Genomic DNA, 47,264 nt, shown 5'->3' with positions numbered 1-47,264 from the left:
ATGAAGCAACATAAAGAGAACATTGATCAAAAGGTTAATGAACTTAAGGAAGTTAAAAAACAAGTAGATGACAAATTAGCTGAGTTAAAGAAAGCGAAACAAACTGCTGAGGACAAACTCGCTGAGCTAAAAGAAAACAAGCCGAATACTGGTAACACGTTAGAGGAACTTAAGAAAATTAAAGGCAATTTAGATAGTCTTTCCGCTAACTTAGAATTAGCTAAACAAGATGTAAAAAACAAACTAGCTGAATTACAAAAGGCTAGAGAAGATTTACTAAATAAAATTAACGAAATTAAACAATCGAAACAAACTGTTTCAGACGATTTAACAAAGAAAAAACAAGACCTAGATATTAAAATCAACGACTTTAAGCATACTGAGAAAAAAATTGACGACAAATTAGCTGAGTTACATACAACGAAGCAAAATGTTGATAACAAGATTAATGAAGTATCACAGTCTAAACAAACGCAAGCAGATAATGGTACTAAAAACAATAACACTAAAGAACTTCCTAACGCTGGTAGCGAGCAATCAAACAATATGGCTCTAGGAATGCTATCTGTATTAGGCGGTGTTTTATTACTTACTCGTAATAAAATTAAAAAGTATTTATAAAACAGCTATCATTTTGATTATATAATCTACTGTCCCTTCTCTAAGAAGCCTATGCATAGGCTTCTTAAGGAAGAGACCTAATATAAGTGCGTTTACAAACTAGTTAACCCTCTACAGTTAGATTCTATTTCTATCCACGTATCATTTGTTGCAGAGCCCAACCTTTCACTTTTTCATTATGATAATACCTCAAAAATAAATATAATTATCAAATTTCAAACTTAGATTAGTTCCTTATACTTTAACAAAACTGAAAAACTGTCATTCCCCTAAGTCATACTAATAGGAAAGTGTACAATTCTTTAACAATACTAACTCTTAATTCATACACTACTAATAGAATTTGTGTAGCAATAAAATTTTCCAAATCATCTAAATCACCATATATTTAGCCTCTACTCGTACCTACATGATATTTTCCCCCCTCTCATAAAGTTCTTATTCTTCTAATTACTACATGACCATGTTCCATTGCTACATTAGAACGACATCTATAAATATTGATAAGGAGTGAAATACATGGGTTCAACAAAACTTACAGGACGAGTAATTTACAAAGGAGATCCCGGTTATTTAGAAGCTATTAAGAATTGGAATCCTTACGTTGATGTCTTCCCCCTCGTCTTTGTTTTTGCACAAAATTCATATGATGTTAGTAACGCCATTAAATGGGCTCGCGAAAATCATGTTCCGTTACGTGTTAGAAGTGGTCGACATGCGCTAGATAAAAACCTTTCTGTAGTAAATGGCGGCATCGTTATTGATGTAAGTGATATGAACAAAGTAAGTTTAGATAAAAAGAATGGTATCGCAACCGTTCAAACTGGAATTCACGTCGGGCCACTTGTAAAGGGACTAGCTAGAGAAGGTTTTATGTCACCGTTTGGAGATAGTCCTACAGTTGGAATCGGTGGCATTACAATGGGCGGTGGTTTTGGAGTAGTCTCACGAACAATCGGTCTAATAAGTGATAACCTTATTGCTTTAGAAACAGTAGATGCGACAGGCCGAATTATTCAAGCAGATCAATGTTGCAATAAAGATTTATTATGGGCTTCTAGAGGTGGTGGTGGTGGAAACTTCGGATACAACACTGAATATACATTGAAGCTTCATCGTGCCCCTAATACTGCCACAGTCTTTAATATCATTTGGCCATGGGATCAGTTAGAAACTGTTTTCAAAGTTTGGCAAGAATGGGCACCTTTTGTAGACTCACGATTAGGCTGCCTTCTTGAAATTTACAGCAAAATAAATGGACTTTGCCATGCAGAAGGTATTTTTTTAGGTTCCAAAAGTGAACTCATCAAACTATTAGAACCTTTAACAAATGCTGGAACTCCAACACAAATTGTTATAGAAGAATTACCTTACCCAGCCGCTATCGATTTCTTAGATCCAGATGAGCCAATCCCTGGTCGATCTGATCAAAGTGTGAAATTCTCTTCTGCCTGGGCACTTAACCTTTGGCCGGAAGAACCTATTTCCATTATGAAACGATTTTTAGAAGAAGCTACTGGAACAGAAGCTAATTTCTTTTTTATTAATTGGGGAGGTGCTATAAGTAAAGTACCTAGCAGTAAAACAGCTTTCTTTTGGCGAAGCCCTTTATTTTATACAGAATGGACTGCTAGCTGGAAAGACAAGTCTGAAGAAGCTGCCAATCTAGCATCAGTTGAAAGAGTTCGTCAATTAATAAAGCCGTATGTAACTGGTTCTTATGTAAATGTTCCAGATCAAAACATCGAAAATTTCGGACAAGAATATTACGGAGCAAACTTTGATAAGCTGCGGAAAGTAAAAGCAAAATATGACCCCGAAAATCTTTTCCGTTTCCCACAAAGTATACCACCCTCTTCCTCTTGTTAATGCTTGAAAAAACAAAAAAAAGAACTCTTACAATTGTAAGAGTTCTTTTTTTCATCATACCAATTTCCCATCTCGAAGCGTCAATATACGATCACATACATCAAGCATTCTTTCATCATGTGTAATCATAATTGCTGCTTTTTGGCTTTCTTTCACTTCACGTTTCATCATTTCCACGACTTCACGTGCGCGTTTTGAGTCTAAGCTTGCCGTTGGTTCATCCGCTAATATTAAATCTGGATTGTTCATGAACGCACGAGCGATTGCTACCCTTTGTTTTTCCCCACCAGATAGTTGATTTGGATAATGATTTTTTCTTTCTCCTAATCCAAACGCTGCTAGTAAGTGATCTGCACGCTTTTCAGACTCTTGTTTGTTGTCTTTTTTAAGCTTTGCAATATAAAGCAATTGTTCTTTTACATTTAAGTATGGAACAAGATTTGCGAATTGGAAAATGAAACCGATTTTTTTCAAACGAATGTCTGTCATTTCCTTTTCTGATAACTTCGTAATATTTTGCTCACGAATGTAAATATCTCCTTTTGACGGTGATAATAAAGCACCCGCGATCGATAATAACGTACTTTTCCCTGATCCAGAAGGACCAACGATTCCGATAAATTCTCCAGCTTTCACATCAAGCGACATCGGATGAAGGGCTGTTACTTCCGTATTCCCTTCTCCGTACACTTTACTTACTTTGTCTAATTTTAATAATGAAGTCATTACATCCCGCCTCCAATTGCCTCTAGCGCATCAACTTTTAATACTTGGTATAACGAAATAAGTGTTCCTAAAATACTAATTACGATAAAGATTGCTGCATATTGTGCAATCATCGGTGTTGTTAATAAGAACGGCATACCTGCTGGTAAAATTTGTTCTAACCCTTGTACAAGAACGATACTGATTACCATCGCAACGACTGATAAGAATAACGCCTGCACGACTAAGCTATTTGCTAAATACGAGTTTTTTGTACCGATTGCTTTTAATACACCTAATTGCTGTGTTTTTTGCAGTGTAATAACGTAGAAGAATACACCAATTAGTAATGCAGCGATAACAAGTAAGAATGCAATAATCATCGTTAACGTTCCTTGCTCTTCTTTAAATCCTGGAATACTTTGCAGCACTTCTTTTTTGTCAATTACGTGTGCATTTTTTACTTCTTTATCTGTATTAAGTGCGATTGTACTATAATCTTTTTGGTTTGGTTGTGAAATAGCGCCCCATACGTCTTCATTTACATAAACGACTGGTGTATGGCTAAACATTTGATCTTTCGTAAATCCGACGATTGTAAATTCTTTCTTTGAAACAGGATCGATAATTGTATCCCCAATATCGATTCCTTTTTCTTTAATTGATTCATCAGCAACCATTTCGTTGTTTGCTGTACCTAACTTCTCACCTTTTACAATGTTCGGTTCTAAAAATGTATCGCGTTCACTTGAGAAAATAGCGATATCAACCTTTTTCGAACTATCTTTCTTTTCATACGTTGAAACTTTCACCCGAAATGGAACTGCCTCTTTCTCGCCCACTTGATTTACTACGTTATCTACATCGTCTTTCTTAATTTGTGAACGAAGTAATTTATTTTCCGCATCATCTGCTAAAACGAACTTATTTGCCTCCATATTTTGAATCGATGAAGCATTATCATATGATAATCCATTTGCTAATCCCGAAATGACAAGAACTAAAAATGATAGTAACACCATAATCAGTCCGATTAATCCGTATCTTAATTTTGATTGTTTCAATTCACGCAGAGCTAAAAACATTTCGCTCGCTCCTTCCTCTTTCTTTCTATGCACTAATCATAAAAAAGAATTATGAACGGAATATGAACAGAAGATTACAGAGAGTAAGATTTAATTTTCAGAAAGTATTGAAAATATTTGAAATCCTTGATACAATTCAGTCAAATAATATTGACCGAGTAATTTAATTCAAGGAGTTGATCATGTTGAAGCCCGTATTAACACTAACTACTTATAGCCAACTAAAAGCATTAAGCGATCCACTACGTGCCGAAATGATGATACGTCTATGCGAACGTCCTTATACTGGACAATTACTATCTGAGAAATTCGGCATTTCAAGGGCGAAAATTCATTATCATTTAAAAGAATTAGAAAAGAATGGTCTTATAGAGATCGTTTATACAGAAGAAAAGAATGGGATTATTCAAAAGTTTTATCAATCTGTCGCTAAAGGCTTCACCCCTGCCGCAGATCTATTACCTCATTTAGAAATATTAAGCGAATCAGGTCGCCAAATCTTTTTACAAATGATAGAAAGAACGAAAAGCCAAATTCTCGCTGCACCAGAAGAAGCTTTTACATTACGAAATGCAAGTGAAGATCCAGCTAAGTGGAATTACGTTTCATCCTGCTGGGAATTTGATGCTACGCCAGAACAATTTCAAGTGTGGGTGAAAAAGTTTTATGAATTAATGGCTGAATTAAACGAAATCACAAAAGGTGCAGATAAAGATCCGAATAGTAAACCTTATTATATTTCTACTACTGCACTTCAAATCGCTGAGAGAACAATGCAGCAATTTATTAAAAAAGAAGAAAAATCGTAATACGATTTTTTTTACATAAACGGTCAAATTTATTTTACCGAATAAATTTATTATAAAGGAGTAGATAAAGTGGACATATTAAAAAACCGGAATTTCCTCTTATTATTTTTAGGAAGAATTTTTACAAACATAGGAGATAGCTTGTATTATGTAGCAGCGATGTGGCTCGTATACAAATTAAGTGGTAATCCTTTTTATTCTGGATTGGCTGGTTCCCTTACGTTATTACCTTCTGCATTACAATTTCTTACTGGTCCATTCGTTGATAGATGGTCAATAAAAAACACCCTCGTCATCACACAAGTTTTGCAATGCATTCTTATTTTAATCATTCCTATTACACACTACTTCGACCTATTAACAGTCCAACTACTACTCATCATCATGCCCATCGTAGCCTTTATCGAACAATTCGCCTATCCCGCACAATCAAAAGCTTTACCACTTCTACTGCATAAAACACAATTATTAAAAGGAAATTCACTTTTCTCATTTGCATATCAAGGCATTGATTTAATTTGCACGACTCTTTCCGGAATATTAGTAGCACTATTTGGCGCAATTACTTTATATGTGATCGACTCTTTTACATTTGCGATTACTGCCCTTTTGTTCGTTTCATTGAAAATGCCAAAACAAACCGAAGCAGACACAACACTTTCAACTAAGCAATATTTCACTGATTTAAAAGAAGGGTTTTCAATCGTCTTTCGTTCCTTAATGGGCGTCTTCTTAATCGGTTCCGTTGTCGCTAATTTTTCAATCGGTATGACGATGGCCATACTCCCTTCTTTCGCTGATTCTTTAGGTGGTGTGAGATTATATGGGTTCTTTTTAGCCGCTATATCAGCCGGTTGTTTAATTGGAGCACTATTCAGTTCATGGGTTGGTAAACATAATGTTGGCCGTGTCTCCATTATTAGCTTCGCAACTGGCGCTTTCTTTTGGTTTCTCTCTACGGTTGTACCGTTTCAATGGTTATCCATTTTTTTATTTGGCTTAGCTTGGATACCAATTGGTGCGACCAACATATTATTTGCGACAATTGGTCAAATTGTAATTCCGAACCAATATCTTGGGCGCATCAATTCAGTCACACGGAGCATGGGCACAATTGCTATGCCGCTCGGCTCTTTAATTGGCGGATACACTGCGAATGTATATAGTAGCCAACTTATTTTCGCGCTTGCTAGTATTGGGATTTTATTCATTTCCCTCGTATGGCTGCTTCATCCAAAATTACGGGCTTTGCCGAAAGCTGATGAAATTACAGCGGATACTTTTGAGCTTCGGTTTAAAGAAGAGTCCGGGAAAGGTGCGGCTTTATAACAGAACAAACATAACCCCGTTCTAAATTGCGGACGGGGTTAAAAATATAATTATTTCATTTTGGATGTAAAATACTTCACTAAAAATATAACAATAAAATCGTTTGAATATCTAAAATTTATTCAACAATAGTACCAACTAAAACGCTCCGTTAACGCTTTGATGGCCATGCCCCCTGCATTTTCCTTAATTGAATAATTTGGCCTGTATGATAAGCATCATGAAGCATAATGTCCAGTAATTTACCTTCAAGTGAATTTTGCTCAAGTTCTCTTTCAGAAATTGCACTTAATACCTGTCTTAAATTACGCTGAGCATTTTCAGAGCGTTCAACGACTTCCTTCCATTCCCTATCATCATTAGATTGCTTAGTAAGATAAAAGGTGTCATTACCATCAAGATTATGTGTCCATTCACGTCCTTCCAAGTTTGCAGCAAGTCTTTCTTTGTAATAAGTGAGATGATTAACGTTCTCCCAAATGGTATTCGTTGTCTCTCCAGCTGGTTTCCACATAGCCTGTTCAGCTGTAAGTCCTTCTATAGCATGTTTAAACGGTGCATACCAACTCTCTTTATCGAATGTTGAATCTAGTACGTTTAATAACAAGTCAATTCGTTTCAAAGTAATTTCCTCCCTACACAGTTCAAGTTTTAATACACTCCCTCTAACTCTGTAGAGATTCTACATTTTTAAATAAACTTCCTCCTAATCCCACTCCATAAACTCATCCGATTATGCAATTAAAATGACTCATATTTTTTCATTTTACACGTATACTAGCGACAAAAAAAGAAGAGGCTGTTCCCAAACAGCCTCTTCTATCTATTTAGGAAGCTCCACCCGAACAGTCGTCCCTTCCCCTTTCGTGCTATATACCGAAACGGTCCCTTTATGCAGTTCAACAATCTTCTGCACGATTGATAATCCTAAACCGCTACCTTCTACGTTTCTTGCCCTTGCTGTATCTACTTTGTAAAAACGGTCAAAAATACGATCCATTTCTTCTTTCTCCATACCGATTCCGTTGTCTGATATAGAAATTATAACGCTAGACTCTAACTCTTCCACGAAAAACTCAATCGTTCCACCATCGTTTGAAAACTTAATGCTATTCGTAAAGATATTACTCCATACTTGATGAAGTAAGTTTTCATCACCTTTTATAGTGATATCTGGCACATCAAATTCAACAGCGATATCTTTTTCACGCCATTTCCATTCGAGCATAAAAATAACGTCTTTAATTTGCTTCTGCAAATTGAATTCTTTTATTTGTAGAACTTTCTCTTCTTTATCTAGTGATGCAAGCGTGAGTAACTGTTTACATAAACTAGACATTCGCTTACTTTCACCCTCAATAATTTGTAAGTAATGGTTTCTTTCTTCCACGCTCATCTTTTCTGTTTGCAACGTCTTCGAAAAACCTTGTATAGAAGAAAGCGGCGACTGAAATTCATGTGAAACGTTCGAAACGAATTCTTGTCTCATTTCATCTAGTTCTTTAATACTTTTCGTCATCTTTTGGAAGCTCGTAGATAACGTTCCTATTTCATCTTTTCGTTTTACGTCTAATTCAATTTTATATTCCCCACTCGCAATTTTTTGCGTAGCCTTCGTAAATTTACGGATTGGGCGAACGATATAACCTGCTGCAATCGCTATAAAAATAATACTTAATAGTACGATAAACCCAAGTAATACCGCTAAGAAAATTCGCATTTCGCCAAATTGGTTCTGAATGTCAGGACGAATAAATAAAGCGTACTGTTTATCACCGTGTTGCACTGGTACACCGACGCTATTAATTAATTCATTATCGAAAAACCCTGTAATAAAGAGACGAGTTGGATAGGTGGAAACACCATTAAACGTTTCTCCTTGCAATACTTTATGAACAGTAGCATCGCTAATAGACGTCTTACGAAACGCATTGCCAATACGCTTTCCATTCTTTTGATCATCGACAACATAAATTTCATACCCTAACTTTGCGATAGAATGTAAGTACGCCTCTTGATTTTCTTCACTTTGCTTTTCATATAACGATTTAACTTCTTCAGCATACTTTAAAATCTTTTCACTATTATACGGTTTTAACTTCACTTGATAATATACGTTCGTTAATAAAAAGCCGATAATACTACTAAGTAGCATAATGCCGACCGTCATAAATACAAATCTAGAATATAGTGATTTCATCTTATTTCAACTCCAACTTATACCCGAGTCCGCGCACTGTCGTAATTTGAAAATCATCCGTTCGTTTTGAGAAACGATCTCTCAGCCGCTTCACATGAACGTCAACCGTTCGTTCATCTCCTTCAAAATCCATTCCCCATACTAATTCAATTAGCTCTTCTCTTGAAAATGTTCTTCCAGGATAACTAGCAAGTTGTGATAATAACTCAAATTCTTTTAATGGAAGCAAAATCGTCTGCCCGTTACACTTCACTTCAACACCTTTACGATCAATTGTCGTTCCGTGGAGTGTAATAATGTCAGCACTCAGCATTTGATAACGGCGCAATAAAGCTTTCATACGGAAAATGACTTCAGCTGGCTCAAATGGTTTTACGATATAATCATCCGTACCAGAAATAAACCCTTTTTCTTTATCGACTAACTGATCCTTTGCAGTCAATAAAATAACAGGAATATCATGATATTTCCGGATTTCTTCACATAACGTATAACCATCAACGAACGGCATCATAATGTCTACTATCGCAAGATGAATATTTTCCTTCTCTAATACGTCTTGCGCTACCTTTCCATCTTCCGCCTCAAAAACTTGAAATCCCTCTTTTTGTAAATGATAATGCAACAACTCTCTAATATGTTTATCGTCATCAGCTAATAAAATATGTATCATCTTCATTAAACCCTCTCTCGTTCATCCTTCTACATCACTACATTAAGAAACAATTGAATTTTTTGCAAGAAAAAGAAAAAGAATCTATTTTGAAAAAAGATTATTCAAAATAGATTCTTACGTTTTAGTATTAAGATTATTTTAATGAAAAATAATTTCTATGCTTTAGAAATATCAACGAATCCTTCTCCAAATACGTCACGAACATCGTGTATAGCGATGAACGCAGCCGGATCTGTAGTTTGAACAATCCGTTTTAGCTTCACTACTTCTTGCTTATTAATAACAACATAAAGAATTTCCTTCGGAGTTTTCGTGTAATAGCCATGACCTGAGTACACCGTAACCCCTCTGCCCATTAAGGTAGTTACCTTCCCGGCAATTTCATTCGGATTATCAGAAATAATCGTAATGGCTTTCTTCGGATTTAAACCTTCAATTACAAACTCCATCACTTTCGTTGCTACATATAGCATAATAATTGTTATCATCAGTTTTTCTGCACCAATAATGAAATAAGATGAAAACGCAACGATTAAATCGAAGAACAGTAGACCGTAGCTAATGCTCCATCCTAAATATTTATGTGTCATCCTTGCTAAGATGGTTGTACCTGCAGTTGTTCCGCCAACGCGAATAATAAGACCAATCCCGCACCCGATAAATATTCCTCCGAAAATGGCATTTACGAGCATTTCATCCGAAGTAATCGTCCAGCCTTCTGTCAAATGAAGAAATAGCGAGTTCGTAACTACAGCGATAATCGTATAAATTGTTGTAATCTTATTTAAAAACTTATAACCGGCTATTAACAAAATCGCATTTAAAATTAAGTTAACTAAGCCCGGTGACCATTCAAATAAATAGTACGTAATAATCGTGATACCTGTTACTCCGCCCTCACCAAATTCGTTCGGGATAACAAACAAATTGACACCTAACGCAAAAAGAAATGCACCGATAATAATAAAAATAATGTCTGTCGTTCTTTTTTTCATACAGTACCTCACTTCTTATGTAAATATTTATTCTGCCATAAACTCTCACTATTATATCGTGGAATATTCAAATCGAACAGTGGTTTATTTTTATTTTAATATAGGATGATAAATCAGCTTTATCCCATATTCACTTGTAATTAAGAAAGTAAAATAACTGTATTTATTATGTACTACAACTAAAGTTTTGATTTCACATGCAATTCAGCCTAAAAAATGAATATAAACACTCTCACTCGCACAAACTTCAAATACAAAGCAAATAAGCGAAGCTATAGAATAGACTTCGCATCAAGCGTGTGATCATAGAAATTCATATGGAATTTTATATTCATACGTTTCAGAAATAAATTCACTTATCTTTCTCCATATATTCTTTAATCTTTCGTTCTTCCCACTCTTTCCCGAATATCCCAACTGGAAAAGTTGTCAAACCGTGTATAACGATACCAATTCCCCAGCCTGCAAGTGGATATAAAAACCATAATTTACTTGAATCAGAACTTATATTTATAATAAAAAGCATTAAGTTCACTAGTATATAAACCGTTAAATGAATGTAAAAAGCTTTTAAATTCTCCACCCTTTTTTTAGCTCGTAAATAAACATCATCTTGCTCCACCCTTGAACACCTCTTTCAATATTGTATTTTTTCACCTTCGCTCCAATGTTAACATCATATTCTTATTGGAAATCCGTTATTCTCAAAAAAACACAAAACAAAAGTACCCATCAAATTGTTATACACATAATAATTTGATGGGTACTGCATGATACATTTAGTTTTTACATGTATTGTTTGGAGAAAAATGCAAATAACGACTTATACTCGCCTTATTAAGACCAAATCCAAACATCATCATTATTTTCAACGTTGCTCTTTACCTCATGAACTTTTTCAATGTTGTCCGTTGTGTTCCAGTTAATAGAACTTCCACCCCAGCCCACGTACTTCATATCAATTTTTACTTTCTCGCCCGTATTAAATACTTGTCCCTTTGTTAAGAAAACATCAATAATAACTTTCTTACCATTTAGCGATGGATACTCAACTACGACATATTTAGTAGCACCGTCTCCTTCATCTTCCATCGTTCCTACTTTTGATACTTTCCCAATCACATAATCAGGCGAACCATCTTCTTTCATGTGCATACCTAACTTGTTTGTTGTATTTTCAACTGCAGTTGCAACCATATATTCTGTAAAATTACGCATCATAGATCCAGTAGCTTTTACTTCATCTCCTACTTTCACGTTTGAAAGTGAATCAATATACACACTAACAGGTTCCTCATATTGCTTAGATTTTACAACAATCACACCGTTATCTACTTCTACTACTCGTCCTTCTAACGTCGAGAAATTCGATTCAATAGAAGCTGCACTCGCTTTTGTTAGTTCTAATCCTGGTACATTTGTTCCTGATAATGCTGCGATCCCTAAAGCACCTGCTAAAATTATTTTTTTCATACCCATATGTAACATCTCCATTCATGATGATTTTATTTTTTTGATTGGTATCGACCAACCTGTAATCATTATAGTTACAGGTTATAAAAATAACAACCGTTTTCCTCATGCAATGATGCATACTGTGATTTTTAAATATACAACAATGAGACTAGATTCTCGAGTTACAGCAGGTGAAATTGTTGATGATGAAGAAACTAATGTCATGCATCATATTTTTCAGCGCTACGGTTTGTATAATCGTAGTTCATTACATTATGTAGGGGCGGAATTCATATGTTAATAAAACCAAAGCGATTACAGCCAGGAGATATCGTAGCAACAGTAAGTGCTTCATGGGGAGGAGCGGGTGATTCTAAGCTAAGATGGCGTTATGAGCAAGGAGTAAAGAGATTAGAAGACGTATTTGGGCTTACAGTTATCCCAATGCCAAATAGTTTAAAAGGTAGCGAATACCTTTATAACAATCCAGGAGCTCGTGCGGAAGATTTAATGACAGCATTTAAAGATACGCGTGTTAAAGCAATTATTACGAATATTGGTGGCGAAGATAGTATCCGTTTACTACCTTATATTGATTTTAATGTGATACGTGAAAATCCGAAAATCTTTATGGGGTACTCTGACGATACCGTTTCACACTTATTTTGTCATAAAGCAGGAATTTCCTCTTTTTACGGTCCAGCAATCTTAACCGATTTTGCTGAAAATATAGAGATGGATTCATATACGATTGAAACAGTGAATCGAACTCTCTTTTCAAATGAGATTATTGGTGAAATTCAACCAGCTAACGAATGGACGAGTGAGCGTTTAGAATGGATAGAAATAAATAAGGATACAAGACGTACGATGCAGCAAAACAACGGATATGAGGTCCTTCAAGGATCTAGGACTGTACAAGGGCGTTTAATTGGTGGTTGTATTGAAGTATTGGAATTCGTAAAAGGAACGGAACTTTGGCCTGAGAAAAAGCATTGGGAGAATAGTATTCTATTCTTTGAAACATCTGAAGAACATCCAGAACCAAATTATATAAAGTATTGGTTACGAAATTATGCAGCGCAAGGTATTCTTCAAAAAGCAAAAGGAATCATTTTTGGTAAACCGAAAGATGAACAATACTATGAAGAATATAAACAGGAAATATTGCAGGTTATGAAGGAACATAACTTAGAAGATTTGCCGATTCTTTATAATTTAAATTTTGGCCATACTGAACCGAAGTTTATTTTACCTTACGGTGCAATGGCAGAAATTAATTGTGAAAATGGATCTTTCTCTATTTTGGAAAGTGGCGTGGAATGAATAAAAACACTCCTATGAGATATGTCTGTGAATTGGTACTTTTTAAAAGTATATAATTGGAGGGAGATTACGTGTATGGAAGTAACATTTACAGTAAGTAAGTGGGATGAAAAACCAATCGATGATAATAAAAAAGATTTCCCTATTAATATTGCTCATGTCGAATATGATATTGATGGGGAATTAAAAGGAAAGGCTTTTGTTGAATACTTATTATATTATTTAGACTCAAATATAAATGATGGTCACTTAGCTACTGCTAAAATTTCTGGATTTTTACACTTTGAAGGAATTTATAAGGGGCAACAAGGGACATTTACAGCTCTAGAGCAAGGAATATTTGATAAAGGAAATTTAGATTCCCCAGGAACAATTATTAAAGCTACCGGTAACTTAGAAAACCTGAGAGGATCCTATAATTATCAGTTTACAGGTCAAACTAGTAAACTAATTTTAGAGTTTGAATTTCAGCAAAATACCTTATAATTTAGTGGAAAGGACATTTCTTGTAATACTAGGAATGTCCTTTTTGTTGACGAGTTTATTCAAGTTAAAAATGAACAGAGTATATTATCAGTATTCAGCAATGCATAAAATTTTCTTCATGGGGGAATTAAAAATCTACGCCCTAGAGACATCATGCCCCCACCTATTCATTTCTTTTTTTACTAATTAAAGAATAATCCCCGAAAAACTCCCCTTCATAACTTCCTTTTCAAGTTGATTCCTACATATAAACGTCGCAATAATTTTTGTGCGATTTTTTTCATCAGGCTCAAATTGTTCAATAGTTACGTCACAACGAATCGTATCGCCGCTAAAAACAGGACGTAAAAATTCAAAATCCATTTTGCGAGCTAGTACGTTATAATCACCGCCAATTTTTGTAGGCAATGTTGATGTTAACAGCCCTTGTACAACAAATCTTCCCTGCTCATCTGGTGTAACATGATGAACGCCTTCATCTTTCGATACTTCTGTAAATAACGCAACATCCTCTTTCGTAAAAGTTCGTTCAAAGGTGATTTTTTCGCCTACTTGCAATTTCATCCATACCCCTCCTCAAAAACACTTGTAAAATAAGAAAAACCGAAACTAAAAATCATTTCGGTTTTTCTAACTAAAGAAGTCTATTTATTTTAAAGAATGAACAAACAACCCGCTGCGAAGTTTCGGTTCAAACCACGTTGATTTTGGCGGCATGACTTCACCGGCATCTGCAATTGCTAATAAATCTTCCATAGATGTCGGATATAATGAGAATGCCGCTTTATATACACCGCTGTTCACAAGGCGTTCTAGCTCTTCTAGCCCCCGAATTCCACCAACAAAATCAATGCGTGAATCAGAACGCGGATCATGTATTTCAAGTACTTGGCTTAATAAATGATCTTGCAGGATAGATACATCTAAACCTCTAACAAGATCATTCGCATCAAATGTTTCCTCTTTCACAGTAAGCTTATACCACTTCTCATTTACATACATACCAAATGATTTGGGCTCATTTGGTTTATACGGAGAAACAATTGCTCCTTCTACATAAAAGTACTGCGTAATTTGATTTAAAAACTGTTCCTCTGATAAGCCATTTAAATCTTTCACAACTCGGTTATAGTCCCAAATTGATAATTCATCATGAGGGAATAGAACCGATAAGAAGAAATTAAATTCCTCTTCTCCTGTGTAATTCGGATATTGTTCTCTTCGCATAAGTCCTACTATTGCAGCTGATGCAGAGCGGTGATGCCCATCCGCAATATAAAGATTAGGAATATCTTCAAATGCGTTTACTAAAGTCGCAATTACTTCTTCATCTGCAACCTTCCACGCAACATGCTTAACACCATCTTCTGCTGTAAATGTATAAATTGGCGCATGCTCTTCTTTCCAGCTTCTAATCAAATGCTTTACTTCTTCTTTTGTACGGTACGTTAAAAAGATAGGACCTGTATTTGCGTCACACACATCTACGTGGCGAATACGATCTAATTCTTTTTCATGACGTGTTCTTTCATGTTTTTTAATTGTATCATCTTCGTATTCATCAATAGATGTACAAACGACAAGGCCTGACTGCGTTCTTCCTTGCATTGTCAGTTCATAAATATATAGCGCTGGCTCTTCATCTTGTATGAACACTTCTTCTCGTATAAATTGCTTTAAATTGTCGCCCGCTTTTTCATACACGCGATCATCATACGGTGACAGTTCAGGATCTAAATCAATTTCTGCTTTATCAACATGCAAGAAAGAATATGGATTCCCTTTTACAACTTCCCTTGCCTCTTCACTATTTAATACGTCATACGGTAAAGCTGCAACTTGTGCTGCTTTTTCCTCTACTGGACGAATGGCCCGAAACGGTCGTATTTTTGCCACATTCCTCTCTCCTTTACACAATCATTCGAACGGCTACAACACCTGTAATTTTGCTTATATTTTCTACAATATTCTCTTTTATTATATCATCAATTCCGTTATCGATATCAATCATTGTGTATGCCCAAGAATGTTTACTACGATTAATCATATCAGCAATATTTATATGATGTTCTGCTAAACATCCTGTAATTTGTCCTACCATGTTTGGAACGTTTTGATGCATAATTGTAATACGTTTCTTTCCGATATATGGAAGCTCGACGTTTGGATAGTTTACTGAATTACGAATATTTCCTGTCTCCAAATATTCACGTAATTGACGTGCTGCCATTACTGCACAATTTTCTTCCGATTCAGACGTAGATGCACCAAGGTGAGGCGTCGCTGTTACATTTTTCATCTTTATTACATTTTCATTTGGGAAATCCGTTACGTAATGTGTAATAATATCTTCTTCTAATGCTTTTTGAAGAACCTTTTCATCTACAAGTTCTCCTCTAGAGAAATTAAATAGACGCATCCCTCTTTTCATCTTCTCTACAGCGTGTTCCCCAATAATCCCCTTCGTTTGATTCGTAAGAGGAATATGCAGTGTAATATAATCACACGTTGCAAAAATTTCATCAAGGCTAAATGCTCTTTGCACATGTGTAGAAAGACGCCAAGCTGTTTCAACTGAAATATAAGGATCATATCCGATAACATCCATCCCTAACGCTAACGCATCGTTCGCAACTAAAGCACCGATTGCGCCAAGTCCGATAACACCTAGACGTTTCCCTGCAATTTCTGATCCAACGAATTGTTTTTTTCCTGATTCAACAAGCTGTGGTACTTCTTCACCCTCTAAGTTTTTCGTCCAACTTACACCATTAATAATGTTACGTGAAGACATAATAAGACTGGCAATAATGAGTTCCTTTACGGCGTTTGCATTTGCCCCCGGCGTGTTAAATACTACAATTCCTTTTTCTGTACATCGCTCGACAGGAATATTATTTACACCAGCGCCAGCTCTTGCAATCGCCTTTAAGTCTTTTGAAAACTCTTCTTGATGTAAAGAGTAGCTACGAAGCAAAATCCCATCTGGGTGATTGATTTTATCCCCTACTTCATAACGTTCTTCAGTAAAAACTTGTAAACCTTTTTCTGCAATTTGATTTAACGTTTGAACACGAAACATATCCCCATCTCCCTATCTATTCTCAAGCTCAAATTCCTTCATATAATCTACTAATTGTTTTACACCGTGTGCTGGCATCGCATTGTAAATACTTGCACGCATACCGCCGACTGAGCGATGTCCTTTTAGCGTAACGAAACCGCGTTCCTTCGCCTTTTGTAAAAACTCATTGTTAAGTTCTTCTGACGGTGTTGTAAATGGAATGTTCATAAGTGATCGATACGCAGGGTCAACTGGTGAAGTAAACAATTTAGATTCATCTAAAAAATGATAAAGAAGTGAAGATTTCATTTTATTTTGTTCTTCAATCGCAGATACTCCGCCTTGCTCTTTCAACCACTCTAGTACAAGTTTTGTTACGTAAATACTAAAGGATGGCGGTGTATTATATAAGGAGTTATTTTTACTGTAAGTTTCATAATTTAACATTGTCGGACAAGAGCGATCTGCTCCCCCAATTAAATCTCTTTTTATAATAGCAATCGTTAAGCCCGCAGGTCCTAAATTCTTTTGCGCCCCCGCATATATAAGACCAAACTTCGAAACATCATATCTCTCTGATAAAATATTTGAGGACATATCCGCAACGAGCGGCACTCTTTCTACATGTGGAATGTCCACATATTTTGTCCCTTCAATTGTATTATTCGTTGTAATATGTACATAATCTAGTTTTTCATCACTTAATAAACCGTCCAGTTTAGGAATCGTAGTAAACTTCTCTTTTTCAGAAGAAGCAATCACTTGTACTTCCCCAACTTTTTCGGCTTCTTGCAGTGCCTTTTTAGACCATGAGCCAGTTAGTACGTACCCAGCTTTTTTATACGTATTCATTAAGTTCAGTGGTATCATAGAGAATTGTAATGACGCACCGCCTTGTAAAAATAAAACTTCATACTCATCAGGGATGCTCATTAATTCACGAAGTAAGTTACTTGCTTCCTCTATAATACTTTGAAAATAAGAAGATCGATGACTCATTTCCATAATAGACATGCCTGTCCCGTTATAATTTAATAGCTCCTTTTGCACTTTCTCTAAAACTGGCAAAGGGAGTATTGATGGTCCTGCTGAAAAATTATAGACTCTCTCCATCACCCTCATAACCTCCCTATTTCTCATTCGATTATTTTTTAAACTTTCTGAATTATAACCTAAAATATAATATACGGTCAATTTATTTTCTATTATTACGGCGCAAGACGCGATGGAATCGCTTGCAAGTGCAGACTTTTTATATACACATAAAAAAGTGTTAAGTACATAATCGTACTTAACACTCTAATAATAAAATAATAATAGCTAGTCGTTCGTAAAGAACCGATCAAAGATTTGATAAATAGCAGAAAGACCAAAGAGCCAATAAATAGTGTCCACAAGCGCCGGCATAGAACCAAACCATTTCTCAACTACATTGTAATCTAACGCTACAAATAACCAATTCAAACCGCCAAGAATCACCAAAATTACTGTAAGGTAAGACAAAAATTTCATTATGATTGCCCCCTAGGTGATAAGATGGTGAAAGGCCTTTCACTAGAAATATATGTAGTAAACTTTAAAACTTACCTATTTTATAAAATTTATTTTCGGTACCACCCGTTAATAACTGCCTCTGCTTCTTTACTATGTATTTGATACGCATGTGTACTATCATTAGAGCCAATAAACCAAATTGAAAAACCTTTAAAATATGGTTTCGGTTCTAATACATCGCGGTAAGCACGCCATCCATTTAATTGTACATCTTTCGAAAACACATTTGAAACATCTGGATTCCATGGATTTTGTAATCCAAGTTCACATGCTGGAACGTTAAATCCACCGAAGTATACTGGCTTTCCTGTTGCATTATGTAATTGTTCCAATTGCTGAACAACATTTTGCCCACGATTATATACTGTTGTCGCAAATAAACTTTGTTTCACTTCTTCATATGTTGGATTTCTTTTTCCTGAAACTTCAAACCAACTGTCTACGCTAACAATATCCACCTTTTTTAAATACGGGCGATTGATTTTCTCTTTAAACTTCGCTTCATAAGAAGGATCCCAGCTCGCTGTTAACCACCAGTTCATTTGATACAAAACATTTCCTTTATACTGCTTACGAACAAAGTCAATTGTATCGCTCCAGTATCCTTCTGCATATTCCATATTCACGAAATTAGAAGCAATCTTTAGTCCATATACATCGTATTTACTTGTAATGGAATTAAAAATATCTTGCAGAATAACCGTCTTCCAATTCCAGAAGAAATCATTAATGTTACTTGGGTTCCATTCTGTCTCTCCAACATTCCCCTGCTGAATATACGGGAACGGTTCCACTATAACTTGAATATTACGCTTTAATAATTCTTGAATTAAAATAATAGCTTGTTGCTTTTGCGCTTGATTAATTACCATGTTAGTAGAAGTCACATTCGGGATATCCACTTGAATCGGTACATTTACTGTATTTAAATTTAAGCGCTCCACATCCGCTAATACTTTCGCTACATTTCCAACTTCCCATACTGTTACGTTTCCTGATTTGATTTTTCCAGATTGAACAGTATTTACATCTGCCTGTACATTTCCTTGAAAACAAAAAGAAAACAACATAATAAACACTCCTAAAAAACTTATTAAACTCTTATTTTTCTTCACAACTTTCCCCCCTATAATTTTTGGCTTTCTTGATTATTTTATACAACGTTTCATATATATTCCACAAAAAATCCAATAAATTTTTATTGATAAAAATGCTATTCATCCTTTATTCACATCTTACTCATACTAAGCTCCTAAAAATAGTAAGATAAATAAAAAAGGAACGGATTTCCGCTCCTTTTTTATCTTTTTACGATTATCAATCCATTTCCCTTTTAGGCTCTACCAACATGATGTGGGATTCCTTTTCAGTGAAAGGTTTATGCTCAACGCCTCTCGGGACAATAAACATCTCGCCCTTAGAAATTTTCACCTGTCCATCACGGAAATCGATGAACATCTCCCCTTCAAGCACAATAAATAGCTTATCCGTATTAGGATGCTCATGCCATATAAAATCTCCATTAGCTTTAAAAAGCTGAATTTGATCATCATTCATTTCACCAATCACTCGTGGATACCAATAATCGTTAATTTTAGATAACTCGTCATTTAGTTTAATAGGTTGGTAATGGATAATAATCCCTCCTCATTTTTAACTTCCACTATATTACAATAATCTAAGTAAAAAAGTCGTCATTACGCTTAAAAAGAAAATGCTCCGGCCAGAACTTTTCATTCAGATAGTACAAAGGAGTGATTTCAATGAAAGTTCTTTCAATCCAATGTTTCCTTTAACTCTCCATAAGTATAGAACAGTGATTTTCAAATAAGAATGGACCCCTGTTGACATTAGTATGGATTATTGATGAATTTCTCGCGATATTTAGTAGGCGAAATGCCAACCCGCTTCTTGAAAACTCTACTAAAATAAAAAGGGTCTGCGATTCCAACAGCCTGCGCAATTTGTTGTACAGGCACACCACTTGTACATAACATTTTTTGAGCCATCTTTATACGATAGTTCAATAAATATTCTGCTGGCCCCATACCTGCATGCTTTCTAAACACGTAAGAAAGACGATTTCGATTAACATTATTTTGTTCTGTAAGCGTATGTATTGTAATATCTTTATAATAGTATTTACGAACGTAACTAGATATTCGTTCGAATAAAGTATGCGACTCATAGTTGTTTTCTCTATTGACAACACTTAATAAAGCTTCATTCAACGCTTCGCGAAACAGCATTTCGGTCTGAAGCATCGAAATGCCTCCACGCTGATTATACACATCCCAAAGACGCATAAGTAATTCGACAAGACGAGGAGATTGTCCTGTTAATAATTCAAAATGCTGATGAGTAAAGCCAGAGTCTTCTCGTTCTGAATTGCTTATCTGATATAAAACAAGAATATATTCCCAGTTTATTTCACCAAGCATTTTATGGGCTAATGTCATTTTTGCACCCCCATGTATAACTTTTCCTGGGGAAAGGATATACGGCGTACCATTAAATTGAAATTGCGTCTTCCCTGTAAGTGGAAATACAAATCCTGGGAAAGAATCTGTAGACTCAGCACAAGGCACACCTGGATTTTTAGCATAACGATATACTCCTTCTACTCGGAAAGGATTATTGGCAAGATACTCTGCTAACTCATTCACGTCCAACTTCACAATGCACGCCTCATTTCAATAATAGTTTTCTTGTAATTCGCGAGATTAATTGGTGTACATTCTGGGCAACGCTAAACTAAAAATAGTACATACGGCTTAACAAGATCTGGTTATTAACCTATAAATATATTGTTTTTCATTTATTGACAAAAGTATCCTCCCTATATTATTGATAATGATTTTCATTGTAGTTTGATAAAAAAACATTTGTCAAGTTGGATGGCGTAGAAAAATGACGAAACAAGGGGTACAGAGGGACCGTTCTGTTGCAAATAATACCTGGTCTTTGTTAACTAATTCCCCTCAAAACTGGAATAATCATGTTAATAGTTGTAATGGCTTTATTTGTTACAGCACTTGCAGCATGTGGAAATAATCGTAATCCTGAAGAAGTTGCTACAGCGTATTTCGAAGATGGAAACAGCCTACTATCAAATTAAATGATAGTAGGCTGGCTGTTAAAATTATTTAAGAACTGGGTTATGTTCTAAATGATAAGCTTTCATTATCAAAAAGATTATTACTAGTCCCTCCACAAACAAAAACACCCTATCACTTCGGTTCTAAATTTAGCACCTTCCCCTCTATTCCCTCCGTATTCAATGTAGTCGTATGATACGTTCCACTTATCCAATCATCTATTTGATCATGATACCAATCGCTTCTAAAATGTCCCGACTGTCCTGGTCCTACGATATGATAACCGTTTGACATATCTTTTGTATCAATAACGAATCGCCAAGAAGCTCCGTGATTTACAATGCCGTTCTCGCCGTAACTCGCTGCTTGAACGGTAACTTGACTTCCGCCAATTGGAACTGGTTTCTCACGATTAAAAGCTAGTAATGCTAACATACTCGATGATTTCGAAATTGGATGTGTAAAAGCGAGTTGATGATAATCGCCCCACTTCCAGCCCCCAACATCGGGTCCATATTCCTTCTGCAATTTCTTCATTACATTCTCGTACGATGTATGCACAACTTTTGTGAAACCTCCGTGCTTAGAAAACCATGCACTATTTTCTCCTGCTACTTGTTTCCGGATTAATTCATCCACAACTTGTGACTTCCCTTCAAATAACTCCATTACATCTTTCGGTATTTCTTTTGAAAATAACGTATTCGAAATCTCTTTCATTAATAAATGAAAAATTAGTGGTGCCGCTTCATCTTTACTATCGTAAAAATTCCACTTTGTTAATTGGTTTACACCTTCTTTCTCTACCTCATTTAAAGATGCTTTATTTAACTCTTTTAAAAATATAGGAGTAAACTCTTTCCCGTATAAATTCTTTTGATCCATCTGTAACTCTTCTAAATCTTTTACCGTATACTTTTCCTTCTCTTGCAAAAATTCTTGAATACGCATTTGCCTATATGGCTGTGCCCACGTATTGCTAATATGATACGGATAATCATCATCAACAATTTTATTATTCGCAGTTGAAATAAACCCTTCTTTCGGATTTATAACTTTCGGCAGCTGATCAAATGGAATATATCCTTCCCATTCATATTCATCTGTCCATCCTGGAACAGGCAAGCTACCATCACCTTTTTTACGCACTGGTATATTTCCATTCGCTTTATAAGCAATCGTGCCATTGTTTGATGCAAACACAAAGTTTTGCGTTGGTGTATGGAAATCTTGAAGAGCGGTTTCAAACTCATTCCAGTCTTTTGCCTTATTCATATTTAATACAGCTTTTAACTCGGCTGACGGTTCTAAAGCAGTCCACTTTAAAGAGAATACGGTTTTCGTTTTCGTTTTCTCCTTCCCCTTATCCGCAAACTCTGAAATTACTGGCCCATGCCTCGTAATCGTAACGTTATAAGGAATTGTCTTCCCGCCTTTTACTTTAATCGATTCATCAACTACCGTAGCTTTCTCCCATTTATCGTTATACAGAAATTCATTTTCATTATTAGGATTTCTCTTCTCAATATATAAATCTTGCACATCAGGCCCCGTATTCGTAACGCCCCACGCTATTTTGTCATTGTGGCCTAATATAACACCTGGTACTCCAGCGAAAATAACGCCACTCACATTTAAATCTTTCATTTCAAGTCTCGTTTGATACCATATAGAAGGTGTCGCAAGGGATAAATGAGGGTCATCTGCTAAAATCGGCTTACCTGACGCACTCTTCTCACCGCTCACAACCCAGTTATTACTACCGTTAAACTCCGGGGGAATTATCGTTTTTGAAAAACTTTGTGCTACGTCCACATTTGTAGTTTTTAGTTCAGCTAGCAATCTAGGTGCATCTTTCGGATATGTAGGAAATAGCTCATTTGCTTGCTCTTTCGGAAGGTTTTTCAGCGCCCAATATCGAAACGCCTGTCCATGCCAATGTCCCCCTAAGTCAAACGCCATATACTTCCCAATTGTTAAAGAATCAACAATTGACCATTCAGAAGGCTCATAACCTAATATAGTAAACTCAACTGGTAATTTCTTTTCCGCTTTCGCCTCACGTATAAAAGCGTTCACCCCATCAGCAAATGACTGCAGGGCATATTTTGCTTCTCCATCATATTGACTAACTGAAGCTTCTGCCGCTCGCCGTAAACCGAGTGTTCGAAACAATTTATCTCGGTCAACGGCTGCTTCCCCAACAACTTCACTTAACATACCAGAAGCTTGTCTTCTACTTAAATCCATTTGAAACAACCGATCTTGCGCTTGTACATATCCTTGTGAAAAATATAAATCATGTGCATTTTCCGATTTAATATGCGGTACACCTTTACTATCCCGCTTCACCGTCACAGCGTGTTGTAAATCCTCTAGCTTTATCGTTCCATCTATCTTTGGCATAGATTTCAACGTATATATGTTCAAAAAAATCGCAGCGGAAATAACTAACAAGAGAACGATACTACTAGCCCAAATAAAAATTCTTCTTCCCCTTTTTCGTTTCTTCTTTATAACGACTTCCATATAACCACCCCTTTCTCACACTATTCGCTTCTTTTTGAGAAAGAACCTTTTAAAAACATTGAAAAACCCCCTTCATTTTCCTACCAATGAAGGGGGTCTTTCTTATCGTTTGCTACGCCAACTTTCATTATGCCCAAGATTTGCACCTGTCGCTACTTGCACATCATATAACATTTCACTAAAGAAGCGTTTATCTACTTCTTTTGGTACAATGCGTCTTTCATCATCAATTTCATCGTATTCATATGAACCATGATTCACTGTACCTGCTTTATAAAATTGAATGTCAAATACACATACATCTTCTTCATCTTCATAACCAATCGGCGCTCCGCTAAATGAAAGTTCTGCCCCTAATCCAGTACGAGTATCTTCTTTATAAAACGTATAATACACACCGCCATCTTGAACAGATCCACGGATCCATCCAAGCTTCGTCATCTTACCGAATAACAAACGACCATTTACTAAAATACCACCAAATCTCTCAATAGCACTCTCATCATTCTCTTCTACTACAAACACTGGACGCTCAATTTGTAGGAACGGCTGAACAATTCCCGCACTTTCTAATTGCTCTTTCCATAATTCCTTCTCCGCCCCAGACAATTCTAACGGATGAACGAAACCAATAACAGTGCCAAATGAAAGTTCATAACTCTTCCCGTCAATTGTACAGAACACGCCACCTTCTGCATAACGGAATGCGTTCAGCAACTTCCCTTCCTTATACTCACCCCAAATGAGTGAAATAGAAAATTGCTTCATAATTGGATTATCCATAAATACAGACTTCCATGCATTATGTGACCAATAACGCTTTAACGAAAGTGCCGCTTCCAATCGTTGTTTTTGCATTGAAAGAGTAGTTCGGAGTTCCTTCTCTAAAGAGGCTAATTCTTTTTTAGCCTCTTCAGCCTTTTCTACATCATCTTTTGCATTCGGCTTTGGAAGTGACTTCATACGTTTTCCTTCCTCTGTCTCTAATTCAATTTTTGACTCTGTAGTTAAAATGGCAGTAAAACTTCGATTCCCGAAATCAATTATCTTTTCACCATGTATAGTAAAGCCAAGGTCCGGCACCAATTGATCTTCCAGCTCTTCCTCTGTTATACCACGTGTTTTCGCAGCAAGACTTAGCGCTTCTTTTGCTGCATTACGTACTTGCTTATGTTTATATTTAAATGCTATTGCATGAATAGACATAAGTGCAAGCTTAGATGAAGACAAACCTAAAGCACGAACGGCATCCGCTGCTATCTTTCCTCTCATTTGAAGCACCCATTCATCAATTTGCTTTATAAGTATGTCGACCATTTTGTCGTCACTATACATTCCGTATAACGAAAGAATTCCACGCTTCTTCACATCTGCGTCTTGAGAAATCCATATTTGATATATCGTTTGCACATATTCTTTTAAGTCCTCTTCATTTAAAGCTCTACCAATTACTTCTGCCGTTTCTTTCTTCTCAATAACAGCATCTGAGATATACTGTTGTAAATAGGCTAACGGAATTGCAGCATCAGCAATTTCATTAGAGTCACGTAAACGGATTTGTGGCTCATCCCCAATCAATTGCAGAAGTGAATTCCTTGTTTGTTCCGTTAAAATACGTGCACATAGTTCTTCGATCTTTTCTTCCTCCGTTTGAAATAAAAACGAGAATTTTCCTGCGAAAGATTCATTTTTACTTTCTTGCAAAGCTTCCTGTACAAGTTTCGTATATTTTTCAAGCTTATACTCTATTAGTATTTTCATCACATTTTCACGAACAATCTTCTTTTTATTATGAAGTTCAACTGCTACATCTGCTGCAGCTTCTACATCTTTTGAAAGCAGTTTAACTACAGACTCACGCATTTTTTTAGATGAATCCCCTAAGCTTTTAATTAAAATCGGACGCATTTTAACCATGTTATCCTTTGCTAACTCTTCTAAAATATATGCTTTTGCCATAGCAGAATACTCATCAAACCGTTCAATTATATATGCTTGTTCTTTTACAATTACACAAACAAGCGCTTCCTTCGCCTTATTTCTCTCTTCACTGTAGCATGCAGCTTCTTCAACTGCATAAGCGATAAGTTTTTCCTTACTTAACCCATACGAAAGCAGATCTTCTAATACTTGTTTCGGCTCTACTCCTCTGACAGAACATTCGTAAAGAAGTTCGTATAAATTAACACTATCATCATCTCCAAACTGTAGTGTAAGTACAGCTTCCCTTTTCGCTACATCATCTATATCCCAAAGAAGCGCAACCTCTAACACCGGCATACCCCAATACATACTTCTATATTTCGGATTTTTAAGTATTTGCTTTATATCCTCAAGTGACAACTTCCCTAGTAAATAATCACAATATGTATCCCGCAATGTAGACAATTTAATTTGCAAAGCAGCAACAAAAAATTCTTCTCGCATTTTCCCTCTATTTAGCTCATATCCTTTTTCGGCTAGCGTTCGTGCGATGATGAGATAATTCATTTTACTTACATATTGCAAAGTTTGTTGAATAAATTCAGGATTTCCCTCCAACATAAAGCATAGCAATTCATATTCATACGTCTTACAAAAATCCTCACTATTCAAATCATGTTGCCTAAGACGATGCGCAAAAAATCTTTCCTTAGAAATCCAAAACTGTGTACAAAAACTTTGAATTTCTTCATATGTTTCTCTATTTACACTACCAGTTTTTTTGTAGTTTTGAGACTGACCAAGAGTGTGACACATATAACGTGTTGCATAGTTTATAAAACCCCAAACATTTTTCTTCGCCAATATCTCAATATATCGCCTCGCAACATTCGAATGTTTATGAACACAAAATAATAGCCGCCAAATATGTTCCGGTAAATTCCCACCTATAAATACTTCACTATCATCTTCACCTTTTAAATACCGTTTAACTGCTTCAACCTTTTCCTTTTCCCCTAGCAGTTTCAATATAAATTCTGCATGTTCTTCTAACCTCTTATTCAATAAAGAACTATATGTACGAAACTTTTCATACTCTACATCAAACATTACGAGAAGTAATGTTAATTGCTGTTTAGTTGGTAAAGTATGTAATTGTTCCTCTATATAGTTCGGTTTCTCTTTTGTTAACTCTCTAAGAAAAACATCTGCTTCATTGACGTAACTTGAAATACTAGATAAATACTTACATGCAATTGCTACAAGTTTGTCCAAAGGTAGTGCACTTTTTTCTAAATAAACCTTCATTTTAGAAAAACTGACATGCGCAAAACGGACTACAAGAACATTTAATAATTGCTCCTCGAGTATATGATAAAATAACCGAAAGAAACCCGGATCTTGTTTATGTACTTTCCTAAAATCGTTTATAAATCGCTCCGCAAAATCGCTTCTTTTTTGATCACGAATCGTCGTTAGTTCAATATCTTTTAAAATCTCTTCTTCTTTTGTCTGTATATATCGTAGTGCTAATTGTTCCTGTTCTTCTGTCATATTAATATATTGAAACAACTCAGATGTACTAGTAGTCAAACTTTGTACCCCCCGCATCTTTTTATCTATTATAAAAATACACTTATTTAATGGTAGTATAGCATAAAACCCACAAAAAACGAACGTACATTCTACATTAAATTAATGTAAATTAAAATACACTACTCAACATACATTTCCTTCTCTCTAAACTTCCCATTACACACTTCTCCCCACTAAAATCCTTTAACTTTTTGCTACACCAATTCCTCAAAATCCCCTTCACATAAGCTAACGTTTTCTTATTATTTTCAAACGCAATTTTAAGTGCCTCTAACACTTTCTCTCCAGAAAATTTTTGTATCCAATTCTTCAATTCTTTCACAATATATGGGGATAAACTACTAATATTTTGTTCATAAAACTTATAAACTTCACTATTTGGAACGTCCTCTTCTATACTTTCTACCTCTTCCGCTTCTTCTTTCTCTTCAATAACTACTTGTGAACTACTATTATCCTCTTCTTTTGGCATACCAAAATGCTGCAATAATAATGGAATCGTGTATTCTTCTTCAAGGCATTTACGTAAAAACATATGTATGAACTCATTACTTTTTACAGTCTTTAACTCACGTAATACGCACTTTTCTACATTCGTATTTGAAATAGGGTTATAGTGTAACCAGTTTATTATGAATACCTCTTTCGTTTCCGTATCATATAAAATCTTTCCATACTCAACAAACCTGTTTAGCAACTTCTCAACAGTCTCCATACTATAACCTGTTTCAAGCTCTGCCACACGCTTCGGTAATATGTAAATACCACATTGCTTCGTTTTCGTACCAGTTAACAAATATATGTAAAAATAACGCTCCTCTTGCGTTAAATCTAATATGAATTCATCTTGCCAAAAGTTCACCTGCACATTACGGTATACCGCCATATGTTTCCCTCCACTCTTTGCTAGTAAATAGGAAGATTTTAATCCTTCATTATAAAAATAGGAATGCTGGAATGGTTTTGGCATTCGAATTACAATTTTTTTTACTACTACAACGCCGGTTTCATTTTTTCGTGCTTGTTTTGTTCTTGTAGTTGTTTTGGTTTTTTCTTAGTGATTTATTACTTGGTAGGGGCTTATGAGGGGCTTGGAAGGGCATTCTACATTACAATCTATGAAATACAATTTGTTCTTCCTACTAAATAGGAGCTATTCCAAATTATTATTTTGGATAGCTCCTTTCAAATTCTTCTTATTTTTTACTTCTACCAGTGTCAGCTTCTACATACAATTTATTCTGCTATTTGCAGGCAGTAAAACTCTCATTTCAAAATTCGGTGAATAAACTGCTCGATTGCAACGCGAGTGGCCCCACTGATTCAAGTTTTATTTTATTTTTGCATTGAATCTAACATCTTCACAATAAAGGCAGCTGCCTGACCACGAGTTGCTGTACCTCGGGGATCAAACTCATTATTTCCAACACCATTAACTACCTTTAAGCTGTATAATCGTTGAACCGATTCTTTGTATGTTATTAAATGCTTATCTGTAAATGGTAATGCTACTAACTCACCTGTAATTCCTTTGTATCGTAATACTTTGTCAATCATAATAGATACTTCTTCACGAGTAATTGGTGAGTTAGGATCAAAAATCCCTTCACCACGACCATTAATAATTCCTGCACTTGCACAACGTTTAATACCGTCATGAAGTGATGGATGTGCCTCATTAATATCTACAAATGACTTATTTCCCTCTGGCAGTTTAAGAGCATTCGAGATTAATTTCGCAAACTCCGCTCTCGTTACATTTCGATATGGCGCAAATACACCATTGCCTTCGCCTTGCATAATACCTAGACTGTTTAATTTACGAATATGCCCTTCAAACCAGCCACCTGTAATATCATCTTTTGGTTTTTGTACTTCTTCCTTAGGCTTTTGTACTTCTTCCTTTGGTACATTGTAGTTAATTTTAATCCAACTTGGGTCATAGAAAATCCATTCTCCATTACCTACTTTATACCAACCATTTTTAACCGCTAATACTTTGTAACGATCTCCGTTTGAAGCTTTACGTACAACACGATGTTCAATACCCGCATCACTACGCACATTGATGCCGCTACCATTTACCACTAGTTCCATGCTAGGTTCAGCTGGATTATTTTCATTTGGATCAAATGATTCATTTTTATCTTGTAAAGGCGTATCAATCTGCGCATTTATATTTGCATACCATTGAATTCCTTGTACGAAACCAGCCCAATTACCACGTGAAATTAAAATATCAGGACATTTTTTCCCGCTCCATTGTTGATGCTTGTAAATATGATCTGCACCAATTCCTTCTTTGTTCATTAAATAACCTGCAAGTCGTTTTGCATTTTCTAACGCTTTATTGTAATCACCGTCTTGGTTAACCGCGATCTCAATACCGATAGACTCCCTGTTTCCAGATCCATCTCCATCTCCTGCATGCCAACCATTTTCGTTTGTTGGTAAGTGTTGATAAATTTGTTTATCGTCTACAGTAAAATGCCATGAAGCTGTTCGGAAAGTTCCTTCCGTTGCTTGCTTATATAAATATTTCGCATGATTTTCAGCATTAGCACCAGCGGCCGTATTTGCCGTCTCATGGATTGTAATGTAACGTGCTTTCATCGGATTTGCAGGACGAATATCAGAGTTTCCTGCTGGAACAATCCACTCTACAAATGGAACTCCTGCAAGTGTTCCATATTTCTTCGTACTCGGTGCACTATATTGAATACCTCTTGGCTTTGCAACAGGTTTCATTTGACGATCAGATCCATCATTTCGACCATCTACAGATTCAAATGCCTTTTCAATATTTGAAATAGCTTCCTTTTCTGCTACTTGCCCCTTCTTTGCATCTTTCATTTTGTTTAATTCTTCTGTTTCATCATGTTTATGCTTATATTCTTCTAAAAGCATTTTTTCATTTTCAGATACTTCTGCTTCGTTAATTTGTACATGATCAGGAACTTCCAACTTGAAATTAGAATAATTTAATCCGCTCGTTCCATGTTCTCCTTCAGCAATATTTAGTTGATCAGTTTGAGATTTGTTTATCTCTTCTGCTGATGCTGATAAAGGTACACTCCCTAAAATCACTAGGCTTGTTGATAGTGCGATTACTTGTTGTTTGATTGTCTTATTCATTATTATAAATAGATATACACACATTCCCGCCGTGTATATATCTCAACCTCCCTTTGTTGTCACATTAATTTTAAAAATATGAATCTACTATGTACTTCTATATATTTTCTTTTTATTTATATATTTAAATTTCATTATTTTATGTCCATTAAGAAAATATTTATATGTCACCCCTACAGATGAATTTCATCTAACATACTTTTTACAAAATCCGTCAACAAAAGTTATTTTACAACTAATTACCAATACCGTCAAAAGCATTTTCAACAATCCACATTTTAATAGCTACAGTAAATGCTATTTCTTTCACATTATATACTATTACAAATTACCTTTAACTTGTCCGACAATTTCGTTTATCGTATTTCGATCAAACTTATCACTAATTTCGTATGGCTCACGATCTCCTACGAATTGCACGCCTACAATATCATTGCGATCCTTACCGTATTGCACTTCAATAATAGATCCACGCTTTATTTGTTTCCAAATGAGACCTACTTCATCTTTATTATCTAAAATAATGCAGTCTTCAATATTTTCATCAATCCCAATTAACTTGTTATCATCTATATATCCAATCTCGTATTGTTGCCGTTCTTTCGCTTTTCCGCTTACTAGTATACCTTTGCTACCATATGAGTAATCCATATAGTCCTTTTTCTCCGTTTGTACCACTTTCGGCTTTTGTGCTTCAGTTTTTTCAGTAACCCCACACCCCGTAATAAGACCAATTGGCATAACCATAGTTAATACTACTCTAGTAAATTTCTTTATCATTTATAACTAACCTCACATACTTAATTTAAAATGCTATTTATTTCCTTATTATAAAATAACATGATAATACAGAGAAAGAGCCAAAGATAAAATATTATTTACATCCGTATTGTCCCTCCCTTTACATTAATATAGTATCCTCATAAGTATGAATAGCTAGGCTTTCAAAATTAATACGGGAATATTATAGAAAGTAGACATCCTACTCACATACGATTAGTATTAGAATTGAAAATATATAAACTAGATGATTACTTATATTAAGGAAGGAAGTGCACAGCTATGGATTTTAAAACAGTCATGCAAGAGCTTGAAACCCTTGGTAAGGAAAGAACGAAAAAAACATACATCTCTAACGGTGCACACGAGCCAGTTTTTGGCGTAGCTACAGGTGCTATGAAACCAATCGCTAAGAAAATAAAAGTAAATCAAGAGTTAGCTGAGGAACTTTATGCTACAGGTAACTACGATGCTATGTACTTTGCAGGTATTATTGCAGATCCAAAAGCCATGAATGAATCTGATTTTGATCGCTGGATCGATGGGGCATATTTTTATATGCTATCTGATTATGTAGTGGCAGTGACTTTATCGGAGTCAACTATTGCACAAGACGTTGCTGATAAATGGATTGCAAGTGGGGATGAGCTACGAATGTCAGCTGGCTGGAGTTGCTACTGCTGGCTTTTAGGAAATCGCAAAGACAATGAATTTGCCGAAAGCAAAATTTCCGATATGCTTGAAATTGTAAAAAATACAATTCATGCTGCGCCAGAACGAACAAAATCTGCTATGAATAATTTTATAAATACTGTAGCAATTTCATATGTGCCACTACACGAAAAAGCAGTCGAGACTGCAAAAGAAGTTGGTATAGTTGAAGTAAAACGTGATAATAAAAAAAGCAGTTTGTTAAATGCTTCCGAAAGTATTCAGAAAGAAGTCAATAGAGGAAGAGTTGGTTTCAAACGTAAATACGTTAGATGTTAGATTATTAAAAAAGGTGTCAATCAAGAAAGATTGGCATCTTTTTTTAATGTAGAAGTAGCAAATGAACTACCTCCCTAAAAATCATTCATTTCCCTCTTTACAACTTATATGTTAGAAATTTCTTCTTTCACTTTATACACCCTATCTCTTTTCTCATCGTTTTTAACAAAAGTAAGCTTTCCTTCTGTAACAAAACCTTCCAATGCTAAGCATACTTGTCCATATGCTTTTGGCTTATTCGTTGTAAATCTTTCATCTGATATTTTACCAGATCGTATTAATTGTTCGCATAGCTCCAGTGCACTTATTTCTTCAGAATCCATTAATTCCAATATATCTTTTTGCAATGCTGATAAAGGTGCAGGTATTTCGGCTACCTCTACCTTTTCTTTTTTATCTTCTTTTTCGTCTTCAAATAAATCTTCAAATGAAATTTGATTCATTACATCTTTTCCTTTCTCATAACGAATTTGCTTAACATGAACTGAACCCTATATGTACTAGAACTTTTACATTTAGTTATTGTTATGTAGTCCTTACCTCTTTACATAAATTTTATAACTCATGTGCATTATTTTAAGTAGTATATTTCCATTATACCAAATATACGTTCTGTCATCTATTGCGGAATTCTTTATTGTTGAACTAAAAGCAATAGTAAACATTCAGTGCACAAATCATGCAAACAAAAAAAATGCTAATCGCAGTGTTTGAGCTATCTCCACATGTCTATCAAGCTAAGAAAAACGAACATCCAAAATAAAAAAGCAAAGTTACTATTGTAATACCTGAAAAGCAGGCAGTCTTTAAGGTTTAGTTAAGTAAGTATTCTATGTTGCGAATGAAAAAGGATCTGATATGAATATCAGATCCTTTTTCATTGCTTCTTTTATAAATGTAACTTCTTTATACATACATCGTTTCACACGATAACTGGTTCATACGTGCTTACATTATCATACACAGTTTTCGCAATTCTAGGAGGAAGATTAACACACCCTCCAAATCTGACTTTTTAATAGAATCAAAGTGTATTTTTACTTACCAGACTTAATTTTTTCGTTATATTCTTCTAAAGTTAACCCTTTTTCTTTTAGATAAACAGCAACTTCTTTCCCTACATAACGATAGTGCCATGGCTCATACTTAATGCCAGTAATATTCTCTTTATCTTTTGGATAGCGGAGAGTAAATCCATATTCTGCAGCGTTCTTATCTAACCATTTGAATGCATCGGTAGTTTCAAATTTTGCATTTAAATCTTCTACAGTATTCTGCCATTCAACTGAAATAATGTCTAACGCTAATCCAGTATGATGTTCACTTGCACCAGGATACTGAAGATATTCCAATGCCTTAGCACTAGCCTCTTTATCCGACAAACCTTGAGATTTATAGCTTTTAACTGAAGCATCATAATAAGTTTGTTGTAATTTTATAGCTCGATAACCTGATCTTAAATAAAGATTGATTCCCTCTTTTTTTGCAGCTGCTACCATATCCTGATAGGAAGTTGCAATTCTACTATCTATTTTCATATTTGGCTTCGCATTTTGGGTGATACTTGTTAATTCAATTCCTAGTTCCTTTGATAACATATGCTCTCTATTTACAAGGATAATTCTCCAATCATTAACATCAGAAATAGGTAAAACATCTTTTTTCTTCGCATGTATTTCATTTTTATTTTTATCGTTATTATTAGTAGTTTCCTGAGATGTTTGCTTTCCACTACAAGCAGCAAGACTCCATCCCATTGCCAATACCAATGCTAAAATTATAAATTTTTTAATTGTATCTCATTCCCTTTTTGTTTATTAGTCTTTATACCAATTTCCCAACACGTCTCTAGGAATCTCCTTGAAATCCTTCAAAGAAACGGGGCCGACAAACTTTTTAATTCCATGTTTTTTAGAATTTTCATCCGAGTAATCTTTTAAGAATTGAATTTTAAATTGTTTCTTACCATCAGCATAGTCGGTTACTGTCGGTACGATTGCCGCTTGTCGTATACCAAAAGTTTTATCTTCATACTTAACAAATTGTACATAAGATAATCCTCCAACTAATGTTTCTAATTTTTCTTGCGCAGAAATAAGATTTCCAAGAGAATAATAGATTAGCGTTTCATGTCCATCTTTATTTTTTTTCCACTCAATTGGTTGAATTACATGTGGGTGATTTCCAATTACTACATCTACACCTAAATCTGTTAAATATTGAGCAACTTCTTTTTGTTGCTTTGAAGGTGTAGATGTATATTCTACTCCCCAATGCACCATAACAATCACCATATCAGAGCTACTCTTTGCCTTTTCCACATCATTTTGTATCGCTTTTTTATCAATTAAATTTAAAGCCCAAGACTTATCAGCCGGAATTTTAATTCCATTCGTACCATATGTATAATTTAGTAACGCAAAGCGAATACCATTTTTTGTAATCGTTTTTATTTCATTACGCTCGTTTTGACTCTCATTAATGCCTACTGGGATAACATCCGGATATTTCTTCCAGTATTCTCTTGTATTCGCAACACCTTTAATACCCATATCCATAGCATGATTTGTCGCTTGAGTCACTATATTGAATCCAGTGTCCACTAAAGATTGTCCTACTTCTTCAGGTGTATTGAAAGTCGGATATCCCTGTACTTTTAGATTATTTCCTGCAATTGGAGTCTCCTGGTTCACGATAGCAAGATCACTTGATTTAACAGCTTTTTTGATATTTTCATAAATATAGTTATAATCATATGAACCGTCTTTTTGTTTGCCATCTTTAATTACTGCGTCATGATATAAATTATCACCCGTTGCTATTAAATTCACAACCGATTTTACTTTTTTATCTTCCGTAAAATTAGGAGACTGTTGGATAGGACTCTTCTCTACCCAATTTGGTGCTTTTAATGATGTATCTATATTAGATTCAGCCGGTGGTAATGAAGCTTTAGATGTCTTAACATCTGTATTACCACAAGCAGTTAAAAGCACTAAAAAAATAAGACATAATAAAAAAAACTTTTTACTTCTCTGTAAAGTATCTAACATGTGATCCTCTTTTCTGTTTTATTACTTATAACCAGTTCTAACAAATCATTCTTTAAAACAACGTATTTTGGTTTTACCCTTAATTATGGAAGGACACTCTGTTACATTTACTTCGGAATATACAGATAATCATTTTCCATTCTCTAGCAATCTATCAATTCCATCAGAATTGATAGATTGCTAGAAAAACATGATCCATCAGGATGTCGACTAGTTTCATATACCTGTTCCAATTGCAGTAACTCGTTTAATCTAAACAAGATAGAAGAATAGTTCATATAGCCTCTTCTCTTGCTTTACGTTTGTAGTGGCTCCAAAAAGAGGGGATCGTTGCTGTACCCCCTTTGAATATTATGGAATCTTTGTAACTAATTTCTTTACGTTAAGCGACAAACATTATACCGATAACAATAAGTAAGACCCAAGAACTTATTTTACCAATATACGAAAAAAGTAGCAATCTTTTGACCCATATAAAGAAGCCAATTAGGAGAAATGAAAGGGAGATTCATTTTAATTAATTCCTTCCTTCATTGATTAATAAAAAAACAAGCCACCCAGCTATTGGATGGCTCTATACGATAAAGAGAATTTGTTATTGGATTACTTCAATTTCCCTTCAAAAACAATCTTCCTACCGCACGGCTCAACTACTGTTTTACCGTCTTTCTTTACTTCATGAAAGATCGGCTCTTCCATACGACGAGACGGAGCGTAGCCTTCTTGTTCCATACGTGCTAAGCAGTCTGTAATTGTTTCATTTTCAAGTACTTCAAATTTCTTTTTATTAGGTTGTTTTGTCATGCCCTAACCTGCTTTCTATTTTTCTTGATGCGAATTGATTCTTCATGTAGACCATATATAACATTGCTAGAATTCCCATTATAATCATAACCGCAATAAAAAAGCTTGTATACTGTATTTTTTCTATAAATACGCCGCCTAATACAGGCCCTATAATACTTCCGAAACTAAAAGCGATTCCGGATAATATATTACCTGCCGGTAGTAAGTGTCTCGGTAATAAATCAGTCATAAATCCAAGCCCTAAAGAGAAACACGATCCAATAACCATACCCGCTAAAAGCATGCAGGCAAAGACGATCCAGTAATATTGATCAAATACGGCGGCAAGTAGAAAAATGCCCGTACTTATGCTAAACGTCCACGTTAATATACGATCCCTTCCGTATTTATCACTCAATATACCGAGCGGAATTTGTGTAATAATACCCCCAACTGCAAATGCTGGTAATAAGAAGGATACATCTGAAACAGACCACCCTTTACGAAGCGCGTATACTGGTAAGTTACTATTTAACATCGCCTCAAGTACGCCATATGCAAGTGGTCCTAGTAACGCAATCCATCCTAATCCAACAACTTGTCTATAACGAGAAAATGATGATTCACTCTTCACTTCTCTTTCATCTTGCGCTGGGAATGCATTTTTTGTTGGAAGTAGTAAAAGCCAACCTATTAAACAAAGTATAGTAGATATAATAAATGGTGTTGCAAGACCGTACTGCACAGTGCTTGCTAAATACGGACCAACAGCAAAACCAATTCCGAAGAATACACCGTATATCGATACTTGTCTCCCTATTTTACTTGGGTCTGATGTTGTCGTGATCCACGTTTGCGTTCCGACATGCAGCATATGATCTCCGACTCCAACTAGAAATCTAAGGATAAACCATACCCAAAACGAAAATGTTTGTGTAAAAAAGAATAATGAAATAATAACGAGAAACCCACCTATAACGATAATTGGCTTCATTCCAAACCTTTGCATCGGTTTTTCAAGAAACGGCGAAATAACTAATATCCCAATGTATAATGCCGTTGCATGAATACCGTTAATACTTGAACTAACCCCTTCTTGTTCAAAAATCATTGCAATGGCAGGTAAGAGCATTCCTTGTGATAAACCAGAAATTGCTACAATCCCAACCATAATCCAAAATGTAAAACGCATTGACATCCTTTGTCCCTCTCCTTCTCACGCTTCCACTTTTCATTATAAACTGTTTCTTCAAATGCGTGTACGAATATTCGCAATAAAAAAGAAGCTAAAAGAATGAACCTTTTAGCTTCCTATCCTTCCCAAACTTGTGCTTTCACATTATTATGAAAGTGCTTGAAATATGGATTTTCATAAAATGATGGTCCATATAAGTAATGTTGCATGTGAGCTGCGAGTGGCTGCTGCATTTGTAAAGGAACTACAGCTGGTAAAACTTGCATATACATCGGGTCTATCATTATTTTTTTGTATATTTGATGATCATATGGCGAATAAGCGATTAAGGATGGTTTATGCATTGATAATCTCCCCTTTTACATACAAATGTTATAGTATATGCAACACTTTTCATTTTGGGGATTCTTTCTATTCTAACCAATCTTCTACATGTTTTATAAATACATCTAAACAATCAATAAACGGTGAGTGTCCGCAATCTTCTAATACCTTCAACTCTGCATTTGGCAAATGTTTCGCTAATTCCTCACCGACTACTTGCGGTACGACATAATCCCTATCACCTTGTATGACGAGTGTCGGCGCCTTAATACGATGAATTTGCTTACTTCCCTCTACAACCCCATTATGTTCATCCGAAATATTAAATGTGATGAGCGCATAATTCACATCTACGAAATTACGCTGCGTTAACATATCATCCAAATACTTTTCATAACGGTCCGGTTCAGGTTGATTATGTGTATATATTAATAGATTCCATACTGTACGGTAATATAGTTTGTTCATATTTTTTATCGCGTCTAATACTGGAGCGATTTGTACTGGATCTTGCGCAATTTCTTCTTTCGTCTTTACTAAACTTGATACGATTGGCTGCCCATTCGTATCTTTTTTAAAGATTGGGTATCCTTTCATTCCTACTGATTCTACTAAAATTAACTTTTCTACAAAAGTTGGGTGATTCGCTGTAAATTGCATCGCAACACCACCGCCCATTGACCAGCCCATTAATGAGAATTTCTCTAGCTTTAACTCGTCGATAAATAATTTTACATCTTCTGCAAAGTCTTGTAATGAATCTATCGACTGATTATATGTTGATTGTCCAAATCCTCTTAAATCAAGAGCGTAAATATGGTATTGATTTTGCAACTTTTCAATGACTAAATCCCAGTGTTGTGACGATGTCATGTTCCCGTGAATGAGTACAAGAATATCTGTATTTCGCCTTCCAACTTCCTGATATGCAATCGTTTCTCCGTTCGATAGTGAAACAAACTCCATTGTTGCAGGCTTAATCATCACAAGTTCCCCCATTCTATTTAATAGAAAGAAAATTCTTTACTTAATTAAAGAATAGCACGTAGAATATACGTTCGCAACATAAAACCTATAAGAATTTTTTACATAAATCAACATGTCTATTACTAGACAATTATTATAAAAAAGTATATAGTTAGCTAGGTAACTAATTTGAAAGGATCAAAATACATGGACGAAAAACAACATTTTTTTCATATCGTCAGCCAGACTTCTCGAAAGTTTACGAAGAAATTTAATGAGCGTGTATCTCCAACTGGGTTATTTAGTGCGCAGTGGGCTGTTATTTTCCGCATTAATCAAACTGGTTCTTGTACCCAAACAGAATTATGCCAATATTTAAATGTTGAATCACCAACGATGACTCGTACGTTAACACGTATGGAAACGATGGGATGGATTATTCGTACAGAAGGTAAAGATCGCCGCGAGAAGCTCATTTCTTTATCCGAAACAGCGATAAAGATGGTTCCAGTATGGCAAGAAGAAGTTGATACTTTCGAAGAAAAAACGCTAGAAGGTATTAACGAAGATGATTTACATCAAGCATTTCAAGTGTTACAACAAATTATTAAAAATTTAGATTAAATTGGAGGGATGACGATGCAAAGTGAGAAACTTTGGACGAAGGATTTCCTCGGAACTTGTTTTAGTAGTCTATTTCTCTTCTTAACATTTTACATGCTTATGACTACTCTGCCTGTCTATGTAATAGACAGCCTAAAAGGAAAACCTGAGGAAATTGGTTTAGTTGCAACTGTGTTTCTTATTTCTTCTGTTTTATGTAGACCATTCACAGGAAAATGGCTCGATGATTTAGGAAGAAAGAAAATATTATTTATTTCACTTTCATTATTTTTAGCCGCTACTGTTATGTATTTCGGTGCGCAAAGTTTATTTTTATTACTTGCCCTTCGCTTCTTACACGGTATTGGGTTCGGGATGGCAACGACAGCTACTGGTACGATTGTAACTGATGTTGCGCCAGCTCATAGACGAGGCGAAGCACTTGCATATTTCGGCGTATTTATGAGTCTGCCGATGGTAATTGGTCCTTTTTTAGGTTTAACAATTATTTCTCATTTTTCGTTCACTGTGTTATTTATCGTTTGTTCCGTATTTTCATTACTTGCATTTTTATTAGGACTACTTGTAAATATTCCGCATGAAGCACCTGTGAGCAAACAAAAACGCGAAAAAATGAAATGGAAAGACTTAATTGAACCATCTTCTATTCCGATTGCACTTACAGGATTTGTTTTAGCCTTTTCTTATAGTGGTATTTTATCCTTCATTCCTATTTATGCGAAAGAAATCGGTTTAAGTGAAATTGCAAGTTATTTCTTCATTGTATATGCACTTGTCGTTGTAATTTCTCGTCCATTTACAGGAAAGATTTTTGATCGCTTCGGTGAAAATGTACTTGTTTACCCTGCTATCATTATTTTTACAATCGGAATGTTCATATTAAGCCAAGCACAAACGTCATTTTGGTTCCTTGGCGCAGGTATGCTAATCGGTTTAGGTTACGGAACATTAATTCCGAGTTTCCAAACGATTGCGATTTCTGCAGCTCCAAACCATAGACGTGGTTCTGCGACAGCTACGTATTTCTCATTCTTTGATAGTGGTATTGGCTTCGGTTCTTTCATTCTAGGTATTGTCGCAGCCAAATCCAGTTATCATAATATGTATTTTATCGCAGCTATTATCGTTGCTTTCACTTTACTTTTATATTACGGATTACACGGACGAAAACAAAAATTCAAGAAACAATCTACAGACGGAAAAATTTCTGCTTAACGTTAATAAGGAAAGTAAACTTCCCCGTTTACTTTCCTTATTTTGTATTTCTTTCAATAGAAGCGTATACTTATAATAGAAATAAAAAGGAGGGACCTATATGAAACTAAAAAAATCTCCCCTACTCTTACTCATACTAACATCCATATTTGTAATTACAGGGCTTGGGTTTACTTACTTCAAACAAAATAAAACGACCCCATCAAAACATAATGTGACGAAAGAAAACTGGTTAGATGACCCTTACTTACGCTGGTCGTACACACATATGAAAGAATTCACTTTAGTTAATAACGTAAAAAACAATCCTGATCAAATTGCTCACTTCCCTTCCGCACTACAAAACTTAGACGATTTTACTGTGGAGCGTAGATTCGGAAATACAACTCCTCTAAAAAAACTTTTAGACGATAACAAAACGGATGCTTTTGTCGTTATACATAATGAACAACTTGTTTATGAACGATATTTCAATAAATATAACGAGAGTGAACCTCATGGTATGGCGTCATTAGCAAAGGTCTTTACCGGGGCAATTATACAATCTCTCGCTGAAGAAAAACGTATTGACTTAGAAAAAACAGCTGACACATATATAAAAGAATTAAAAAATACACCGTTCGGTAATGCCACACTTCAGCAATTATTGGACATGCAAGTTTCTGCACAGTACCCTACTCACGGATATGAACATCCAGCATTAGAAAATCAAGATGCACAACTATATTTAGCGAGCAATATTTTACCTCGAGGTAAAAACTACGACGGTCCGATGAAAATTTACGATATGTTACAAGAAGCAGAAGAAACTGCACCTCCTGGTTCCGATTTTTCTTACGATAACGGATCAGCGGAAACACTCGCTTGGGTTATTCGAACTATCACTGGTAAATCATTAGCTGAAAATGTTAGCGAACGAATTTGGTCTCAAATTGGTATGGAAGAAAACGCGTATTACGTTACAGATGAAACGAAAATAGAACAAGCAAGCGCTGGCTTAAATGCAACTGCTAGAGATATGGCGAGATTCGGGCAATTACTATTAAACAACGGGGAATATAACGGAAAACAAATTCTCCCTTCTTCTATTACTGAAGATATAAAAAATGTCCAAGAAGGTGAACTTGCAATTGGCCCTGGAGCTTCCATTTCTTATCATAATCAATGGTGGATTCCACACAATGAACAAGGTGCTTTTGAAGTGTTAGGTAGTTACGGACAAACACTTTACATCGATCCAAAAGCAAATATGGTAATTGTCCACTTCTCTTCTAACGCTACGCCAAGTAATGAAATACATTCAGTTTACTCAAATATGTATATTGATATTGCACATCATTTAGAAAAGCTTCCACAGTAGTGGAAGCTTTTTCTTGTTGGGATATTTCATTTATACTCCTATATATTAGAAGATACTGAAAGAATAACTGCTTAAAACACGCCTATCAAAATTTCTATAAGCAGTTTACATGTTTAATTAAGTGTTTAACTAATACATCCACATCTTTTGGAGAATGCGTTAAAACACTTCCCTTACAAAGATTGTCTGTTCATATTGGTCGAAAATTTCTTCTATAGATGAAAATAAAGTTTCTTCCGGGATGATGAACTTTATTTTTTGACCATTTTGTAATATAAATGAAATTTTCCCATTATCATTAAAACCTGTATGAAACGTTCCTCGTTTATTTAATAGTACCTCTTCAATTGTATTTGTTTTAATGGAAAAGTTATTCTTTAATTGCAAAAGTTCATGTACATCTCCAGTATGTATTTTTGTATCTATTTCAGTTTCTAAGTTTAATTGTTTTTTCTCGATTTTTTTGAACCAAAACAAAAATAGTAACTCAGAAATACCAGGTAACTGTTTTTTATAAGCATGTCGACTATGAAACTGTCCGCCAATCTTTATAAAATATATACAGTCGCCTGTAATAAAAACTTTATAATACATATCTGCCGTAAACATTTTAGGCTTTAAAAGATAAAAACTTTTGATCATAACCCCCCCTAAATATTAAATTTATTTGTATAAACATTTTAGCTAGATTTGTGCTTAAACATATTTCTCATGTAATACAACACTATTGTATTGAGTATCCTCTCCCTTTGCAACAGTTGTTTTGAAACCAGCTAGTAACCTTTCTCTATACTCTCCCAATAAGTGCTAGCCACATTTACAACCGTTTTTCTTCTAGTATATTAAAAGCAGTATCTGATACGAGGCTCTATATCAATCTATCAATAAATTACCACCCTATAAATATCTGAATTTTCTTTACATTAAAGGTTATCTCTCAAATAACCTCGAATAATTGTAATACATATACATAAGGAGGTTGATCTATTTTGTTTCGTTCTTTTACAAATGGTTGCGTCGCCTTAGTGCAACGCTTCTTGCCAGAACCGTTTATTTTATCATGTTTATTAACTGTTTTCGTTATCTTCTTCGGTATGTTTGCGACTCATCAAACACCTGTAGAAATGATCAATCACTGGGGTAATGGAATTTGGGGGCTTCTCTCCTTTTCTATGCAAATGGCACTTGTACTCGTGACTGGATCTGCTTTAGCAAATGCTCCTCTTATTAAAAAAGGATTAACGAAAGCTGCCAGACTACCAAAAACGACTGGACAAGGCATTATTGCCATTTCCATTGTAAGTTTACTTGGTGCATACATAAACTGGGGCTTTGGAATTGTTGTATCTGTTTTATACGCAAAAGAAGTGGCAAGACAATTAGAAGGATTAGATTATAGACTAGCAATCGCCTCTTCTTATTCTGGATTTCTCATTTGGCATGCGGGGCTTTCTGCTTCTATTCCTCTGACATTAGCAACAGGCGGGGAAACGTTAATTAAAACGACAGCTGGCAGTATTAAAGAAGCGATTCCAATCTCAGAAACGCTATTCTCACCATACGCTCTCGTTCCAGTTATTATTTTTCTCGTTACGATGCCTCTCATTAATAAAGCGATGCATCCAGATGAAAAACATACGATAACTGTAGATCCTAGCGTGTTCCATGAAGAAGCTGCTGCTCAAGAAGTAGAAAAAAATACATTCGCTGAAAAAATGGAAAATAGCATCATTATTACACTTTGCGTTGGATTGTTAGGTCTCATTTATATTTTCAATTACTTTTATACGAAAGGATTTAATCTTACTCTCGATATCGTAATTTTTATGTTATTAATTGCTGGACTTATTTTCCACCGCACTCCGATTCAGTATATTCGCGCTTTTTCAGACTCTACGAAAAGTGCTTCTGGCATTTTACTTCAATTTCCGTTTTACGCAGGAATTATGGGGATGATGATTGGAGCAAATAGTGAAGGACTTTCACTTGGAGGAGCTATTTCTAATTTCTTTATTAGCATTTCAAATGAAACGACTTTTCCTCTCTTTACATTTTTAAGTGCTGGCATCGTTAATATCTTTGTTCCATCAGGAGGCGGTCAATGGGCCGTGCAAGCACCCATTATGATTCCAGCTGGCGCTGAACTTGGTGTACCTGCTGCAAAAACAGCAATGGCAATTGCATGGGGCGATGCTTGGACAAATTTAATTCAACCTTTCTGGGCATTACCAGCATTAGCGATAGCTGGTTTAGGTGCTCGTGACATTATGGGATTTTGCGTTGTTAACTTACTATATGCAGGTTTCATCATTAGTCTATGCTTCTTAGTTATTTAAACGAAAAGCTAGTTTTATACTAGCTTTTTTACATAATAAATCATTTATTTCCCATGCAATTTATAACTGTATCCCACTCTATGTCCTTAAGATGTAATGACTCAAATGCAAAAAAATCTTCGCAAATTTTTCCAATCAGGTGTGGATGTTCCCTCAAAAAATTCCACTGTAATACTTTAGGAAGAAAATGCATTTCATATTCTTTACTTCCCCGTACTACCTCATCAACTTCTCTTTCACAAATTCCCCTTATTAAATAATCATTTCTTAACTCTATTTGAATTTGTTGAAATGTATCGCTGCATTTTTTCAATTGAAGTAAACACGTAATATACTTCCGAAAAAGTTCGTTATCATACTGACAACAGTTTATAATACGATCGACTTCATTCATAATGTACGAGCCTTTTCTTCTATTTGTAATAACCATTTTTCGCGCTTTGATACTTTACTCGTTTTCACAGATTGAAAAACTGACCGTTTTATATCACGAATGCCACAAAAACGTAAAACACCTCTCTTCATCATAATCCAATCTGCTGATCGATATAACAATGCGACGTACCATAGAGGCGAGTCTAACGTATTAATAACCCAAGCTTTCTTACCTTTCAATAACCCTTTCGGAAGAGCACCTTCATATTTATAAGCAAATCCAGCTACGAAAATACGGTCAATAAAACCTTTTAAAATAGCTGGCATCCCCCACCACCATATCGGATATATAAAGAGAAGTGTATCTGCTTCTTCCACTAATTTTCTATACCGCGCTGTCTCTTCTTCATTTACTAAATCACGTCTTTTCTTCTCTTCATTGAATACAAGTACCGGATCAAATTGTTCCTTGTATAAATCAAGCAACGTAACCGAATGATTTGTTTCCTGTAGCCCTTTTTGCACATGCTCTAAAATTGCCCCGTTAAAACTTGAAGGATTAGGATGAGCGTATATAATCAGTACGTTCACTACAAAACAACTCCCTCTATCTTTAAAGTTACCCCTTCTTTAACAACTTCTCTACAATTTGTACGTTTTTCGAACTTTGCAACAGTCGATTTAATACAGTAAGTAACTCTTCTTTTTCTAAATCTTTTAGTTTCTCTTTAACTGCACTCTCACCAGCACCTTGAATATCATAAACAACTGCCGCCATATGTTTACAATAATTTTCATACGGACATTCGCAACTACTTTTTGAAAAATCTTCGAGATCGATAACTACTTCATAATTCCCTGCATTTCCAGTAACGAATGCAAACACTTTGTTATCTTGTATTTCAACATCTTCTATATGTCCATCTTCATAATATTCATATCCCTTATCTACAACGTACTTTGGGATCCATTTCGTTATATCTTTTAATAAGTAAGCGTACATAATTGTACCCCTTCCTTTAATTCCCTTTTGACTTCCAAAACCCTGCATGTTATTCTAAGAACTGTTAAATAGCAAGTCTATTTTACAAAACGACCGACACCTATTCGGCGAAGGTGTCTCTTTTCATTTGCAGCCGATACGAATTGCCTCTTTCAGGCACATTCAATTTTTGACACTACACACTCAACACCATTCCCTGTATCAGGCTGCTTTAGCAGTCTTTTACTCTACATACTCCGTTATTTTTAAAAAAAAGAGAGCTTAGCTCCCTTTTCTCGCCTTATAAAATACCCCTTTTTCAGCATAGAGATATTCATCAGCTAATGTAATTTTCCCATCCAGTTTCAGTTCGTCTAATAGCCTTGATAAATAAAATTGATGTAACATTTTTTTCGTGAATTTTCCTTCATGATGCGAAACGATATGTTCTTGAATATCTAACAATGATATCGGCTTATCTTGCTCTATCATATATTCATAAACTGTACTACGCAGTTTTACGTATTTTTCGAGTGTCACAGTAATTCGCAACCCCTTTCTTCTTAATATAAATTTTCGTAATCGGTTTTTTTTGCAACAAAAAAACCTCTCCGATAAGAAGAAGTTACGTATATATCTTCGTCTTATCTCCCAGAACAAATATGTTCTGCTGGAATTAGCACCTGCATCGCGGTTGCTGGGTTTCATCGGGCCAGTCCCTCCACCTCTCTGGATAAGAAAATATTCACTTAAATCTTACTATACGTAATTTCACTTTAATTGTCAAACAAATATAATAAATATAACAAATTATATTTTCTTTCTTACTGTTCATACTACTCGTATATGAACAGCCAAGGAGGATTATAAAATGCATCAAAATGCTCGCGGATATGTACAAGATTCTTTTCAATCATTACAAGAAGCAAAACACTGTTTAGAAGAAGCACTTGAAACAGTTGAAAAAGATTTTAATCGTGCTCGTATTGAACAATCACTTTATGCTGTTGAACAAGCTATTCAACGTTGCGAGTACACCGTTCACATTTTAGAAAAAGATTAAAAACTTCCCATCTATCGATGGGAAGTTTTTTCAAATGGCATACTTCATAATTATTGCCGTTATGATTAAAAAATATACAGAATTAGCAATTTCTAAAATCCCTACTTTTATAATAGAGATTTTTTTGCCATACAACACAATTGCTCGGATGACACTTGGTATAAAAATAAGAGAACACCACGGATTAATCATAAATACAATTATAGTTAATACGATATGATATCCCCAAGATATAAGACGATACTTCGGATTATTTTTTTCACGAATCATCGTTTTCACATAAAACGTACTACCTAAAAAGTATAAGAATGAAATAAGCGCAATGAATAATGCTATATGATCGATTTGCTTCATTGAAAAATAATAACTAATTAACCCACCGATACAAAATATAATAATTGCACAGATATCATTTAATAGTGCTCTTTCATTTTTTTGACGAGCATAATACATATTTACTATAAATAATGGAATCATTACTATTACGAATAAAAGAATTCGCCACTCATATAATAAAGAAATCATCCCGAATAGGAACGCAATACTAAAATAAACAATTGCGGCGTGTAAAAACTCTTTTTTTCGTCTTTGCTTTATGTACGTAAGAAATGGATATGTAGCTAAATAGATAAAAAACCATGCTATAAACAATGGAATATGATAAATAGTAGGTTTCCCAAGTATGACACTTAATAGAAAAGGTATAACAAGCATGGCCCATGCACCATGTTGCTTCGGAATAACTAACTTCATTAACTAT

47 protein-coding genes and 1 riboswitch are annotated in these 47,264 nt (G+C 35.2%); of the genes, 13 read left to right on the top strand and 34 right to left on the bottom strand.

Annotated features, from left to right (window positions below; genetic code table 11):
• Both MR170_RS16595 and MR170_RS16590 read left to right on the top strand, forming a co-directional pair.
• Window positions 1–621 (top strand): LPXTG cell wall anchor domain-containing protein (locus MR170_RS16595; protein ID WP_242308687.1); only part of this gene is annotated, 621 nt, incomplete at its 5' end.
• Between the two features lie 519 nt (window positions 622–1,140).
• Complete coding sequence (locus MR170_RS16590; RefSeq protein WP_016080985.1) at window positions 1,141–2,490, top strand: FAD-binding oxidoreductase; 1,350 nt, start codon at window positions 1,141–1,143, stop codon at window positions 2,488–2,490.
• A gap of 54 nt (window positions 2,491–2,544) precedes the next feature.
• Here the strand turns inward: MR170_RS16590 and MR170_RS16585 are convergent, their stop codons facing one another.
• Entirely contained in the window at window positions 2,545–3,216 is a 672-nt protein-coding gene (locus MR170_RS16585; protein WP_242308685.1) for an ABC transporter ATP-binding protein, read from the bottom strand.
• Window positions 3,216–4,280 (bottom strand): ABC transporter permease, encoded by a 1,065-nt coding sequence (locus tag MR170_RS16580; RefSeq protein ID WP_242308682.1) that lies wholly within the window; start codon window positions 4,278–4,280, stop codon window positions 3,216–3,218. The genes MR170_RS16585 and MR170_RS16580 overlap by 1 nt, the downstream gene beginning before the upstream one ends.
• A 185-nt stretch (window positions 4,281–4,465) precedes the next feature.
• Here MR170_RS16580 and MR170_RS16575 point away from each other — a divergent pair, with 185 nt between their 5' ends.
• Window positions 4,466–5,089, top strand: coding sequence for an ArsR/SmtB family transcription factor (locus MR170_RS16575; protein ID WP_024927960.1), 624 nt, complete (start codon window positions 4,466–4,468; stop codon window positions 5,087–5,089).
• Between the two features lie 69 nt (window positions 5,090–5,158).
• Window positions 5,159–6,418 carry an MFS transporter gene (locus MR170_RS16570; protein WP_242308680.1) on the top strand — a complete coding sequence of 420 codons (1,260 nt, stop codon included), beginning with the start codon at window positions 5,159–5,161 and terminating at the stop codon, window positions 6,416–6,418.
• Window positions 6,419–6,569: 151 nt separating this feature from the next.
• Here the strand turns inward: MR170_RS16570 and MR170_RS16565 are convergent, their stop codons facing one another.
• The 6 genes from MR170_RS16565 to MR170_RS16540 all read right to left on the bottom strand — a co-directional run bounded on the left by MR170_RS16565 (window position 6,570) and on the right by MR170_RS16540 (window position 11,768).
• Window positions 6,570–7,040, bottom strand: a complete 471-nt coding sequence (locus MR170_RS16565) for a DinB family protein (protein ID WP_242308677.1) — start codon at window positions 7,038–7,040, stop codon at window positions 6,570–6,572.
• A 201-nt stretch (window positions 7,041–7,241) separates the two neighbouring features.
• The gene (locus MR170_RS16560; RefSeq protein WP_242308674.1) at window positions 7,242–8,618 is read right to left on the bottom strand and encodes a sensor histidine kinase; all 1,377 of its coding nucleotides are present in this window, start codon (window positions 8,616–8,618) and stop codon (window positions 7,242–7,244) included.
• Between the two features lies 1 nt (window position 8,619).
• On the bottom strand, window positions 8,620–9,297 hold the full coding sequence (locus MR170_RS16555; RefSeq protein WP_000781973.1) for a response regulator transcription factor: 678 nt from the start codon (window positions 9,295–9,297) through the stop codon (window positions 8,620–8,622).
• 152 nt (window positions 9,298–9,449) lie between these two features.
• The gene (locus tag MR170_RS16550; protein ID WP_000747489.1) at window positions 9,450–10,289 is read right to left on the bottom strand and encodes a YitT family protein; all 840 of its coding nucleotides are present in this window, start codon (window positions 10,287–10,289) and stop codon (window positions 9,450–9,452) included.
• Between the two features lie 352 nt (window positions 10,290–10,641).
• Window positions 10,642–10,911 carry a 2TM domain-containing protein gene (locus tag MR170_RS16545; RefSeq protein ID WP_016080975.1) on the bottom strand — a complete coding sequence of 90 codons (270 nt, stop codon included), beginning with the start codon at window positions 10,909–10,911 and terminating at the stop codon, window positions 10,642–10,644.
• Between the two features lie 215 nt (window positions 10,912–11,126).
• On the bottom strand, window positions 11,127–11,768 hold the full coding sequence (locus MR170_RS16540; protein WP_043936641.1) for an ATP F0F1 synthase subunit alpha: 642 nt from the start codon (window positions 11,766–11,768) through the stop codon (window positions 11,127–11,129).
• Window positions 11,769–11,802: 34 nt separating this feature from the next.
• Between MR170_RS16540 and MR170_RS16535 the strand changes: the two genes are divergently transcribed.
• From MR170_RS16535 to MR170_RS16525, 3 genes are all read left to right on the top strand, one after another.
• Window positions 11,803–12,045 (top strand): hypothetical protein, encoded by a 243-nt coding sequence (locus tag MR170_RS16535; RefSeq protein ID WP_242308672.1) that lies wholly within the window; start codon window positions 11,803–11,805, stop codon window positions 12,043–12,045.
• On the top strand, window positions 12,039–13,070 hold the full coding sequence (locus tag MR170_RS16530) for a S66 family peptidase (protein ID WP_242308670.1): 1,032 nt from the start codon (window positions 12,039–12,041) through the stop codon (window positions 13,068–13,070). Before MR170_RS16535 ends, MR170_RS16530 begins: the two co-directional genes overlap by 7 nt.
• 75 nt (window positions 13,071–13,145) lie before the next feature.
• Complete coding sequence (locus tag MR170_RS16525; protein WP_000454093.1) at window positions 13,146–13,556, top strand: DUF3224 domain-containing protein; 411 nt, start codon at window positions 13,146–13,148, stop codon at window positions 13,554–13,556.
• A 186-nt stretch (window positions 13,557–13,742) separates the two neighbouring features.
• On the opposite strand, the gene MR170_RS16520 is transcribed toward MR170_RS16525, so the two are convergent.
• The 13 genes from MR170_RS16520 to MR170_RS16460 form a co-directional block, all read right to left on the bottom strand.
• A complete protein-coding gene (locus MR170_RS16520; RefSeq protein ID WP_000776360.1) occupies window positions 13,743–14,120 on the bottom strand; it encodes a MaoC family dehydratase in 378 nt (125 codons plus the stop codon).
• An 84-nt stretch (window positions 14,121–14,204) separates the two neighbouring features.
• Window positions 14,205–15,452, bottom strand: coding sequence for a DUF1015 domain-containing protein (locus MR170_RS16515; protein WP_242308667.1), 1,248 nt, complete (start codon window positions 15,450–15,452; stop codon window positions 14,205–14,207).
• A gap of 13 nt (window positions 15,453–15,465) precedes the next feature.
• Window positions 15,466–16,638 (bottom strand): 3-phosphoglycerate dehydrogenase family protein, encoded by a 1,173-nt coding sequence (locus MR170_RS16510; protein ID WP_000490222.1) that lies wholly within the window; start codon window positions 16,636–16,638, stop codon window positions 15,466–15,468.
• A gap of 12 nt (window positions 16,639–16,650) precedes the next feature.
• Entirely contained in the window at window positions 16,651–17,733 is a 1,083-nt protein-coding gene (serC, locus tag MR170_RS16505) for a 3-phosphoserine/phosphohydroxythreonine transaminase (RefSeq protein WP_242308691.1), read from the bottom strand.
• A 207-nt stretch (window positions 17,734–17,940) separates the two neighbouring features.
• Window positions 17,941–18,132, bottom strand: a complete 192-nt coding sequence (locus tag MR170_RS16500; protein ID WP_000670801.1) for a DUF378 domain-containing protein — start codon at window positions 18,130–18,132, stop codon at window positions 17,941–17,943.
• A gap of 89 nt (window positions 18,133–18,221) precedes the next feature.
• The gene (locus MR170_RS16495) at window positions 18,222–19,289 is read right to left on the bottom strand and encodes a glycoside hydrolase family 113 (protein WP_242308665.1); all 1,068 of its coding nucleotides are present in this window, start codon (window positions 19,287–19,289) and stop codon (window positions 18,222–18,224) included.
• 202 nt (window positions 19,290–19,491) lie between these two features.
• Complete coding sequence (locus tag MR170_RS16490) at window positions 19,492–19,731, bottom strand: cupin domain-containing protein (protein WP_000997182.1); 240 nt, start codon at window positions 19,729–19,731, stop codon at window positions 19,492–19,494.
• Window positions 19,732–20,024: 293 nt separating this feature from the next.
• Entirely contained in the window at window positions 20,025–20,852 is an 828-nt protein-coding gene (locus tag MR170_RS16485; protein WP_063547948.1) for a helix-turn-helix transcriptional regulator, read from the bottom strand.
• A 552-nt stretch (window positions 20,853–21,404) separates the two neighbouring features.
• The gene (locus MR170_RS16480; protein ID WP_242308663.1) at window positions 21,405–23,801 is read right to left on the bottom strand and encodes a penicillin acylase family protein; all 2,397 of its coding nucleotides are present in this window, start codon (window positions 23,799–23,801) and stop codon (window positions 21,405–21,407) included.
• 102 nt (window positions 23,802–23,903) lie between these two features.
• Window positions 23,904–27,317 (bottom strand): DUF4132 domain-containing protein, encoded by a 3,414-nt coding sequence (locus tag MR170_RS16475; protein ID WP_242308661.1) that lies wholly within the window; start codon window positions 27,315–27,317, stop codon window positions 23,904–23,906.
• A 112-nt stretch (window positions 27,318–27,429) separates the two neighbouring features.
• Window positions 27,430–28,206, bottom strand: coding sequence for a DnaD domain-containing protein (locus MR170_RS16470; protein ID WP_242308660.1), 777 nt, complete (start codon window positions 28,204–28,206; stop codon window positions 27,430–27,432).
• A gap of 449 nt (window positions 28,207–28,655) precedes the next feature.
• Window positions 28,656–30,455, bottom strand: a complete 1,800-nt coding sequence (locus MR170_RS16465) for an S-layer homology domain-containing protein (RefSeq protein ID WP_242308659.1) — start codon at window positions 30,453–30,455, stop codon at window positions 28,656–28,658.
• 321 nt (window positions 30,456–30,776) lie between these two features.
• Window positions 30,777–31,235 (bottom strand): hypothetical protein, encoded by a 459-nt coding sequence (locus MR170_RS16460; RefSeq protein WP_242308658.1) that lies wholly within the window; start codon window positions 31,233–31,235, stop codon window positions 30,777–30,779.
• 282 nt (window positions 31,236–31,517) lie between these two features.
• On the opposite strand from MR170_RS16460, the gene MR170_RS16455 reads away from it, so the two are divergent.
• Entirely contained in the window at window positions 31,518–32,225 is a 708-nt protein-coding gene (locus MR170_RS16455) for a DNA alkylation repair protein (RefSeq protein WP_242308657.1), read from the top strand.
• 104 nt (window positions 32,226–32,329) lie between these two features.
• On the opposite strand, the gene MR170_RS16450 is transcribed toward MR170_RS16455, so the two are convergent.
• The 7 genes from MR170_RS16450 to phaZ all read right to left on the bottom strand — a co-directional run bounded on the left by MR170_RS16450 (window position 32,330) and on the right by phaZ (window position 38,567).
• The gene (locus MR170_RS16450) at window positions 32,330–32,668 is read right to left on the bottom strand and encodes a DUF3895 domain-containing protein (protein ID WP_001071898.1); all 339 of its coding nucleotides are present in this window, start codon (window positions 32,666–32,668) and stop codon (window positions 32,330–32,332) included.
• A gap of 594 nt (window positions 32,669–33,262) precedes the next feature.
• On the bottom strand, window positions 33,263–33,994 hold the full coding sequence (locus MR170_RS16445) for a M15 family metallopeptidase (protein ID WP_000241995.1): 732 nt from the start codon (window positions 33,992–33,994) through the stop codon (window positions 33,263–33,265).
• 48 nt (window positions 33,995–34,042) lie between these two features.
• Window positions 34,043–35,278: a CapA family protein gene (locus MR170_RS16440; RefSeq protein WP_048564590.1), complete on the bottom strand. Its 1,236-nt coding sequence runs from the start codon at window positions 35,276–35,278 to the stop codon at window positions 34,043–34,045.
• Between the two features lie 603 nt (window positions 35,279–35,881).
• The gene (locus MR170_RS16435; protein WP_000166303.1) at window positions 35,882–36,082 is read right to left on the bottom strand and encodes an NETI motif-containing protein; all 201 of its coding nucleotides are present in this window, start codon (window positions 36,080–36,082) and stop codon (window positions 35,882–35,884) included.
• Window positions 36,066–37,262 carry an MFS transporter gene (locus MR170_RS16430; protein ID WP_242308656.1) on the bottom strand — a complete coding sequence of 399 codons (1,197 nt, stop codon included), beginning with the start codon at window positions 37,260–37,262 and terminating at the stop codon, window positions 36,066–36,068. Before MR170_RS16430 ends, MR170_RS16435 begins: the two co-directional genes overlap by 17 nt.
• Window positions 37,263–37,375: 113 nt before the next feature.
• Entirely contained in the window at window positions 37,376–37,603 is a 228-nt protein-coding gene (locus tag MR170_RS16425; RefSeq protein WP_016080942.1) for a hypothetical protein, read from the bottom strand.
• Window positions 37,604–37,670: 67 nt separating this feature from the next.
• Window positions 37,671–38,567: an intracellular short-chain-length polyhydroxyalkanoate depolymerase gene (gene phaZ / locus MR170_RS16420; protein WP_016080941.1), complete on the bottom strand. Its 897-nt coding sequence runs from the start codon at window positions 38,565–38,567 to the stop codon at window positions 37,671–37,673.
• Window positions 38,568–38,756: 189 nt separating this feature from the next.
• On the opposite strand from phaZ, the gene MR170_RS16415 reads away from it, so the two are divergent.
• The 3 genes from MR170_RS16415 (at window position 38,757) to MR170_RS16405 (ending at window position 41,748) form a co-directional block, all read left to right on the top strand.
• Entirely contained in the window at window positions 38,757–39,173 is a 417-nt protein-coding gene (locus tag MR170_RS16415) for a MarR family winged helix-turn-helix transcriptional regulator (RefSeq protein WP_016080940.1), read from the top strand.
• Between the two features lie 15 nt (window positions 39,174–39,188).
• Entirely contained in the window at window positions 39,189–40,388 is a 1,200-nt protein-coding gene (locus tag MR170_RS16410; RefSeq protein ID WP_242308655.1) for an MFS transporter, read from the top strand.
• Window positions 40,389–40,488: 100 nt separating this feature from the next.
• The gene (locus MR170_RS16405; RefSeq protein ID WP_226603740.1) at window positions 40,489–41,748 is read left to right on the top strand and encodes a serine hydrolase domain-containing protein; all 1,260 of its coding nucleotides are present in this window, start codon (window positions 40,489–40,491) and stop codon (window positions 41,746–41,748) included.
• Window positions 41,749–41,907: 159 nt separating this feature from the next.
• Here MR170_RS16405 and MR170_RS16400 read toward each other — a convergent pair whose 3' ends face one another.
• Window positions 41,908–42,390 (bottom strand): hypothetical protein, encoded by a 483-nt coding sequence (locus MR170_RS16400; RefSeq protein WP_242308654.1) that lies wholly within the window; start codon window positions 42,388–42,390, stop codon window positions 41,908–41,910.
• Between the two features lie 347 nt (window positions 42,391–42,737).
• On the opposite strand from MR170_RS16400, the gene MR170_RS16395 reads away from it, so the two are divergent.
• Complete coding sequence (locus MR170_RS16395; RefSeq protein ID WP_242308653.1) at window positions 42,738–44,084, top strand: short-chain fatty acid transporter; 1,347 nt, start codon at window positions 42,738–42,740, stop codon at window positions 44,082–44,084.
• 40 nt (window positions 44,085–44,124) lie between these two features.
• On the opposite strand, the gene MR170_RS16390 is transcribed toward MR170_RS16395, so the two are convergent.
• The 4 genes from MR170_RS16390 to MR170_RS16375 form a co-directional block, all read right to left on the bottom strand.
• On the bottom strand, window positions 44,125–44,478 hold the full coding sequence (locus MR170_RS16390) for a hypothetical protein (RefSeq protein ID WP_029442825.1): 354 nt from the start codon (window positions 44,476–44,478) through the stop codon (window positions 44,125–44,127).
• Complete coding sequence (locus MR170_RS16385; protein ID WP_029442826.1) at window positions 44,475–45,050, bottom strand: NAD(P)H-dependent oxidoreductase; 576 nt, start codon at window positions 45,048–45,050, stop codon at window positions 44,475–44,477. The genes MR170_RS16390 and MR170_RS16385 overlap by 4 nt, the downstream gene beginning before the upstream one ends.
• Window positions 45,051–45,078: 28 nt before the next feature.
• Window positions 45,079–45,462 carry an SWIM zinc finger family protein gene (locus MR170_RS16380; protein WP_016080933.1) on the bottom strand — a complete coding sequence of 128 codons (384 nt, stop codon included), beginning with the start codon at window positions 45,460–45,462 and terminating at the stop codon, window positions 45,079–45,081.
• 261 nt (window positions 45,463–45,723) lie between these two features.
• Complete coding sequence (locus MR170_RS16375) at window positions 45,724–45,981, bottom strand: hypothetical protein (protein WP_000171475.1); 258 nt, start codon at window positions 45,979–45,981, stop codon at window positions 45,724–45,726.
• 101 nt (window positions 45,982–46,082) lie between these two features.
• A riboswitch (SAM riboswitch) is annotated at window positions 46,083–46,181 on the bottom strand.
• Window positions 46,182–46,312: 131 nt separating this feature from the next.
• Here MR170_RS16375 and MR170_RS16370 point away from each other — a divergent pair.
• On the top strand, window positions 46,313–46,504 hold the full coding sequence (locus MR170_RS16370; RefSeq protein WP_016080931.1) for a hypothetical protein: 192 nt from the start codon (window positions 46,313–46,315) through the stop codon (window positions 46,502–46,504).
• A gap of 30 nt (window positions 46,505–46,534) precedes the next feature.
• Here the strand turns inward: MR170_RS16370 and MR170_RS16365 are convergent, their stop codons facing one another.
• Window positions 46,535–47,257: a YwiC-like family protein gene (locus MR170_RS16365; protein WP_242308652.1), complete on the bottom strand. Its 723-nt coding sequence runs from the start codon at window positions 47,255–47,257 to the stop codon at window positions 46,535–46,537.
• Window positions 47,258–47,264: the final 7 nt, after the last annotated feature.

It is taken from the genome of Bacillus cereus group sp. BfR-BA-01524, from assembly GCF_022662595.1.
Lineage (GTDB): Bacteria > Bacillota > Bacilli > Bacillales > Bacillaceae_G > Bacillus_A > Bacillus_A thuringiensis_S.
This window is presented reverse-complemented; position numbering and strand designations above follow the sequence as displayed.

Coding starts and splice junctions, on each gene's coding strand:
- MR170_RS16480 (WP_242308663.1), bottom strand. CDS start 23,801: ATGGAAGTCGTTATAAAGAAGAAACGAAAAAGGGGAAGAAGAATTTTT.
- MR170_RS16530 (WP_242308670.1), top strand. CDS start 12,039: ATGTTAATAAAACCAAAGCGATTACAGCCAGGAGATATCGTAGCAACA.
- MR170_RS16550 (WP_000747489.1), bottom strand. CDS start 10,289: ATGAAAAAAAGAACGACAGACATTATTTTTATTATTATCGGTGCATTT.
- MR170_RS16415 (WP_016080940.1), top strand. CDS start 38,757: ATGGACGAAAAACAACATTTTTTTCATATCGTCAGCCAGACTTCTCGA.
- MR170_RS16365 (WP_242308652.1), bottom strand. CDS start 47,257: ATGAAGTTAGTTATTCCGAAGCAACATGGTGCATGGGCCATGCTTGTT.
- MR170_RS16580 (WP_242308682.1), bottom strand. CDS start 4,280: ATGTTTTTAGCTCTGCGTGAATTGAAACAATCAAAATTAAGATACGGA.
- MR170_RS16520 (WP_000776360.1), bottom strand. CDS start 14,120: ATGAAATTGCAAGTAGGCGAAAAAATCACCTTTGAACGAACTTTTACG.
- MR170_RS16400 (WP_242308654.1), bottom strand. CDS start 42,390: ATGATCAAAAGTTTTTATCTTTTAAAGCCTAAAATGTTTACGGCAGAT.
- MR170_RS16525 (WP_000454093.1), top strand. CDS start 13,146: ATGGAAGTAACATTTACAGTAAGTAAGTGGGATGAAAAACCAATCGAT.
- MR170_RS16510 (WP_000490222.1), bottom strand. CDS start 16,638: ATGTTTCGTGTTCAAACGTTAAATCAAATTGCAGAAAAAGGTTTACAA.
- MR170_RS16470 (WP_242308660.1), bottom strand. CDS start 28,206: ATGGCGGTATACCGTAATGTGCAGGTGAACTTTTGGCAAGATGAATTC.
- MR170_RS16560 (WP_242308674.1), bottom strand. CDS start 8,618: ATGAAATCACTATATTCTAGATTTGTATTTATGACGGTCGGCATTATG.
- MR170_RS16370 (WP_016080931.1), top strand. CDS start 46,313: ATGCATCAAAATGCTCGCGGATATGTACAAGATTCTTTTCAATCATTA.
- MR170_RS16425 (WP_016080942.1), bottom strand. CDS start 37,603: ATGCATAAACCATCCTTAATCGCTTATTCGCCATATGATCATCAAATA.
- MR170_RS16490 (WP_000997182.1), bottom strand. CDS start 19,731: ATGAATGATGATCAAATTCAGCTTTTTAAAGCTAATGGAGATTTTATA.
- MR170_RS16555 (WP_000781973.1), bottom strand. CDS start 9,297: ATGAAGATGATACATATTTTATTAGCTGATGACGATAAACATATTAGA.
- MR170_RS16410 (WP_242308655.1), top strand. CDS start 39,189: ATGCAAAGTGAGAAACTTTGGACGAAGGATTTCCTCGGAACTTGTTTT.
- MR170_RS16585 (WP_242308685.1), bottom strand. CDS start 3,216: ATGACTTCATTATTAAAATTAGACAAAGTAAGTAAAGTGTACGGAGAA.
- MR170_RS16460 (WP_242308658.1), bottom strand. CDS start 31,235: ATGATAAAGAAATTTACTAGAGTAGTATTAACTATGGTTATGCCAATT.
- MR170_RS16455 (WP_242308657.1), top strand. CDS start 31,518: ATGGATTTTAAAACAGTCATGCAAGAGCTTGAAACCCTTGGTAAGGAA.
- MR170_RS16405 (WP_226603740.1), top strand. CDS start 40,489: ATGAAACTAAAAAAATCTCCCCTACTCTTACTCATACTAACATCCATA.
- MR170_RS16435 (WP_000166303.1), bottom strand. CDS start 36,082: ATGACAAAACAACCTAATAAAAAGAAATTTGAAGTACTTGAAAATGAA.
- MR170_RS16390 (WP_029442825.1), bottom strand. CDS start 44,478: ATGAATGAAGTCGATCGTATTATAAACTGTTGTCAGTATGATAACGAA.
- MR170_RS16430 (WP_242308656.1), bottom strand. CDS start 37,262: ATGTCAATGCGTTTTACATTTTGGATTATGGTTGGGATTGTAGCAATT.
- MR170_RS16465 (WP_242308659.1), bottom strand. CDS start 30,455: ATGAATAAGACAATCAAACAACAAGTAATCGCACTATCAACAAGCCTA.
- serC (WP_242308691.1), bottom strand. CDS start 17,733: ATGGAGAGAGTCTATAATTTTTCAGCAGGACCATCAATACTCCCTTTG.
- MR170_RS16500 (WP_000670801.1), bottom strand. CDS start 18,132: ATGAAATTTTTGTCTTACCTTACAGTAATTTTGGTGATTCTTGGCGGT.
- MR170_RS16450 (WP_001071898.1), bottom strand. CDS start 32,668: ATGAATCAAATTTCATTTGAAGATTTATTTGAAGACGAAAAAGAAGAT.
- MR170_RS16380 (WP_016080933.1), bottom strand. CDS start 45,462: ATGTACGCTTACTTATTAAAAGATATAACGAAATGGATCCCAAAGTAC.
- MR170_RS16590 (WP_016080985.1), top strand. CDS start 1,141: ATGGGTTCAACAAAACTTACAGGACGAGTAATTTACAAAGGAGATCCC.
- phaZ (WP_016080941.1), bottom strand. CDS start 38,567: ATGATTAAGCCTGCAACAATGGAGTTTGTTTCACTATCGAACGGAGAA.
- MR170_RS16440 (WP_048564590.1), bottom strand. CDS start 35,278: ATGTTAGATACTTTACAGAGAAGTAAAAAGTTTTTTTTATTATGTCTT.
- MR170_RS16540 (WP_043936641.1), bottom strand. CDS start 11,768: ATGGGTATGAAAAAAATAATTTTAGCAGGTGCTTTAGGGATCGCAGCA.